The 57307-nt window shown below is 64.0% G+C and carries 53 protein-coding genes (2 of these 53 running past the window's edge); 27 read left to right on the plus strand and 26 right to left on the minus strand.

Translation table 11 applies throughout. The annotated features are described in order from the left end of the window. On the plus strand, positions 1-257 hold the 3' portion of the coding sequence (locus tag QYC26_RS06615) for a glutathione S-transferase family protein (RefSeq protein ID WP_317514603.1). The gene continues 436 nt to the left of window position 1, outside the view; only the last 257 of its 693 coding nucleotides appear in the window; its start codon lies off the left edge, out of view; its stop codon occupies positions 255-257. A 4-nt stretch (positions 258-261) separates the two neighbouring features. Here the strand turns inward: QYC26_RS06615 and QYC26_RS06620 are convergent, their stop codons facing one another. The 9 genes from QYC26_RS06620 to crtY form a co-directional block, all read right to left on the minus strand. Further along, entirely contained in the window at positions 262-948 is a 687-nt protein-coding gene (locus QYC26_RS06620; RefSeq protein ID WP_317514604.1) for an esterase/lipase family protein, read from the minus strand. A gap of 102 nt (positions 949-1050) precedes the next feature. Continuing rightward, positions 1051-1980 carry an electron transfer flavoprotein subunit alpha/FixB family protein gene (locus QYC26_RS06625; RefSeq protein ID WP_317514605.1) on the minus strand — a complete coding sequence of 310 codons (930 nt, stop codon included), beginning with the start codon at positions 1978-1980 and terminating at the stop codon, positions 1051-1053. Then, positions 1977-2726, minus strand: coding sequence for an electron transfer flavoprotein subunit beta/FixA family protein (locus tag QYC26_RS06630; RefSeq protein ID WP_317514606.1), 750 nt, complete (start codon positions 2724-2726; stop codon positions 1977-1979). The genes QYC26_RS06625 and QYC26_RS06630 overlap by 4 nt, the downstream gene beginning before the upstream one ends. A 157-nt stretch (positions 2727-2883) precedes the next feature. Further along, positions 2884-4083, minus strand: a complete 1200-nt coding sequence (gene sucC / locus QYC26_RS06635) for an ADP-forming succinate--CoA ligase subunit beta (RefSeq protein WP_317514607.1) — start codon at positions 4081-4083, stop codon at positions 2884-2886. 95 nt (positions 4084-4178) lie between these two features. Then, complete coding sequence (locus QYC26_RS06640; protein WP_317514608.1) at positions 4179-4490, minus strand: hypothetical protein; 312 nt, start codon at positions 4488-4490, stop codon at positions 4179-4181. A 55-nt stretch (positions 4491-4545) separates the two neighbouring features. Next, entirely contained in the window at positions 4546-5058 is a 513-nt protein-coding gene (locus QYC26_RS06645) for an O-acetyl-ADP-ribose deacetylase (RefSeq protein ID WP_317514609.1), read from the minus strand. Between the two features lie 16 nt (positions 5059-5074). Then, positions 5075-5656, minus strand: a complete 582-nt coding sequence (locus QYC26_RS06650) for a TIGR00730 family Rossman fold protein (protein WP_317514610.1) — start codon at positions 5654-5656, stop codon at positions 5075-5077. Continuing rightward, positions 5653-7146: a phytoene desaturase gene (locus tag QYC26_RS06655; protein WP_317514611.1), complete on the minus strand. Its 1494-nt coding sequence runs from the start codon at positions 7144-7146 to the stop codon at positions 5653-5655. Before QYC26_RS06655 ends, QYC26_RS06650 begins: the two co-directional genes overlap by 4 nt. After that, positions 7143-8309: a lycopene beta-cyclase CrtY gene (gene crtY / locus QYC26_RS06660; protein ID WP_317514612.1), complete on the minus strand. Its 1167-nt coding sequence runs from the start codon at positions 8307-8309 to the stop codon at positions 7143-7145. The genes QYC26_RS06655 and crtY overlap by 4 nt, the downstream gene beginning before the upstream one ends. Positions 8310-8439: 130 nt before the next feature. On the opposite strand from crtY, the gene QYC26_RS06665 reads away from it, so the two are divergent. Beyond that, positions 8440-9306, plus strand: coding sequence for a MipA/OmpV family protein (locus tag QYC26_RS06665; protein WP_317514613.1), 867 nt, complete (start codon positions 8440-8442; stop codon positions 9304-9306). A 55-nt stretch (positions 9307-9361) separates the two neighbouring features. On the opposite strand, the gene QYC26_RS06670 is transcribed toward QYC26_RS06665, so the two are convergent. Both QYC26_RS06670 and QYC26_RS06675 read right to left on the minus strand, forming a co-directional pair. Then, positions 9362-9664: a hypothetical protein gene (locus QYC26_RS06670; protein WP_317515014.1), complete on the minus strand. Its 303-nt coding sequence runs from the start codon at positions 9662-9664 to the stop codon at positions 9362-9364. Positions 9665-9698: 34 nt separating this feature from the next. Then, the gene (locus QYC26_RS06675; protein WP_317514614.1) at positions 9699-12581 is read right to left on the minus strand and encodes a pitrilysin family protein; all 2883 of its coding nucleotides are present in this window, start codon (positions 12579-12581) and stop codon (positions 9699-9701) included. Between the two features lie 165 nt (positions 12582-12746). On the opposite strand from QYC26_RS06675, the gene QYC26_RS06680 reads away from it, so the two are divergent. Together QYC26_RS06680 and clpB are read left to right on the plus strand one after the other, a co-directional pair. After that, a complete protein-coding gene (locus QYC26_RS06680; RefSeq protein WP_317514615.1) occupies positions 12747-14378 on the plus strand; it encodes a M28 family metallopeptidase in 1632 nt (543 codons plus the stop codon). A gap of 69 nt (positions 14379-14447) precedes the next feature. Further along, complete coding sequence (clpB, locus tag QYC26_RS06685) at positions 14448-17027, plus strand: ATP-dependent chaperone ClpB (protein ID WP_317514616.1); 2580 nt, start codon at positions 14448-14450, stop codon at positions 17025-17027. Between the two features lie 162 nt (positions 17028-17189). On the opposite strand, the gene QYC26_RS06690 is transcribed toward clpB, so the two are convergent. The 3 genes from QYC26_RS06690 to QYC26_RS06700 form a co-directional block, all read right to left on the minus strand. Beyond that, complete coding sequence (locus QYC26_RS06690; protein ID WP_317514617.1) at positions 17190-20114, minus strand: TonB-dependent receptor domain-containing protein; 2925 nt, start codon at positions 20112-20114, stop codon at positions 17190-17192. A gap of 347 nt (positions 20115-20461) precedes the next feature. Further along, positions 20462-20725: a hypothetical protein gene (locus QYC26_RS06695; protein WP_317514618.1), complete on the minus strand. Its 264-nt coding sequence runs from the start codon at positions 20723-20725 to the stop codon at positions 20462-20464. A gap of 16 nt (positions 20726-20741) precedes the next feature. After that, positions 20742-22022 (minus strand): aspartyl/asparaginyl beta-hydroxylase domain-containing protein, encoded by a 1281-nt coding sequence (locus tag QYC26_RS06700; RefSeq protein ID WP_317514619.1) that lies wholly within the window; start codon positions 22020-22022, stop codon positions 20742-20744. 124 nt (positions 22023-22146) lie between these two features. Between QYC26_RS06700 and QYC26_RS06705 the strand changes: the two genes are divergently transcribed. Continuing rightward, on the plus strand, positions 22147-23175 hold the full coding sequence (locus QYC26_RS06705; RefSeq protein WP_317514620.1) for a hypothetical protein: 1029 nt from the start codon (positions 22147-22149) through the stop codon (positions 23173-23175). A 105-nt stretch (positions 23176-23280) separates the two neighbouring features. Here the strand turns inward: QYC26_RS06705 and QYC26_RS06710 are convergent, their stop codons facing one another. Then, positions 23281-26415, minus strand: coding sequence for a TonB-dependent receptor domain-containing protein (locus QYC26_RS06710; protein WP_411197633.1), 3135 nt, complete (start codon positions 26413-26415; stop codon positions 23281-23283). A gap of 294 nt (positions 26416-26709) precedes the next feature. On the opposite strand from QYC26_RS06710, the gene QYC26_RS06715 reads away from it, so the two are divergent. Next, positions 26710-27246, plus strand: coding sequence for a hypothetical protein (locus QYC26_RS06715; RefSeq protein ID WP_317514621.1), 537 nt, complete (start codon positions 26710-26712; stop codon positions 27244-27246). Between the two features lie 37 nt (positions 27247-27283). Here the strand turns inward: QYC26_RS06715 and QYC26_RS06720 are convergent, their stop codons facing one another. Genes QYC26_RS06720 through xseA form a run of 3 tightly spaced genes read right to left on the minus strand, consistent with a single transcriptional unit; the run spans position 27284 to position 29996 of the window. Further along, entirely contained in the window at positions 27284-28156 is an 873-nt protein-coding gene (locus QYC26_RS06720) for a M23 family metallopeptidase (RefSeq protein ID WP_411197646.1), read from the minus strand. A gap of 35 nt (positions 28157-28191) precedes the next feature. Then, complete coding sequence (locus tag QYC26_RS06725; protein ID WP_317514623.1) at positions 28192-28392, minus strand: DUF2093 domain-containing protein; 201 nt, start codon at positions 28390-28392, stop codon at positions 28192-28194. 29 nt (positions 28393-28421) lie between these two features. Next, positions 28422-29996, minus strand: coding sequence for an exodeoxyribonuclease VII large subunit (gene xseA / locus QYC26_RS06730; protein ID WP_317514624.1), 1575 nt, complete (start codon positions 29994-29996; stop codon positions 28422-28424). Here xseA and purD point away from each other — a divergent pair. The 3 genes from purD (at position 29995) to QYC26_RS06745 (ending at position 32372) form a co-directional block, all read left to right on the plus strand. Continuing rightward, complete coding sequence (purD, locus tag QYC26_RS06735) at positions 29995-31272, plus strand: phosphoribosylamine--glycine ligase (RefSeq protein ID WP_317514625.1); 1278 nt, start codon at positions 29995-29997, stop codon at positions 31270-31272. The two genes, xseA and purD, sit on opposite strands and share 2 nt — an antisense overlap. Positions 31273-31358: 86 nt before the next feature. After that, positions 31359-31940, plus strand: a complete 582-nt coding sequence (locus QYC26_RS06740) for a hypothetical protein (RefSeq protein WP_317514626.1) — start codon at positions 31359-31361, stop codon at positions 31938-31940. Positions 31941-31961: 21 nt separating this feature from the next. Next, complete coding sequence (locus QYC26_RS06745) at positions 31962-32372, plus strand: hypothetical protein (protein WP_317514627.1); 411 nt, start codon at positions 31962-31964, stop codon at positions 32370-32372. A gap of 4 nt (positions 32373-32376) precedes the next feature. Here the strand turns inward: QYC26_RS06745 and QYC26_RS06750 are convergent, their stop codons facing one another. Next, the gene (locus tag QYC26_RS06750; RefSeq protein ID WP_317514628.1) at positions 32377-33690 is read right to left on the minus strand and encodes a hemolysin family protein; all 1314 of its coding nucleotides are present in this window, start codon (positions 33688-33690) and stop codon (positions 32377-32379) included. Between the two features lie 150 nt (positions 33691-33840). Between QYC26_RS06750 and QYC26_RS06755 the strand changes: the two genes are divergently transcribed. Then, positions 33841-34521 (plus strand): OmpA family protein, encoded by a 681-nt coding sequence (locus QYC26_RS06755; protein WP_317514629.1) that lies wholly within the window; start codon positions 33841-33843, stop codon positions 34519-34521. Positions 34522-34579: 58 nt separating this feature from the next. Here QYC26_RS06755 and QYC26_RS06760 read toward each other — a convergent pair whose 3' ends face one another. Beyond that, positions 34580-35035 (minus strand): nucleoside deaminase, encoded by a 456-nt coding sequence (locus tag QYC26_RS06760; protein ID WP_317514630.1) that lies wholly within the window; start codon positions 35033-35035, stop codon positions 34580-34582. 130 nt (positions 35036-35165) lie between these two features. On the opposite strand from QYC26_RS06760, the gene rpmB reads away from it, so the two are divergent. Then, complete coding sequence (gene rpmB / locus QYC26_RS06765; protein WP_317514631.1) at positions 35166-35456, plus strand: 50S ribosomal protein L28; 291 nt, start codon at positions 35166-35168, stop codon at positions 35454-35456. A 27-nt stretch (positions 35457-35483) separates the two neighbouring features. On the opposite strand, the gene QYC26_RS06770 is transcribed toward rpmB, so the two are convergent. Continuing rightward, positions 35484-36473: an esterase-like activity of phytase family protein gene (locus tag QYC26_RS06770; RefSeq protein WP_317514632.1), complete on the minus strand. Its 990-nt coding sequence runs from the start codon at positions 36471-36473 to the stop codon at positions 35484-35486. A 188-nt stretch (positions 36474-36661) separates the two neighbouring features. Here QYC26_RS06770 and QYC26_RS06775 point away from each other — a divergent pair, with 188 nt between their 5' ends. Then, a complete protein-coding gene (locus tag QYC26_RS06775; RefSeq protein ID WP_317514633.1) occupies positions 36662-37048 on the plus strand; it encodes a glycine zipper 2TM domain-containing protein in 387 nt (128 codons plus the stop codon). Between the two features lie 96 nt (positions 37049-37144). Here QYC26_RS06775 and cobT read toward each other — a convergent pair whose 3' ends face one another. The 3 genes from cobT to QYC26_RS06790 all read right to left on the minus strand — a co-directional run bounded on the left by cobT (position 37145) and on the right by QYC26_RS06790 (position 40782). After that, positions 37145-38971: a cobaltochelatase subunit CobT gene (gene cobT / locus QYC26_RS06780; RefSeq protein WP_317514634.1), complete on the minus strand. Its 1827-nt coding sequence runs from the start codon at positions 38969-38971 to the stop codon at positions 37145-37147. Between the two features lie 50 nt (positions 38972-39021). Further along, entirely contained in the window at positions 39022-40029 is a 1008-nt protein-coding gene (gene cobS / locus QYC26_RS06785) for a cobaltochelatase subunit CobS (RefSeq protein ID WP_317515016.1), read from the minus strand. A 150-nt stretch (positions 40030-40179) separates the two neighbouring features. Beyond that, positions 40180-40782 carry a J domain-containing protein gene (locus QYC26_RS06790; protein ID WP_317514635.1) on the minus strand — a complete coding sequence of 201 codons (603 nt, stop codon included), beginning with the start codon at positions 40780-40782 and terminating at the stop codon, positions 40180-40182. Positions 40783-40822: 40 nt separating this feature from the next. On the opposite strand from QYC26_RS06790, the gene QYC26_RS06795 reads away from it, so the two are divergent. The 6 genes from QYC26_RS06795 to thiL all read left to right on the plus strand — a co-directional run bounded on the left by QYC26_RS06795 (position 40823) and on the right by thiL (position 45499). After that, a complete protein-coding gene (locus QYC26_RS06795; RefSeq protein WP_317514636.1) occupies positions 40823-41107 on the plus strand; it encodes a BolA family protein in 285 nt (94 codons plus the stop codon). Between the two features lie 49 nt (positions 41108-41156). Then, complete coding sequence (locus tag QYC26_RS06800) at positions 41157-42056, plus strand: alpha/beta hydrolase (protein WP_317514637.1); 900 nt, start codon at positions 41157-41159, stop codon at positions 42054-42056. A gap of 86 nt (positions 42057-42142) precedes the next feature. Next, positions 42143-42814, plus strand: coding sequence for an ATP phosphoribosyltransferase (hisG, locus tag QYC26_RS06805; RefSeq protein WP_317514638.1), 672 nt, complete (start codon positions 42143-42145; stop codon positions 42812-42814). Further along, the gene (gene hisD, locus QYC26_RS06810) at positions 42798-44087 is read left to right on the plus strand and encodes a histidinol dehydrogenase (RefSeq protein ID WP_317514639.1); all 1290 of its coding nucleotides are present in this window, start codon (positions 42798-42800) and stop codon (positions 44085-44087) included. The genes hisG and hisD overlap by 17 nt, the downstream gene beginning before the upstream one ends. Further along, complete coding sequence (gene nusB / locus QYC26_RS06815; protein ID WP_317514640.1) at positions 44084-44527, plus strand: transcription antitermination factor NusB; 444 nt, start codon at positions 44084-44086, stop codon at positions 44525-44527. The genes hisD and nusB overlap by 4 nt, the downstream gene beginning before the upstream one ends. A gap of 60 nt (positions 44528-44587) precedes the next feature. Beyond that, on the plus strand, positions 44588-45499 hold the full coding sequence (gene thiL / locus QYC26_RS06820) for a thiamine-phosphate kinase (RefSeq protein ID WP_317514641.1): 912 nt from the start codon (positions 44588-44590) through the stop codon (positions 45497-45499). Between the two features lie 30 nt (positions 45500-45529). Here the strand turns inward: thiL and QYC26_RS06825 are convergent, their stop codons facing one another. Further along, positions 45530-45955 (minus strand): nuclear transport factor 2 family protein, encoded by a 426-nt coding sequence (locus tag QYC26_RS06825; RefSeq protein ID WP_317514642.1) that lies wholly within the window; start codon positions 45953-45955, stop codon positions 45530-45532. 247 nt (positions 45956-46202) lie between these two features. Here QYC26_RS06825 and QYC26_RS06830 point away from each other — a divergent pair, with 247 nt between their 5' ends. Next, positions 46203-48314: a sodium-translocating pyrophosphatase gene (locus QYC26_RS06830; RefSeq protein ID WP_317514643.1), complete on the plus strand. Its 2112-nt coding sequence runs from the start codon at positions 46203-46205 to the stop codon at positions 48312-48314. 47 nt (positions 48315-48361) lie between these two features. Here QYC26_RS06830 and QYC26_RS06835 read toward each other — a convergent pair whose 3' ends face one another. Continuing rightward, entirely contained in the window at positions 48362-49750 is a 1389-nt protein-coding gene (locus QYC26_RS06835) for an amidohydrolase family protein (RefSeq protein ID WP_317514644.1), read from the minus strand. A gap of 188 nt (positions 49751-49938) precedes the next feature. On the opposite strand from QYC26_RS06835, the gene rimP reads away from it, so the two are divergent. The 8 genes from rimP to truB form a co-directional block, all read left to right on the plus strand. Further along, a complete protein-coding gene (gene rimP / locus QYC26_RS06840) occupies positions 49939-50484 on the plus strand; it encodes a ribosome maturation protein RimP (protein ID WP_317514645.1) in 546 nt (181 codons plus the stop codon). Positions 50485-50488: 4 nt separating this feature from the next. Further along, positions 50489-52102 carry a transcription termination factor NusA gene (gene nusA, locus QYC26_RS06845; RefSeq protein ID WP_317514646.1) on the plus strand — a complete coding sequence of 538 codons (1614 nt, stop codon included), beginning with the start codon at positions 50489-50491 and terminating at the stop codon, positions 52100-52102. Further along, complete coding sequence (locus QYC26_RS06850; protein ID WP_317514647.1) at positions 52089-52793, plus strand: DUF448 domain-containing protein; 705 nt, start codon at positions 52089-52091, stop codon at positions 52791-52793. Before nusA ends, QYC26_RS06850 begins: the two co-directional genes overlap by 14 nt. Positions 52794-52802: 9 nt before the next feature. Next, positions 52803-55487, plus strand: coding sequence for a translation initiation factor IF-2 (infB, locus tag QYC26_RS06855; protein ID WP_317514648.1), 2685 nt, complete (start codon positions 52803-52805; stop codon positions 55485-55487). A gap of 187 nt (positions 55488-55674) precedes the next feature. Then, positions 55675-56073 carry a 30S ribosome-binding factor RbfA gene (rbfA, locus tag QYC26_RS06860; protein ID WP_317514649.1) on the plus strand — a complete coding sequence of 133 codons (399 nt, stop codon included), beginning with the start codon at positions 55675-55677 and terminating at the stop codon, positions 56071-56073. A 50-nt stretch (positions 56074-56123) separates the two neighbouring features. Next, positions 56124-56699: a thymidine kinase gene (locus QYC26_RS06865; RefSeq protein WP_317514650.1), complete on the plus strand. Its 576-nt coding sequence runs from the start codon at positions 56124-56126 to the stop codon at positions 56697-56699. Positions 56700-56747: 48 nt separating this feature from the next. Next, complete coding sequence (locus tag QYC26_RS06870; protein ID WP_317514651.1) at positions 56748-57104, plus strand: hypothetical protein; 357 nt, start codon at positions 56748-56750, stop codon at positions 57102-57104. 31 nt (positions 57105-57135) lie between these two features. After that, positions 57136-57307, plus strand: partial view of a tRNA pseudouridine(55) synthase TruB gene (truB, locus tag QYC26_RS06875; RefSeq protein WP_317514652.1) — the 5' portion only. It continues 734 nt past the right edge of the window; the window shows 172 of its 906 coding nt (coding positions 1-172); its start codon is at positions 57136-57138; its stop codon lies off the right edge, out of view.

Raw genomic sequence — 57307 nt, forward strand, 5'->3', positions numbered from 1 at the left:
TGAGCCGTTCGCCGTGGCTGGGCGGCGACGCCTATTCGGTGGCCGATATCGCGACCTATCCCTGGGCGACCTATCTGGAGAAACACGGGCTGGTGGCGGATGATTTTCCGGCGCTGGCGGAGTGGCGCGCGCGCGTCGGCGCGCGCGAAGCGGTGCAGCGCGGCGTCGATCTCGTCACGCGCGAATCCGCCAAGGACGCGCCCTCGTTCAAGAGCGCGTCAAAAGAGGCGCTGGACCGGTTCTACAACCGCATCTGAGAGGTCAGCCGCGGAGCGCCTGGAGCACGGCCGCCAGTGCCTCCTCAGCGACGACGAAGCCCATATGGGTGCAGGAGAGTTCGACCATGCGGTCGGCCTCTCCCGCCTGCCCCCGCGAACTGCCGGGGGCGACGATCCCGTCGGCGCGCGACCACAAGGCGGTGGTCGGCACCGGCGGCTTGGCGGCCAGCGTCACCGGAATGGGCAGCCGATCGACCGGATGGCCGTTAACCCGTTCATAGAGCCGCCAGGCATGGTTGGCGCGGATATCGCCCGAAAAGGGGCTGCCGAGCGTGATCACCCGCTCCACCCGCCCCGGCGCGTGTTTTGCATATTCGCGCGCGATCAGGCCGCCCAGGCTCCAACCGACAAGCGCCACAGGATCGTCGGTGTCGCGCAGCACGGCATCGAGTTGCCGGTCGAGCCGCTCGAAGATGTCGGCCGCTACACCGGTATTGCGCCCCAGCCCCCAGCCAAAGCTGCGATAGCCGGCCGAGGCGAGCGCGCGGCGCAGCGGGATAGTGAACCCGTCGGTCGCCAGAAAACCCGGAATGACCATGACGGGGCGGCCGCGCCCTTCATAGACGCGCGCCACCCGGCGCCCGCGCAGCGCATAGCGCGCGACATCGGCGATCACGGTGGTTTCGCGAACGAGCGAAGCGAAAGGCGGCGTCGTGTCGAGATCGTGCATGGGCCGATCATGACACCGCGTGCGGCCGACGACAAACACCCAAACAAAAAGGGGCCCCGGCACTGCCGGAGCCCCCTTTGTGACGAAAAACGTCGGGTCGGATCAGAGCTTTTCGGTCAGCTCGGGCACGACCTTGAAGAGATCGCCGACAAGGCCAATGTCCGCCACCTGGAAGATGGGGGCGTCCTCGTCCTTGTTGATCGCGATGATCGTCTTCGAGTCCTTCATGCCGGCGAGGTGCTGGATCGCACCCGAGATGCCGACGGCGACATAGACTTCGGGAGCGACGATCTTGCCGGTCTGGCCGACCTGATAGTCGTTGGGGGCATAGCCCGCATCGACCGCCGCGCGCGATGCGCCGACCGCTGCGCCGAGCTTGTCGGCAAGCGGATCGATCACGGCGTGGAACTGTTCTTCCGAACCCAGCGCACGACCGCCCGAGACGATGATCTTCGCCGAGGTCAGTTCAGGACGCTCGCTCTTGGCGATTTCGGCGCCGACGAACGACGAGAGACCTGCGTCGCCCTTGCCCGAAACGGCTTCGACCGAAGCCGAACCGCCGGTGGCAGCAGCCTTTTCGAAGGCGGTGCCGCGCACGGTGATCACCTTCTTCGCATCCGACGACTGGACGGTTGCAATGGCGTTGCCGGCATAGATCGGACGGGTGAAGGTGTCGGCGCTTTCGACCGACAGGATGTCCGAGATCTGTGCGACGTCGAGCAGCGCGGCGACGCGCGGCGCGATGTTCTTGCCGTTCGAGGTAGCGGGCGCGACGAACGCGTCATAGCCAGCCATCAGATCGACAACCAGCGGTGCGACGTTTTCGGCGAGCGCATGGCCATAAGCCGCGTCGTCCGCGAGCAGCACCTTGGCGACGCCGGCGATCTGCGCGGCGGCATCGGCAGCAGCCTGCGCGCCTGCACCGGCGACCAGTGCGTGGACTTCGCCCAGCTTCGAGGCTGCGGTGACCGCGGCCAGCGTTGCGTCCTTTACCGACGCATTGTCATGTTCGACGAGGACGAGGACGCTCATGCCGCCACTCCCAGAGCCTTGAGTTTCGCAACCAGTTCATCGACGTCGGCGACCTTGATGCCGGCCTGACGCACGGGCGGTTCGCCGACCTTAAGGGTCTTGAGACGCGGTGCGGTGTCGACGCCGTAATCGGCGGGCGTCTTCTGATCGAGCGGCTTCGACTTTGCCTTCATGATGTTGGGCAGCGAAGCATAGCGCGGTTCGTTGAGACGAAGATCGGTGGTGACGATCGTGGGGAGCTTGAGGCTCACCGTTTCAAGGCCGCCGTCGACTTCGCGGGTGACCTTGGCCGAATCGCCTTCGATTTCGAGCTTCGAAGCGAAAGTGCCCTGGCCCCAGCCGAGGAGCGCGGCGAGCATCTGACCGGTCTGGTTCGAATCGTCGTCGATCGCCTGCTTGCCGAGAATGACGAGCTGCGGCGCTTCGGCTTCGACGACCTTCTGGAGCAGCTTGGCAACGGCCAGCGGCTCGACTTCGCCTTCGGCCTGGATCAGGATCGCGCGGTCTGCGCCCATTGCCAGCGCGGTGCGCAGCGTTTCCTGAGCCTTGGCTTCGCCGATCGACACGACGACGATCTCCGTAGCAACGCCCTTTTCCTTCAGGCGGATCGCTTCTTCGACCGAGATTTCGTCAAACGGGTTCATCGACATCTTGACGTTTGCAAGATCGACGCCCGAGCCATCCGCCTTCACGCGGGGCTTTACGTTATAGTCAAGCACGCGCTTGACCGGAACGAGCACTTTCATTGCCTGCCTTCCTTCCTTGCCTGAACGACCCTGGGGAGGGAGCTCAAACGAACTGCTTCACCTCTTTGCCACAACTCCCGCCGGAGCGGGAGCCCATGACCAAAATTTGTCCGGACAAATTCTAGATCATGGGGCCCGGGTCAAGTCTGAATTGCGCTTATGCGACAGCCTTCACTTCCGCGACGATCTTCTTGGCAGCATCGCCCAGATCGTTGGCGGGAACGATGGCGAGGCCCGATTCAGCGAGAATCTTCTTGCCTTCGTCGACATTGGTGCCTTCGAGGCGGACGACGAGCGGCACCGAGAGGTTCACTTCCTTGGCCGCTGCAACGATGCCTTCTGCGATGATGTCGCAGCGCATGATGCCGCCGAAGATGTTGACGAGGATGCCCTTCACCGCCGGATCGCTCAGGATGATCTTGAACGCCGAGGTGACCTTTTCCTTGTTCGCGCCGCCGCCGACGTCGAGGAAGTTGGCGGGGAATGCGCCGTTGAGCTTGATGATGTCCATCGTCGCCATGGCGAGGCCCGCACCGTTCACCATGCAGCCGATGTCGCCATCGAGCTTGATGTAGGCGAGGTCGTACTTCGACGCTTCGAGTTCAGCCGGATCTTCTTCGGTTTCGTCGCGCAGTTCCATCAGGTCCTTATGACGATAGAGCGCGTTCGAATCGAAGCCGACCTTGGCGTCGAGAACCATCAGCTTGTTATCGCCGGTGATCGCGAGCGGGTTGATTTCGATCTGCGCGGCGTCGGTGCCGAGGAATGCGTCATAGAGCTTGGCAGCAACATTGGCGGCCTGCTTGGCGAGATCGCCCGAAAGCTCGAGCGCGGCAGCCACGGCGCGGCCGTGGTGCGGCATGAAGCCGGTGGCGGGATCGATGTCGAGCGTGTGGATCTTTTCGGGGGTCGAGTGTGCGACCTCTTCAATGTCCATGCCGCCTTCGGTCGATGCGACCATCGCGACGCGGCCGGTGGCGCGATCGACGAGAACGGCGAGGTAGAATTCCTTCTCGATGTCGACGCCGTCGGTGACGTACAGGCGGTTCACCTGCTTGCCGGCTTCGCCGGTCTGGATGGTGACGAGCGTGTTGCCGAGCATGTCGGCAGCGTGTGCCTTCACTTCATCGAGGGTCTTGGCAAGGCGAACACCGCCCTTTGCGTCGGGGCCGAGTTCCTTAAACTTGCCCTTACCGCGACCACCTGCGTGAATCTGCGCCTTCACGACGTAGAGCGGCCCCGGAAGCTGCTTTGCAGCCTCAACCGCTTCTTCGACGCTCAGCGCCGCATGACCTGCCGGTACGGGCACGCCGAACTTCGCAAGCAGTTCCTTCGCCTGATATTCGTGAATGTTCATCGCTGCGCCAAGCCTTTCCGCGTTGCAACAAAATTAGAGTCGGATGGGGCTAAAGCATAGCTCGACAATGAATGAAAGCCCGCGTTTGGCAGGGTCTATCGCGCCAGGGCGCAGATCGCGGCGGCCCGGCCGGTCTCTGCGATGATCTCCGGATCCTTGAGCGCACGCACCTTATGCATGAATTCCGCAGCGGAAAGCTCGTTCATCCGCTGGCCTTTGAGCGTCGAGAGCGAGGAGATTCTCCTTAGTTGGGTATAGGAAAGCTCGTTCACCATGCGGTTTGCCATGCACGACGCCGTGGCGGCCGACAGCCCAGCATCCTGCAGCCCGTTGCGCAGGCGGGTCTCCGGAGTCGCGCAAGCGGAGAGGAGCGCGAGCGGGGCGATCACGAATAGGTATTTCTTCATGCCGCGCGCTGTACCGCCAATGCCGGAGCCTTGAAAGATGGCGGGTAAAGGCGCCTCAGCCCGCGAGCGCGGCGCGATAGGCATCGCGCACCGCGGCGCCAAAGGCGACGAAATAGACCTTCTGCGGAAAATCATGGCTATCCAGCCAGTTGCGCACGCATTCGACCGCGATCGCCGTCGCCGCCGCAATCGGATAGCCATAGACGCCGCAGCTGATCGCGGGAAAGGCGATGCTGCGAATGGCGTGCGCCTCGGCCAGCGCCAGCGTGTTGGCATAGCAGGCGGTGAGCAGATCGGCCTCCCCCGCCCCGCCGCCCTGCCAGACCGGGCCGACGGTGTGGATCACATGGCGCGCGGGCAGGCGAAAGCCGGGGGTGAGTCGCGCCTCGCCCGTGGGGCAACCGCCGATCGCGCGGCAGGCTTCGAGCAAGTGCGGACCGGCGGCGCGGTGGATGGCGCCGTCAACACCACCGCCGCCAAGCAGGCTGTTATTGGCGGCATTGACGATCGCATCGACATCGAGCGTGGTGATATCTGCTTCGATCAGGGCAATGCGCTCGTCCGCCATATGCATGCTTCCTTGGTCAGAGATCCTCGCGCTCGATCCACTTGCTCGTCTGCGGCGGGATATAATCGGCGAGCAGATCGAGCAGATCGGCGACGCGGTCGGTGACGATCAGCATGTCGCGGTGTTCCTGACGGAGGAAACCCTGCTCGACCATCGTGTCGAGAAACGTGATCAGCCCGTCATAATAGCCATGGACGTTGAGCAGCGCGCAAGGCTTCATGTGCCAGCCGAGCTGCCCCCAGGTCCACACCTCGAACAATTCCTCCATCGTGCCGATGCCGCCCGGCAGTGCGATGAACCCTGTCGCCAGTTCGGCCATCAGCGCCTTGCGTTCGTGCATATTGGCGGTGACGTGGAGTTCGGTGCAGCCTTCATGCGCGAGTTCGCGGTCGACCAGCGCGCGCGGGATCACGCCGATCACCTCACCCCCCGCACCAAGCGCCGCATCGGCGACCACGCCCATCAGCCCGACATTGCCGCCGCCATACACCAGCCCGACACCGGCGCCCGCTAGTTCACGGCCAAGCTCCTCAGCGATTGCGGCGTGCACGGGTGATTCCCCCATGCTGGACCCGCAAAACACGGTGAAACGCGTCATTTCCTGAAATCCTCCAGCATCATTGCCGCAGTGATCCCGGCGCCTGCCACGACACCCGGTATCCCCGCGCCGGGGTGCGTGCCCGCCCCCACGAAATAGAGATTGTGTATCGCGTCATCACGGTTGTGGACGCGGAACCAGCCGCTTTGTTTCAACAACGGCTCAAGCGAAAAGGCATTGCCCAGATAGGCGCCGAGATCGGCCGCGCTGTCGGCGGGCGTATAGTGGAATTTGGTGACGATGCGCGCATCGATATCGGGGATCAGCCGACGGCCGATCTCGTCGAGCACGCGGCGTTCGATGAGCGGGCCGATCTCGTTCCAGTCCACGGGCAGGCGCCCGATATTGGGCACCGGCACCATCGCGGTGAAGACCGACTGCCCCTCGGGCGCGAGCGCGGGATCGGTGACGGTGGGATGGTGGAGATAAAGGGTCAGATCGTGCGGCAGCACGCCGAAATCGAAGATGTCCCCCCACAGCCCGCGATAGCGCGGACCGAACAGCACCATATTGTGCGGGATGCCCGGCCAGCTGCCGCGCACGCCAAAATGGACGATGAACATCCCCGGCGAGAAGGCCTTGCGCGACAGCGCATCGGCCGCCTGACGCCCGCGCGGGCTGTTCGCGAGCAGATGCGCATAGCTGTGCATGATATCGGCATTGCTGGCGATCATCGTCGGCGTCAGCCGCTCGCCCGCGACGGTGCGGACTGCTATCGCGCGATCGCCCGCGGTTTCGATCTCGGCGACCGGATCACCGAGCCGGAGCGTGCCGCCCAGCCGTTCGAACAGCCGGACCATGCCCGCGACCAGCTGGCCGGTGCCGCCCTTGGCGAACCACAGCCCGGTGCGCTTTTCGACCATGTGGATCAGCGCGTGGAGCCCGCTGGCGCGCATCGGATTGCCGCCGAGAAACAGCGTCTGGAAGCTGAGCGCCTGACGCAGCTTTTCATTTTCCACGAAGCGCGCGGCGATGCCGTAAGCCGAGCGCCACGCCTGGGTTTTCACCAGCATGGGCACCGCGCGCGCCATCGCGGCGAAATCGGTGAGCCGTTCCTGTGCCAGCCGGTCATAGGCGCCGTCCTTGGCCTTGGCGGCGTAATCGAGAAAACGCTGATAGCCCTGCAGATCGCGTGGATCGAGCCGGAGAATTTCCTGCTGGAGCACCTGTTCGTCATCCGAAAAATCGAACTGGTTGCCATCGGGCCAGTTGAGCCGGTAAAAGGGCCGGACCGGCAGCAGCGTGACATCTTCGGCCATATCGCGCCCCGACAGCGCCCAAAGCGCACGCAGCGCGGCGGGGTCCGAAATCGACGACGGCCCGGCATCGAAGGTGAAGCCACCGCGCTGCCACACCTGCGCGCGCCCGCCCGGCTGATCGCGCGCTTCGAGCACGACCGTATCGATACCCGCCGACTGAAGCCGGATGGCCAACGCGAGACCGCCAATCCCCGCACCAATGACCGCTGCCGTCTTTCCCCCTGACGTCACGCGCGTTTCTCCCTGATTGCGGCGATCGCCCGGCGGATCGAGACAACAGGCCGTCCCCCAACGAGCCTGACCTTGTCGATGCCGGTCGAATGCCCGGCATAGAAGCGCGCAATGGCTGCGGGATCAAGCCGGTAGACGCGTTCGAGCATCGCCACGCGCTCGTCCGGAGAGGCCGCGCGGAAGAACAGCGTGCCGAACAGCCGGTAGAATCCGCGCGCCGCCCAGGTCTCGCGCGCGAATTCGAACAGCTCGTCATGAAGCAGCGGCGCATCGAGCCGGTCGAGCCCGGCGATATAGGCCGCGACACGGACAGCATCGGGGAGCGCATGGCCGGTGAGCGGATGGAAGAGGCCCGCGCGCACGCCGGTCTTGGGCACCTGAACCCCGCCCGCATTCCAGAAGCGTTCGAAATCGCCGCCCATGCAGAGCGGCAACACGCCGCTTTTCTGCCGCGTCTCATATGCGAGCGACCAGCCGCGCGCGGCGGCGTAATGGGCAATCCGATCGCGATGCCAGCCCACATCCATGCCGGGCGCGGCTTCATAAAGCCTGCTCTGGACGAAGATGCGGTCGGGGCCCAGCGGCTGCGCGCTGAAGAAATGCGCCCGTTCCCGTATATCGGGGAAGCGCGCATCGCACAGCATGGGGCGGCGCAGATCATGATCGGCATCGAGCACCAGTTCCTCCCCCAGCCGGTTCTGCCAAGCGAGATCGAGCGCGGAGAGATCGAGCGGCGCGCGCGTATCGATAACGGCATTGGCGCGGATCCGATCCCCGCCCGCGAGCACGACGCTGGACCGGGTAACGGCGGCGACGCGCCGCCCCAGCATCAGCCAACTGGCGGGCAGCACCGCGCGGACATGCGCATCAAGCGTTTCGGAGGAGACATTGTAGATGCCGTGATCGGTGCCCGCCGCCCCGTTCGGAAACAGCACATCGTGCCCGCGCCACATATGCGCGACGACAGGCGCGATCAGCCAGCGATGGTCGGGCGCGACATCATGTTCCTGAAACGCCCAGTGGCGATCGCCCCCAATCACCTGCGCGCCTTCGATCAAGCGGACATCGAGCCCGGGTTTGCGGGTATGGAGCGCAAGCGCGATCAGCGCCCCCGAAAGGCCGCCACCAATGATTGCGATGTCGCACGAAAGCTTGCTTGGCATTTGTCCCCCGCCCTACAGGAGGATGGAGCAAAGCTCAAAGCGACAAGGGACGGGTAGAGCGTTATAGACGACCACGCCCGCCGCCCCCTGTGCGGGCGCAACCATTTCCAAAAGTGGCAGTTATCAAAACATGACATTTCTCAAGACTCCGTGGCGGCGCCTTTCGCTAAGCGCCCTCCCCCTCATCGCGCTTGCCGGCATCCAGCCGGCGATGGCGCAATCGCCCGAGGGGAAGAACGCAGGTCAGGACCGCGACACGGTGACGGTAGCGGCGGGCGTCGCCTACGGCCCGTCCTATCAGGGATCGGACGATTACCGCGCGCTCCCCGGCTTTCAGCTGCGCGGCAAGGTTTCGAACCATCATTTCTTCATGCGCGGGCTGCAGCTTTATGTTGACGCGCTGCCCGAACCCGACACTGACGGGCTGAACTTCTCGATCGGCCCGGTGGCGGGCGTGCGGCTGGACCGGGTGAACGGCATCCGCGACGCGCAGGTAAAGGCGCTGGGCGAGAAGAACGTCGCCGTCGAGCTGGGCGGCTTTGCCGCAGTGTCCAAACGCGGCGTGCTGCTGGGCGAATATGACACGCTGGCGCTGCGCGTGACCTATGTCACCGACGTGGCCAATGCGCACAAAAGCTATGTCGTGACGCCAGCGGTGGAATATGCGGTGCCGCTGAGCAAGCGCACGCTGGTCGCGCTGTCGGTATCGGCCGATTATGTCGGCGACGGCTTTGCCCGTTATTACCGCAATATCGACGCCGATGGCGCCGCCGCCAGCGGCCTTGCGCCGTACAGCGCCAAGGGCGGGTTCAGCACCGTGAATGCGGGGCTTCTCGCCACCCGGGCGCTTGGCGACGATCTGCGCCAGGGCTGGTCGGTGTTCGGCATCGCCAATTATGGCCGGCAGCTGGGCGACTTCAAGGACAGCCCGATTGTCTCCGACGCGGGCAGCGCGAACCAGTGGTTCGGCGCGGTTGGCGTCGGTTATACCTTCTGACACGAAAAAGGGCGCCGGAACCCCGGCGCCCTTCCCCATTATAAGCGGCTGAAAATCAGGCCTTGCGCGTGCCCGAAAGCGGGAAGCTGCCGAACGCGCCCGCGCCGGCCGCACCGGTGATGCTGTCGCCATCGACCGTGGCCTGGCAATCGAGCGTCATCGGCATCGGAACCTTGAGGTTCATCTTCCAGCTGAGCTTGTTGCCGTCGATCTTGCCCTCTTCAGCGGTGAGCGAGCCCATCGCGCCGACCATCTCGCCCGAAAAGCTGTCGCCCGTGCTGGCGATCGTGAACACCGACTGCTGATCCCCCAGCGGGGTCTTCACGACGCAATCCCAGGCGCCATCCACATTTGCCATATCCATTATCCTTCCTTGCAGTGCCTAGAGGGGGTCAGTTTGCCGCGGCCGGAACGACCTCGATCGCATAGCCGAGCGGTTCGAGCTGGCTGCGGATCTTGTCCGCATCACCGACGACGACCCAGGTCATGCGGTTGAGATCGATCGCGCCGCGGGCTGCCTTGTCGAGATCGGCCGCCGTCATCGCGCGGTACCGGGCGGCGAGCGTGTCGTAATAATCGTCGGACCGCTTGAAGAGCACATTGCGCTGCATACCGCCCAGCACATCGGCTGCGGTTTCATAGCTGCCGGGGAGCTCGCGGATGCTGCCGTTGCGGGTACGTTCCAGTTCCTCCGCCGTCACGCCCTTGGGCCCAAGGAACGCCGCAATCTGTTCGCGCAGCGCGGTGATCGCGGGGCCGGTCTTGTCCGCCTGAACCGGTGCGAAGACGAGATAGGGCACATCCTGCGCGACACGGTTGACCTGCGCCCGGACGCCGTAAGACCAGCCCTTGGTTTCGCGCAGGTCCATATTGATCCGCGACAGGAAATTGCCGCCGACCACATCGTTCGCGGCGAGCAGATCGGCGAGTTCGTCGGTCCCCTTCACCGGCAGCACTTCACCGCCGAGGATGAACGACTGGGGCGAATCCTTGCGATCGACCAGAACGATCTTGGGCTGCGCGGGCGGCAGCGGGGTATCGAACTTCTTGGCGCCCGCCTTGCCTTTGGCCTTCCAGTTGCCGAAGCGCGCCTCGATGAGCGGCTTGAGCGCTTCGAGCGGCTGATCGCTGACGACGAACAGCGTTGCCTTTTCGGGGCGGAACCACGCATCGTGAAACGCGACCAGATCCTTGCGCGAGACCTTGGCCACCGCCGCCGGATCGCCGGTGCCGGTGAACGGAACGCCGTAAGGATGCTGCGCACCGTAGAGCAGCGGCGGCAGAACGCGCCGCGCCATCGCCGAAGGATCGGTCATTTCCGCCGAAATGCGCGCCAGTTGCTGCCCGCGCAGGCGCTCGACCTCAGCCGGCTTGAAACCGGGGTTGCGGACGATATCGGCGAAGAGATCGAGCGAGGGCGCCAGATTGTCGGACAGCGCAAACAGGTTGACGCTGGTCGTATCCATCGACGCGCTGGTGCTGATCGACGCGCCGAGGCTTTCCTGGCGTTCGGCGATCTGGACCGAATCGAGCGTCTTGGTACCTTCATCAAGCAGCGCGAGCATCAGCGACTGGGTGCCGAGCATCGCCTTGGGATCGGCGGCATTGCCCGCATCGAAGCTGAGGGCCACCTGCGTGATGGGCACGGCGTCGCGGTGCGCATAGACGATCTCGATACCGTTGCCGAGCGTGGCGCGGCTGACCGCCGGGAAATCGAGATCGGCGATGGCGCCGACTTCGGGCAGCTTGGAGCGATCGATACCTGCGGACTTTGCGGGGACAGCCTCTGCCACGGGCAGTTTCGACGGCTTTGCCATCGGCTTTTCGCCGCGCGCGGGCGCCCGGTAATAGCTGGGCGCAAAGCCGCCCGCCGATTTCTGTGCCTCGTCATAGGCCGCGCGTTCGCCGGGTTCGACGGTGAGCGCATAGACCGGGCGGCTGAGCCATTTGCCCAGCGCCGCCGTCACCTGAGCCGGGGTGGCTGCGGCATATTGCGCCAGCGTCTTGCGGTAATAATCGGCGTCGTTCGAATAAAGTTCGCCCTCGGCGAGCGCGACCGCCTTGCCGCTGAACCCGCCGACCGATTCAAGCCCGGCGATCCGGCCCGAGGTGACGCGCATCGCGACGCGCTGAACCTCGTCCGCCGTTGGGCCGTTCTTCACATAATCGGCGAGGATCGCGTCGAGACGCTCGGACACCTTGGCGGCATCGACGCCCGGCTTCACATCGACCTGCACCTCGAAAAAGCTGAGCTGAGCAAAGGTCTGCACGTCGGCCGAGACGCGCACCGCGACCTTTTCGTCGCGCACCAGCATATTGTCGAGCCGCGAGCTGGCGAGGCCGCCGAGCACGGTGGCCCCCACCGCGAGCGGCACATTGTCGGGATCGTTCAGCCCCGGCACCACCCAGTTGCGGTAAAGGCGCGTCTGCGCGACGCGGTCCTTCATCACTTCATCCTTGCGGGCGGCAAGCTGGGGCAACGCAGCCGCGACCGGATGGGTCTGCGGGCCGCGCGCGATATCGCCGAAATATTTCTCGACCAGCGGGCGCGCGGCGGCGGCGTCGATATCGCCCGCGAGCACAAGGATGGCGTTGTTGGGGCCATAATGCTGGCGGAACCAGTTTTTCACATCCTCAAGGCTGGCAGCGTCGAGATCCGCCATCGAACCGATCGTCGAATGGCCATAAGGATGATCGGACGGGAGCAGCGCGGCCAGCTGGGCATATTCGACCAGACCATAAGGCTGGTTGTCGCCCTGACGCTTTTCGTTCTGGACGACGCCGCGCTGGTTATCGAGCTTGTCCTGCGTCACCGCGCCGAGCAGATGGCCCATGCGATCGGATTCGAGGAAGAGCGCGCGTTCGAGCGCGCCGGTTGGCACAGTTTCGAAATAATTGGTGCGATCGAACCAGGTGGTGCCGTTGAAATCGGTGGCGCCTACCTGCTGCAGCGGTTCAAAGAAATCGCCGGGGGCGTTTTCCGACCCGTTGAACATCAGATGTTCGAAGAGATGCGCGAACCCGGTCTTGCCCTTGGGTTCGTGCTTGGAGCCGACATCGTACCAGACCGAGACCGCCACGACAGGCGCCTTGCGATCGGTATGGACGATCACGCGCAGCCCGTTGGCCAGCGTGAACTCCTCATGCGGGATCTCCACCTTGTTCACCAGCGTGGCGACGGGAACCGGGGCTGCGGTCTGGGTCTGGGCAGCAAGTGGAACGGCGATCAGGGCAAAAAGCGGCGCGGCGCAGAGCCGGGCGACAATAGGGCGCATCGAAACATCCTTTTTCGAAACCGGTCGCGACCATAGCAGCGCCCCGGCGACGCGCAAACCATTCTACCGTCCCTTAAAATACCCCCTTGGCACGCCTTTATCGGGCGCGGACCATGCGGTAGGCAGGGTGCAGAACATTCCCTTTGCAAGCGAGTTTCGAACCGAATGAAACGCCTGACCTCCGCCAGCGCCCTGGCCCTGGCGCTGATCGCCACCACCGCCCAGGCCGAACCGGCTCCCCAGCCTCAATTCGCCCCAGAAGCGGTGCGCGCGCATGTCGACTTTCTGGCCGACGACCTGTTGGAAGGGCGCAACACCGGCACGCGCGGGTACGACATCGCCGCCAAATATGTCGCGACCCGCTATGAGGCGCTGGGGCTGAAGCCCGCCGCCGATGGCAAATGGTATCAGCAGGTGCCCTTTGCCGAGTTGACGCTGACCAAAACGCCCGAGGCGACGCTCACCGTAGGCGGCAAGACGTTCACGCACGGCAAGGACGTGCTCATTGGCGTGGGCGCGGGCGAGGAAAAGCTGACGCTGGGCGCCCCCGTCGTGTTCGTGGGCTTTGGCATCGACAGCCCGGGCCAGGGGTTCGACGATTATGCCGGGCTGGACGTGAAGGGAAAGATCGTCGTCGCGCTGAGCGGTTTTCCCAAGGGCACCCCGAGCGACCTTGGCGCGCATCTGGCGAACAGCAAGGCCAAGATGGCGAGCGACCGCGGCGCGATCGGCATGATCACGGTCAACACGCGCGAGCGGCTGAAGATGCGTCCCTGGGCGCGGTCGGTTGAATCGGCGTTCGAGCCGAGCATCGCCTGGACCGAGGCGGACGGCACGCCGCACCGCGCCGCACCCGGGCTGCGCGCAACCGCATCGGTCGACACCCCGGCCGCCCAGGCGCTGTTCGCCGGTGCGCCCCGCTCGCTCGACAAGATACTGACCGAGGCCGAGCGCAAAAATGCCCGCATCGCCGGCTTTGCGCTGAAGCCCGAAGTGCGCGTGGAGCGCACGCTGACGCGGCGCAATTTCACCAGCCCCAATGTCGTCGCGATGCTGCCGGGATCGGACCCCGCGCTGGCCAATGAATATGTGCTGCTGATGGCGCATCTCGACCATGTCGGGATCGACGAGAGCAAGGAAGGCGACAAGATCCACAATGGCGCGATGGACAATGCCGCCGGCATCGCGACGATGCTGGAAGTGGCGCGCGCGATGGCGAACGCCCCGATAAAGCCGCGTCGCCCGATCCTGTTCGCCGCCGTCACCGCCGAGGAAAAGGGGCTGCTCGGGTCCGAATATCTGGCGCACAATCCGCTAACCCGCGCGGGCAAGGTGGTGAGCGTCGTCAACCTCGACATGCCGGTGCTGCTCTATGACTTCAACGACGTGATCGCCTTTGGCGCCGAACGCTCGACGCTGGGCCCCATCGTGCAGAAGGCGGCGGCGGGTGCCGGCGTGACGCTGTCCCCCGATCCGATGCCCGCCGAAGGGCTGTTCACGCGATCGGACCATTACCGCTTCGTCCAGCAGGGTATCCCCTCGGTGTTCCTGATGACCGGTTTCGGCAATGGCGGCGAAAAGGCGTTCAAGGATTTCCTGGCGACCCATTATCACCGCGTGAGCGACCAGACCGACCTGCCGATTGACTGGAATGCGGCTGCAAAATTCACGCGGATCAATTATGAGATCGCAACGGCGATCGCCGACGCAGATACCGCGCCGCGCTGGTACGCTAAGGACTTTTTCGGAGACACTTTCGCACCGGGCGCGGATAAGGTGGAAAAAACAGGGAGCTAACAGTCACGCTCCCCTTGTGTTGTAAAATTGCAACACCATATCGCGAACGATTTGACATTGGGGAGCGACATGAACCTCGAAAAATTCACCGACCGGGCAAAGGGCTTTCTGCAGTCGGCACAGACGGTGGCGATCCGCATGAACCATCAGCGGATCAGCCCCGAACATCTGCTGAAGGCGCTGCTCGAAGACGAACAGGGCATGGCATCCGGGCTGATTCGCGCAGCCGGGGGCCATGCCGAACTGGCGCTTTCGGAAACCGACAAGGCGCTGGCGAAGATCCCCGCCGTATCGGGCAGCGGCGCACAGGCGGCGCCCGGGCTCGACAATGATCTGGTGCGCATCCTCGATTCCGCCGAGCAGGTGGCGAGCAAGGCGGGTGACTCTTATGTCACAGTCGAACGGCTGCTGCTCGCGCTCGTGCTCGCAACGACGACGACCGCCGGTAAGGCGCTGGCAACCGCGGGTGTGACCGCCGAGGGACTGAACGGCGCGATCAACCAGCTGCGCGGCGGGCGCACCGCCGACACCGCGGGTGCCGAGGACCGTTACGACGCGCTGAAGAAATTCGCGCGCGACCTGACGCAAGCCGCCAAGGACGGCAAGCTCGACCCCGTGATTGGCCGCGACGAGGAAATCCGCCGCACGATCCAGATCCTTGCCCGCCGCACCAAGAACAACCCCGTGCTGATCGGCGAACCCGGCGTCGGCAAGACCGCGATCGCCGAGGGGCTGGCGCTGCGCATCGCCAATGGCGATGTGCCCGATTCGCTGAAGGATCGCACGCTGATGGCGCTCGACATGGGCGCGCTGATCGCAGGCGCGAAATATCGCGGCGAGTTCGAGGAGCGCCTGAAGGGCGTGCTCGACGAGGTGAAGGGCGCCGAAGGCCAGATCGTGCTGTTCGTCGACGAGATGCACACGCTGATCGGCGCGGGCAAGACCGACGGCGCGATGGATGCCTCCAACCTGTTGAAGCCCGCGCTCGCGCGCGGCGAGCTGCACTGCATCGGCGCGACCACGCTCGACGAATATCAGAAATATGTCGAGAAGGACCCCGCGCTCCAGCGGCGGTTCCAGCCGGTGTTCGTCGGCGAACCCACGGTCGAGGACACGATTTCGATCCTGCGCGGGCTGAAGGAGAAATATGAGCTGCACCACGGCGTGCGGATCACCGACGGGGCGATCGTCTCGGCGGCGACGCTTTCCAACCGCTACATCACCGACCGCTTCCTGCCCGACAAGGCGATCGACCTGATGGACGAGGCCGCGTCGCGCCTGCGCATGGAGGTGGAATCGAAGCCCGAGGAAATCGAGAATCTCGACCGCCGGATCATCCAGCTCAAGATCGAGCGCGAGGCGCTGAAAAAGGAAACCGACGACGCATCGAAGGACCGGCTGGCGGCGCTGGAGGCGGAGCTTGCCAATCTGGAGCAGGAATCGGCCGAACTCACCACGCGCTGGCAGGGCGAGAAGGAAAAGATCCACGCCGGCGCCAAGCTGAAGGAACAGCTGGATGGCGCGCGCATCGAGCTTGATCAGGCGCAGCGGCGCGGCGATCTGGCGCGGGCGGGCGAGCTTTCCTACGGCGTCATCCCCAATCTGGAAAAGCAGCTGGCCGAGGCGGACGCCATGACCGGCAGCGCGATGCTGCGCGAGGAGGTGACGAGCGAGGACATCGCCTCGGTCGTCAGCCGCTGGACGGGGATTCCGGTCGACAAGATGCTGGAGGGCGAACGCGAGAAGCTGCTCCAAATGGAAGCGATGATCGGCAAGCGCGTGATCGGGCAGGAAGATGCGGTGAAGGCCGTGTCGACCGCCGTCCGCCGCAGCCGCGCCGGGCTGCAGGACCCCAACCGGCCGCTCGGCAGCTTCCTCTTCCTCGGCCCCACGGGCGTGGGCAAGACCGAGCTGACCAAGGCGCTCGCCGGGTTCCTGTTCGACGACGACAATGCGATGGTCCGCATCGACATGTCGGAGTTCATGGAGAAGCACTCGGTCTCGCGGCTGATCGGTGCGCCTCCGGGCTATGTCGGTTATGAGGAAGGCGGCGTGCTGACCGAGGCGGTGCGCCGGCGCCCCTATCAGGTCGTTCTGTTCGACGAGGTGGAAAAGGCGCATTCGGACGTCTTCAACGTGCTGCTCCAGGTGCTCGACGATGGCCGCCTGACCGACGGCCAGGGCCGCACGGTGGATTTTTCGAACACGCTGATCATCCTGACATCGAACCTGGGCAGCCAGTATCTGGCGGGGATGACCGACGACCAGACGACCGATGATGTCGAGCCACAGGTGATGGAAATCGTGCGCGGGCATTTCCGCCCCGAATTCCTCAACCGGCTGGACGAGATCATCCTGTTCCATAGGCTTGCGCAGAAGCATATGGGCCCGATCGTCGACATCCAGGTGGCGCGGGTTCAGAAGCTGCTCAAGGATCGCAAGATCACGCTCGACCTGACCGACGCGGCGCGCGCCTGGCTGGGCCGGGTCGGCTATGACCCGGTCTACGGTGCCCGCCCGCTGAAGCGCGCGGTGCAGAAATATCTGCAGGACCCACTCGCCGACATGATCCTGCGCGGCGAGGTGCCCGACGGCACCACGCTGAAGGTGGATGAAGGCGACGGCGCGCTGGTACTGCGCCGGGGCTGACGGGCCGGAGGTTCGGAGACGCAAAAAGGGCGTCCGGGAAACCGGGCGCCCTTTTGTTTTGCCCTGTGGATAAGGGGCGCACGCGGTACGCGCACCTTCGATCCATAAAAAAGGGGCAGAGCCGAAGCCCTGCCCCCTTCTTTCAGATCAAAGCCGAAAGGCTCAGAACTTGAACTTCGCACCCGTGTAGAAGCGACGACCGAAAACGTCATAGACGTCTGCGGCAGTGTTCGTACCGGTGGTGTTGAACGAGGTGCCCGACAGGATGCGCGGTGCCTTGTTGTTCAGCAGGTTATCGATACCGAAGAACAGTTCAACACGCTCGGTCGGCATGACACGGACCTGGGTATCCAGATAGAATTCCGCATCGACCGAGATGTCGTGCTTGTCGAGGCCATAGGCGCGCAGCAGCTGATCGTCTTCATAGGACTTGCCGATATACGTACCGGTGAAGTTCCAGCTCAGCTTTTCGTTGCCATAGGTCAGGTTGGCGGTGAACTTGTCCTTGGCGTTACCGATTTCACCAGCGAACTTGTCCTTCTCGCCACCCGGGACCGAGATGACATAACCATCAAGCACGCGGGTATAGGCAATACGACCGCTGAGGCGGCCACCGCTGCCAAGCGCGTCGAACGAGGTGCTGTATGCAACCGCGACGTCGATACCCTCGACCTTCAGCTTACCGCCGTTGAACAGCGGCGCATCGATGAACTCAAGCGAACCGGCGCTGTTGTTTGCGGTTGCAGTCTGACGACGATCCACCAGATCGCAGAACGACTGGTTACCTTCGCGGTAGCACTGATCGAGGATGAACTGGCGCGGCGGAGCAACAACGGCACCCTTGATGCCGATGTTGTAATAGTCGACCGTCAGCGTCAGGTTACGAAGCGCGTCGATCGAGCGCGGATTGATCGCGACACCAAGGGTGTACGAATCCGACGTTTCTTCACGCAGGTTGGGGTTGCCGCTGTCGAAACCGCTGACGCCCTGACGATCCGGCTGAGTCAGCGTGAATGCGCCATTTGCTGCGATGTTTGCCAGCACGCCAGCGTCTGCACGGCAGTTGTCACCCAGAACGCCGCCGCCAGTTGCGCCGATGCCGGTGCACGGATCGTTCAGGCCGCTCGGATAGGTCTGCGACAGGCCCGAGAAGAGCTCACCAACATTGGGAGCACGGACCGAACGTGCATAACCGCCACGGAACTTGATGTCCGAGATCGGCGACCATTCAGCACCCACATTATAGGTATAGATCGTACCGACCGTCGAATAATCGGAGATACGACCTGCCGCACGCAGCGAGAGGCGGTGGAAGAAGGGCGTGTCCGCAAGAAGCGGCACGTTCACTTCGCCGTACACTTCCTTGACGTTGAACGAACCACGGGTATCGGGCAGTGCGTTACCAGCGTTCAGACCGGCATTGGTGAGTGCGTCCCAATTTTCCGAGCTGCTTTCCTTGCGGTATTCAGCACCGATAGCGATGCCGAGCGGGCCTGCGGGAAGCTCGATCAGCGAACCGGAGAGGTTTGCCGAAACAACCTGCTGCGTGATGCTCGTGTTGTAGCTCTGTTCAGCCGCAACATATTTCGCCGCTTCGGACGAGATCGAGTTGAAACCGAAAATGTTGATCGGAACGCAGCCCTGCTTGCGGGCTTCAGCGCTGGCGCAGATGACGTCGGTGGTGAGACCGTTGTTGTTCAGATCGTTGACATCCGTAACCGCCGACAGTGCGTTGGCGAAGTTCAGGATGTTCGGCTGACCATTGGACTGCTGCGATTCAGACGTGCGGCCATAGACATAGCTGACGTCCCACTTGAAGTCCTTGAAGACCGAGCCTTCAAAACCCGCCACGAAGCGGTAGAAGTCACGGCTGGTCGAACCATTGCGCGTGCCCATGTCGGTAAGGCGCTTCGAGAAGGAGATGTCGCGAAGACCATCGCCGTCCTGATCGACCGCCGCAGCGGCGATCGCTGCCGGAACATAGGGGTTGAGAACGGCAACGCCGTTGACCAGCGATTCGATCGGCACGAGACCGCCCGACGCCTGGAAAACGTCGTCCGAACCGAGCGCGAAAGGCTCGATCTCACGCGACGACTTCGTGTTGGCGTAGGTGCCTTCAGCGTAGAAATTGATGTTGTCGTTAAGCTCGTAATTGCCGCGGGCTGCGAAGAGGTAACGCTCAACAGGCACAGCGATCGTGCGATAATACTGACGGTTGAAACCATCAGTGTTGACGTCAAAGCCTTCCTTCAGATTGTTGTCCGCGTCAAAGGTAAAGCGCTTGCCACCTGCGAGGAAGCTGCCCTGCGAAGCGAAGCTCGAATAATAGGGCGTGATTGCGGTACCGAAATCAGCCGGATCGCCGGTTTCATAGGCAAATTTGTCGGCGTTATCGTAGAAGGTGTCCTTGCGGTTACGCGACAGGATGCCTTCCTGCTTCGAATAACCCATGTGCACCATCAGGTTACCACGGTTATCAGCGAAGTTACCGCCATAAGTCAGGTTGAGGCGATAGTTGGCATCATCACCCTTCTGGGTGATGCCATACTGACCTTCCGCTTCAAGACCTTCGAAATTCTTCTTGTAAACGAAGTTGACGACACCGGCGACAGCGTCAGAGCCATAGAGCGACGAAGCGCCGCCGGTCAGAATGTCAACACGCTCGACGAACTGCGTCGGGATGACGTTGAGGTCGACGGTCGACGAACCGGGAATACCGGCAACGACACGGCGGCCATCGATGAGAACGAGCGTGCGGTCGGAACCCAGATCGCGAAGATCGACCGTAGCCGCACCGGTGCCCGACGTCAGGAATGCCGAATTTGCACGGCTGAGCGCAGGCGTACCAAACACGGGATTTTCGAGAAGCAGGTCCTGGATGTTCGTGACACCCGAATTGGCAATAGCTTCCTTACCAATCACCTGGACAGGCGAAACGGCATCAATTTCAACATTTGCGATGCGCGAACCAGTCACGATGATCGCTTCGCCGGCATCTTCCTGAGCGAAAGCCGGAGCGGACAGGAGCGCGAAGCCAAGAACGACCGGGGCCGCACCCGCGCGCAAACGCATAAAGCTACTTTTCATTTACACCAACATCCCTTTGTGAAGGTACCGGCCGACATTCAGCGGCCAGGGCTCTGGTCAACAACCAGGCGTGCGCTCCCCACAATTGGCGCACTTTTTAGTTGCATCACAAACACGTGCCCGGCGCATTCATGGTTGTAAATGCAACATTCAAGATTGACGGAATTTTGAAATATGTTGTGGCAATTTTGTTACACAATCCCGCAACACATTGCGTAAACATGGTCAAAGGCGCAATTTTGCGAGGGTAGAGAGCATTTTAGTGAGATCGACACGCAAACAAAAAGCGGCACCGAATCGGTGCCGCTTTGCGTGCCAGTGCCGCGCCTGAGCGCAGATCGGGCAAATCACCCGCTGGGATTCATCCCCGTCCGCGTGCGCGTGATGAAATCATCCGCCTCGCGATTCTGCCCTTCGGCTATCGAGCGCCACTCGGCATTGGTCTTGCAGACCCGTTCTTTCCTGACGAGTGATCCCGTCACCTGAAGCTGCCGGCACTTGACTGCATTGGGATCAGAACGACTTGCAGCAGCTGGTGCGGCATTTTGCGCCTGAGCGGCAGTGCCTGCAGCAACGGCAAGAACCGCGCTTAGAAGAAAAAGCGTCCGCATAATCATTCCCCACTTGTCATTTCATGCCAGGATTATGCCCGCTCCTGTCGGCGATTTCAAAGAATTGTGTCAGCATTTGCTGCTCTGCAGGCGACAAATGCGGATTCCAGACATCAAAGATCAAAACAACGCGCAGTTCATCACTGTCATTCCAGGCTTCGTGTTCGATCGTATCGTCAAAGGCGAAGGCTTCGCCGACCTTCCACGCGCGCGTTTCCCCGCCGACTCGAAAACCGCATTGGCCGGGAACGATCAGGGGCAGGTGAATGATCGCGCGGCTGTTTGTGACGCCGGTGTGCGGAGGAATGCGCGTATGTGGCCTGAGCAGCGAGAAGAAGGCCGTTGGCGCGCGGCCGGGAATGTCGTTGCGCGGCACCATAGCAAGCGCCGCCGCCGTTTCGGGACATAGCGCACAGACCACATCGTTCGGCACGCCATATTCCCACAGGAAGCATGCGCCCCAATCAAGCGAGCCATCGAGCGGAGACCATTTGTTGTCGGGCGTCCCGCTTTCCTGCCGGACATAGGGGCGGATCGCATCAGCCCCCTTGCCCTCGAACAGCGCCAGAAATTCACGGCGGATAGCATCGGACCGCGCCTCGATCTGCGCCAGCCAAGGAAAATGCGCGCGGTCGAAAAATTCGTCTGCCGGAAGGAAGGGCACGTGCAGCCCCGAACATTCGTTGCGATAGATCTGCCTGCGCCCGAGCATGTGATCCAGCGTGGCGCGCATCCGGCGACGATCGGTAGCGGGCAAGGTATCCAGACCTTCGGCCATTCCCGAATCGATGAAGCTTGCGAAATCGGTCATCTGCCCGGCCACAAACCGGCGTGCATCGTCGAGCGTTTCGGCCAAGGCGGGCGGCATCGGATCGATCCCCGCCGCCATCATCAGAACATTTTGCCAGGACCGTGCGGCGGCGGCCGCCTCCCCCGTGCGCTGCTGCAGTTCGGCGAGGCGGAGATGCGCCATGAAGTTGAGCTGATCGGCGGCGAGCGCGCGATTCAGCCCCTCGCGTTCGCCCTCGTCATTGCCAAGCGCGCGCTCGGCCGTCGCCAGATTCATCCACAATGCGCTCTCGCCCGGATCCTGCGCGGCGGCGCGGGCAAACAGGGCGGCAGCGCGCGCCGGATCAGGGGCTGCAAGCGCGGCCATGCCCAGGGCGTTCAGCGCCTGAGGATTTTCGGGTGATTGCTCCAATATCGATTCCAGCAGCCGAAGCTCTTCGGCCCGATCACCATTTCGACGCGCCATGGCCGCTGCAGCAAATATCTGCGCAACCGCTTCCTCAGCCATCAAATCCCCCACACAAGGCCACACCACGCAAAGGGGTAGTCATGGGGAGATTGCGGCGCAAGCAACAGCTTCGTTCGGCGGCTGCAACCTTGTCGGCTCGCAAGCACCATGTCATGCCGGGTGCATGACCGCGCCACAGCCCAATGTCGCCCAGATACCGTCCGATGCCGAATGGCTCGCCCATCGTTATGATCCCGGGCACGACGCGTTCCACTTCGTGCGCCTGCCGCGTGCCGCGCACGACCGAGCTACCTTCCTGACCGACGAGTTCATTCCCGGGCACGGCAAGCCCGTGGTGATACGTCGGGAAGAGGCCTTTTACGCCGCGAGCCTCGCTGCGCCGGTGCATTTCATCCTGCATTCGGCCTATTGCTGCTCCACCCTCCTCGCCCGCGCGTTCGACATTCCGGGGGTTTCGATGGGGCTCAAGGAACCCGTCGTGCTCAACGACATTATCGGCTGGCGCCATCGCGGCGCACAGGGTGCCGAAGCGGCCAGAGTTCTGGACCATAGCCTGCGCATGCTGGAACGACCATTCCAGCCCGGCGAGGCGGTGGTGATCAAACCATCGAACCTGATCAATCCGCTGGCGCCCGCGATGCTCTCCCTCCGCCCCGCGGCAAAGGCGCTGCTGCTTTACGCGCCGCTCGATATCTATCTTGGCTCGATCGCACGCAAAGGCATGTGGGGGCGGCTATGGGTACGCGACCTGCTCACCAAGCTCATCCGTGAAGCGATGGTCAACTTTGGGATGAGCACCGAGGATTATCTGAAGCTGACCGACATTCAGGTTGCGGCTATTGGCTGGCTTGCCCAGCATGCGCAGTTCGCGGCGCTTGCCGAGAAATTCGGCGACCGTATCGTGACGCTGGACAGTGAAACGCTCACTGCGCGCCCGGAAGACGCAATGCGCGCATTGACGCACCATTTTGGACTGCGGGTTGCTGACAAGGCGCTTGCCGACATTGCCGCCGGGCCGATCTTCACGCGACATTCGAAAAGCGGCGCGAATTTCGAAGCGAGCAAACGCCAGGCCGAACAATCCGAAGGACTAAACATCCACGCCGAAGAAATCGAGATGGTGCGCACATGGGCGCTGGCGCTGGCTGCCAATGCAGGCGTGAAGATGGAGTTGCCCGCTTCGTTGCTGTGACAATCCAACAAGTGTGATTGGTTGTATCGCGCCGCCGTAAGGCACAACAGAAAAGGCGGGCTTTTGGCCCGCCTTTCCTCTTTCAGTTGTATTCGCAGCACAGGATCAGAAGCGGAACTTCGCGCTGATCGCATAGCGACGGCCCAGAGCGTCGTAAGTCGACGGATAGACGTTGCCGCTGTTGTACGAGGTCGAACCCAGGGTGTTACCCACAACCTTCGGCTTGTTGTTCAGAAGATTCTGAACGGTGAGCGTGATCGTGACGTTCTCGGACGCGTGGAAGCGGCCGGTCAGGTCGAAATAATGCTCAGCCTTGATCTTGCGGAATTCCGGATCGACCATGCAGGCGCCGCCATCGGCACCGAGCGGATCGGGGCAGTTACCCGGATCGATCAGTGCTGCGTCCAGATCGTCCTGGAACTGCTGCGGCTCAAACTTCACGCCGTCGACATAGCGCCACAGGAGCGAAATATCGGCATTATCGAACGACAGGGTCGAACGCTGCGAGAAGCTGAATTCCGGCTGGATCGAAAGGCAGTTGACGCTGTAATAGCCAACGCACTCACGATTGATCGAACCCGGAGTTGCCTTGAACTTCTGGCTGTTGGTCCAGTTGCCGTTGAGGCTCAGGGCCAGCTTGGCAAAGCCCAGATCGCGATCATAGTTGAGCGACAGATCAACGCCGTCGGTCGTCAGCTTGCCGAGGTTCGACGTCGTCAGGAACAGGCCCGGAACTTCCGTCGGTTCGCCGAAGAGGCTGCCCGTCACCGCGTTACGACGGATGACCGTGCAGTTCGGATCGGTTGCGCTGGCAGCCGTGATGTTGCCAAAGCAGGATGCGATGGCATCGCCCGGAGTGGGCGAAGTAATCGCGTCCTTGATCTTGATGCTGTAATAGTCGACCGACATCGAGAAGCCGGGCATGAAGTCAGGCTGCAGGACAACACCGACCGTGTAGCTGTTCGACTTTTCAGGCTTCAGGTTGAGGTTACCACCGCCAGTTGCGTTGACCTGACCCGATTCGTCGTTTTCGATCGCGCCGATGGTCGATGCCGGCGCGCCCTGTGCAATACAGATTGCACGCAGATTAGCGTCAGCCACCGGAGCCGATCCGGCGCACGGATCGCTGCCGAGGTTGGTAAGCGCGGTCGTGACGGGGTTGAACAGTTCAAAGATGTTCGGTGCGCGGACTGCATGTGCATAGTTACCGCGGATCTTCACACCATCAACCGGGGTCCAACTACCGCCAGCCTTCCAGGTGGTCGAGTCATAGCTCGGCTTGCCCGGCGCATCGACGGTGTAGCTGGAGTAACGGATGCCCGCTTCGATCGTCAGATCTTCGAAGAAGGGCTTATCCTGAACAACCGGAACAACGAGTTCGCCGATTGCTTCATATACATCGAAGCCGCCCGCGATGTTCGGTGCCGCACCGCCAGCGCCACCGAGATCACCAGACTGCGAAAGCAGATCGGATTCCTGCGATGCCGTGTACTTGCGGTATTCACCACCGACTGCGAACGCGACGCCGTCGCTTGCCCAAGGCAGCGTGAAGCCCACATCGCCGTTGATCATCGCACGCGCCTGAGCGAGCGAGGTCTTGGTGATAATCTGGCTGTTTGCGTTAAGGAACGCATTCATGCCCGGCGTGATCGAACCGTCGGGACCGAACAGGTTGAGCGGAACGCAATCATTCGCCGTATTGAGGCACGACGTGCTGTTCGTCGACATCAGGGCCTGACGGACACGCGAGTTCAGCCAGTAGCCCTTCTGGGTCTGGATGTTTTCGCTCTGGCCATAGGCACCGAACACATCCCAGCTGATGTTGTCGGTGATGCCACCACGGGCACCAAGACGATAGTCAAAGAACGTGGTCGTGAAGTCGCTGACGCGCGGACCGAACTCGGTTGCACGGCGGGCCAGAGAGGTCTGCGGGTTCGACTGATAACCTTCGCCGGCTTCGATCGTACCATTGTTGTTGATGTCGGACGCAACAAAGCGGCTACCAACGCCAACGGCACGGTAGTTGGGATCGCTCGGATCCGTCGCGGTTGCGGCGGCAGCGCATTCGGCCTGCGTGAACCGCGGCGTGTAGCCGACGCCCGGGTTCACGTCGAAGGCGCAGAAGGCGTTACGCTGAGCGGCCGAAAGAAACGGGTTGCTGAGCGGAACGGTGACACCGATGTTGAACGCGCCCGAGGGAGCGATGATCGTGCTGACGGTGTTCTTCGAGAAGATACCGCGGGTATACACCTCAATGGCGTCGCTCACTTCATAACGGCCTGCACCGTAGATGTTGAAGCGCTCGAACGGCGTCTGGAAGATATTGTACGGGTTGAAGTTGAATGCATCAAACGCAGAAGAGGGACGGAAAGCCCCGCCTGCGGCAGTAACCTGACGGTTGCCCTGCGTGTTGGTGCAAGTGATGCTGAAGCCCTGACCGCAACCAGCCGTGATCGAGTCGAGGCCAGTGGTGCTGACGCCAGTAAAGCGCGACGGCGACGACGTACCCGAACCGCTGGGCAGACCGCTGTAGGAGTCGATCTGAAAGCGTGAGAAGCCACGATCGCCCTGATAAACCGGGTCGGTCTGCTGATAGCCAACCGAGAAGACCGCGTTACCGCGACCATCGTCGAAGTTTGCACCCAAGGTGACGTCTGCGCGGAACGCATTGCCGTCACCCTTTTCGGTGATCTGGTTCGAGATCGTGGCTTCGAGACCCGAGAAGTCCGACTTGGTGATGAAGTTGACAACACCCGAGATCGCGTCCGCACCATAGGTCGTCGATGCGCCACCGGTCAGGACGTCGACGCGCTCGATAAGCGCGAGCGGGATGTTGTTAAGGTCGAAACGGCCCTGCAGTTCGGCGGGAACCAGACGAACACCGTCGAGCAGGACGACGTTGCGGTTCGAACCGAGGCCGCGCAGGTTGACGAACGATGCGCCGCCGTTGCCGTTGTTGACCGCCGAACCGATGCTGGGAACCGCGCCGGGAACTTCACGCAGGATTTCTTCTGCGTTGTTGTTCTGCTTCAGTTCGATCTGGTCCGCAGTGGTTGCGAGAACCGGAGTTGCGCGCTGAAGGTTCGGATTCTTGATCAGCGTACCGGTGACGATGATTTCCTGGCCTTCGGCCGCGACTGCTTCGTCTTGCGCATAGGCAGGCGCCGAAAGCAGCGCGAAGCCCAGCACAACCGGCGCAGCGCCGGCCATGAGGCCGTTAAATTTTGCGATTTTCTTCACAGTCCAGTCCCTTTTCTGGATTGCCCGAAGCGATGAGCCGCCCGGATGTTAGGCAGCGTGGAGTAGTCGCTTTGTGTCCCCTTTTCCCCACGCAGCATGGCTTGGGAGTTGCACAGGGCCTATCCTCTTGTAAACCAAGCACGTAGGCAAAGAGCGCTGTTATCCGGGGGGTGTCGCCTAATTGTCACACTCGCAACTATCCCTGCAGCGACGTGATCGACGACCAATTCAAGACATGAAATTACACGAATGGACCTTCGATTGAATTGAGGTGACATGATGAGGGAAAAGAAATTGTCGAAAAAACTATCGCTCGTCTTGGGGGCATGCCTTGTGGCCAGTCCCGCGCTTGCCGCCGAGAAGAAATCCCAGCCGCTGCCGGCTGTTTTCCAGAAACTGATGGCCTGCCGCGCCATCCCCGAATCGGCCGCGCGCCTGGCCTGTTTCGACGAGGCTTCCGCATCGATCGACACCGCCGAGAAGGCCCGCGAAGTCGTCATCATCGACCGCAAACAGGCGGAAAAGGCCGAACGCGGCCTGTTCGGGCTGACGCTGCCCAGCGTTTCGGCGATCTTTGGCGGCGGGGATGATAATCCGGCAAAGGAAGGCGCGCTGGCGCAGATTGAATCGACGATCAAGCGCGTCGATCCCGTCGGCTATGGCAAGATGACTTTCGTGCTCGAAGACGGCGCGATCTGGACGAGCACCGAGGCAGTGACCGGACGAACCCCCAAGGTTGGCGCCCCGGTGACCATCAAGCGCGGATCGCTCGGCAGCTATATCCTGTCGAGCGATACGGGTCGGCCGGTGCGTGTGAAGCGCCTCCAATAATCCGGATGATACAGCCCTGCCCCCAAAAGGGGCGGGGTTAGTCCGGGATTGGCATGGGCCCGGCGATGAGCAGCGGATCGATCCGCTCCCCTTCCCACATCATCCCCCAATGAAGATGCGGCCCCGTCGCGCGGCCGGTGGCGCCGACGGCGCCCAGAACCTGCCCCTGGCGGACGATATCGCCCACCCGGACATCGATACGCGACATATGCAGAAACGCGCTGTTCAGCCCCATGCCGTGATCAATCATCAGCAGATGCCCCTCAAGCGTGAAGGGCGCGGCGGCCGCCAGCGTGACCACGCCGTCGGCAGGTGCCATGATCGGCGCGCCCGTCGGCCTCGCGACGTCGACGCCCGAATGATAAGCGCCCGGTTCGCCGCGATAGATGCGCTGGGCACCGAACAACCCCGAAATCCGCCCGGTTGCGGGCCAGATGAATTTCTGACGCCAGCCACCGGCATTGGAACGGACCGCACGCGCGGCGGCGATCTGTTTCAACTCGTCAGGGCGCAGTCGTTGGAATTCGGCGCTCGGGCGCGTCTGGCGGGGAAGCGTGCTGAGATTTTCGATCCGCCAGCCGCGCGGGGCAATGGCGAGCGTGCGCCGCACCACGGTGCCGTCTGCGCGGGTGGCGACCAATTCGGCCTGTGCCGCGGCGTCGCGCCCGAAGCCGACAAGAAAGCGTCCGTCAGGCGCGAACGAAACGCGCTTACCGCCCAGCGTCAGCGACACGGTGTCGGACGGCACCAGCCCGGTTGCTATACCGCCCTGAACATAGGGGCCCGCCAGCACGAAATCGGGACGCGCCGGTGGTGGTGCGGACCGTATCACGGGCGCCGGCCTGGGTGCAGGATTGGCGACGGCGCTGTCGACCGGCGCGCCCGTTTGCGCACACCCGACGACAAGCATCGTGGGCGCCAGAACGGACAGCCCGAACAGGAACCTCACTGGCCGAGCGCGGCGCGGACCGAGATTTCGGAGCTGGCATAGGGTTCCTGCTTGGCCACGCTCCAGTAGCGAAGCTGGTCGAGCGGGATCTTCTCTCCGGTCACCGCGCACACGACGTGATCGCCGGATGCGAGAACGCGCAGGTTGTTCGCCATGTAATGCAGCTTGGCCTGCTTGCCGGAATTGAACATCAACATCGGTGTCACGTGCTCCACTATACAAGCGCCTAGAGCAGCGTCGGCTGTTCCGGCGTGGTCTGATCATAAGCCTTGGCGCCGGGCCGCTCAACCCGCGCGTCGACGGCACCATCGCCGAAATGGAGCGTCAGAGCGCCTGCGGCCCGCGCCTGCGCCGCCGTGGTGACGACACCGCCACCGCGCTTTTCGACCTTGGCATAGCCGCGCGACAGGGGCTTGTCGGGATGAAGGGACTCGAGCAACCGGCCGAGCCGCTCGACACGCTCACGGTCGCGCACCAGCTGCCGGTCGATGAGCCCAGGGCGGAGGCCTGCGCCCGCCCGGGCAAGCGCCCCGCGCCCATCGGACAGCCGGTGCGCGAAGCCACGGCGTAGCCTGTCGCCAAGCTGGTTCAGTTGTTGCGCGCGGCGCTCGGCAAGCTGGGTAGGCCGGGGCAACATCCGCCAAAGCTGATCGAGCCGATTGCGATCGCGCAACAGCCGCTGCGACAGGAGCGCGGGCCGCAGCGCAGCACCGGCATGGGCAAGATCGCCGCGCGCGTCGGAAATGCGGTGCGCAAGCCCGCGCCGCAGCCGTTCGGCCAGATCGTCGGTGCGCTGGCGCTGCGGATCGAGCAACTGCGCCGGACGCGGCAAAAGCCGGGCAAGCGCCGCCAGTTGCTCGCCCGCGCGTTCATGATAGCGGCGCGCAAGCCGTGTCATGCGCATCCCCTGCTGACGCAGATGCGCGATCAGATCGGCACGCACCGGAACCGCGATCTCTGCGGCGGCGGTGGGGGTGGGTGCGCGGACATCGGCGGCGTAATCGCACAATGTGGTATCGGTTTCATGGCCGACCGCCGAGATGATCGGGATCGAGCATTCGGCGACCGCGCGGACCACCGCTTCCTCGTTGAACGCCCAGAGATCCTCGATCGAGCCGCCACCGCGCGCGACGATGACAAGATCGGGGCGCGGCACCGCGCCGCCGGGGACGAGCGCATCGAAGCCCTTGACCGCAGCCGCCACCTGCGCGGCCGCCCCCTCACCCTGGACGAGCACGGGCCAGAGGATGACGCGCGTCGGGCAGCGATCGGCGAGCCGGTGGAGAATGTCGCGGATGACCGCGCCGGTGGGGGAGGTAACCACGCCGATGACGCGCGGCATGAAGGGCAAAGGCACTTTGCGCGCCTGATCGAACAGCCCCTCTGCGCCGAGCTTGGCCTTCAACCGTTCGAGCAGCAGCATCAGCGCGCCCTCGCCCGCCAGTTCCAGCCGCTCGATCACGATCTGATATTTGGAGCGCCCCGGATAGGTGGTGAGCCGGCCGGTGGCGATCACCTCGATCCCGTCCTCGGGCCGGAAGGCGATGCCTGCAAAGCTGCCCTTCCAGATCACCGCGTCGATCAGCGATTTGTCATCCTTCAGCGCGAGATAGGCATGGCCCGAGGCCGCGCGCTTATAGCCCGAAATCTCGCCGCGCAGCCGGACATGGCTGAAATTGCCCTCCACCATCCGCTTCAGCGAGAGCGACAATTCGCTCACCGACAGCGCGGGCGCGTTGTCCCCGCCGCGCTCCTCGGCTAACAGCCGGCCCGAACTCTGGTAATCGAAGGGATCGTTCATGAATGTCCTGCTTTTGGGCTCGGGAGGCCGCGAACATGCGCTTGCCTGGAAGCTGGCGCAATCGCCCAGACTTTCCAAATTATTCGCGGCACCGGGAAATCCCGGCATAGCGGCGCATGCCGCACTGGTCGAGGTTGATCCTGCCAACCATGATGGGGTTATCGCCTTCTGCCGCGAAAATGCCATCGGCCTCGTCGTCGTCGGCCCCGAGGCGCCGCTGGTCGATGGCCTTGGCAATGCGCTGCGCGCCGTCGGCATCCCCGTTTTCGGCCCCGATCAGGCGGCGGCCCAACTCGAAGGGTCGAAGGGCTTCACCAAGGATCTGTGCCAGCGTGCAGGCATCCCCACCGCCGGCTATCTGCGCGCGCAGAGCCGCGAGGACGCGCTCGCAGCACTCCCCGGCTTCGGCCTGCCCGTGGTGATCAAGGCCGATGGGCTGGCCGCGGGCAAGGGCGTGATCATCGCCGAAACCGCCGCCGAGGCCGAGGCCGCGGTCAACGAGATGTTCGAAGGCGCATTCGGCGCGGCCGGCGCATCGGTCGTGATCGAGGAATTCATGACCGGCGAGGAAGCCAGCTTCTTTGCGCTGTGCGACGGCAAGACCGTTCTGCCCTTCGGATCGGCGCAGGATCACAAGCGCGTCGGCGAGGGCGATACCGGCCCCAATACCGGCGGCATGGGCGCCTATAGCCCGGCGCGCGTGCTGACCGCCGAGTTGCAGCAGCGCGTGATGGACGAGATCATCACCCCCACCGCGCGCACCATGGCAGCCGAGGGCACCCCCTATTCGGGCGTGTTCTTCGCGGGCCTGATGCTGACCGCCGAAGGCCCCAAGCTGATCGAATATAATGCGCGTTTCGGCGATCCCGAATGCCAGGTGCTGATGACCCGGCTGGATGAGGACCTGCTCGACCTGCTGCTCGCCACCGCCGAGGGCCGCCTGGAAGGCCACACGCCGCCCAAGATGCGCGACGAGGTTACGCTGACCGTGGTGATGGCCGCCAACGGCTATCCGGGCACGCCCGAAAAGGGCGGCGCGATCGGCAATATCGAGGCCGCCGAAGTGGACGGCGCGAAGGTGTTCCACGCAGGCACCGCATTGAAGGACGGCGTGCTGGTGGCCAATGGCGGCCGCGTGCTCAACGTCACCGCAACGGGGGCCAACGTCACCGCAGCGCAGGCGGGCGCCTACCGCGCGGTCGACGCCATCAATTTCGCGACCGGCTTTTGCCGCCGCGACATTGGCTGGCGCGAAGTGGAACGCGAACGCGGCTGAGGCTTTCGGGCTGGAGGCTTTAAGACTGGACAGGCGGCGGCGCGTTGCTACGCTCCGCCCCGTCCAAGAAAATCGGGGGAATGGAGATGACGGACACCAATTTGCTTTGGATTCTTGTCGGCCTGGTCTTGCTGGTCGCGCTGATCTGGATCGTACGCAGCCGCACGGGCAGCACCGATAGCGCAGAAACACCATCCACCCCGATCGAGCCGCAGCCCGCGCCCAAGGCGGTGGCCGAGCCCGAAGCCGTCGCAGCGCCCCAGGCCTTTGTGGCCCCTGCCCCGGTGGCGCCGAGCGCACCAGTGGCGACGCCCGTCGCCGAACCCGTGACGCCCGCCCAACCCAAGGTGGAAACGCCCGCGCCCGCCGCCCCCGCGCCGGTAGCGGAACCTGTGGCGGAGGCTCCAGCTCCAGCTCCCTCGGGTGCGGACAATCTGTTGCAGCTCAAGGGTGTCGGCCCCAAGCTGGCGGCGCTGCTCACCTCGCTCGGCATCACAAGCTTTGCGCAGATCGCGGGCTGGGACGACGCCGAGATCGACCGGATCGATTCGCAGCTTGGCAATTTCAAGGGCCGCATCCGCCGCGACAAATGGGTCGAGCAGGCGGGCTTTCTGGCCAAGGGCGATGTCGCCGAGTTCGAAGAACGCTTCGGCAAGCTCGATCGCTGAGGCGATAACCAGGAGCAACCTGTGACGAAAAGACCAGGCAGACCGGGTGGATCAGGCGCAAAGCGCGCCGCCACCCGCGCCTGGCGACGGGGACACACCCCGTCCCCGCCGACCGGACGGGCGATATTTCCAGAGACCAATCGCGCCATCGCCGTCGAGGCAATTGAACGGCACCTATGCGTCCAGTTCACCTATGCCGGATATGACCGCATCGTCGAAGTGCACGCCGTCGGGATCAATGCCAGCGGCCAGACGGCGCTGAGCGGTTATCAGGTCGGCGGCAAAAGCCAATCCGGTCAGCTACCCGGCTGGCGGCTGTTTCTGCTCGGCAAATGCGCTGGCATGAAGGTCAGCGGATACAAGGCGCTGGCGCCGCGCGCCGACTATCGACGCGACAGCGCGTTGTTCCGGACGATCATCGCCGCCTATTGAGCGCTCAGGCGCTCTCCTCGACCGCGGAGACGAGGAGCTTGTCGATCTTGCGCCCGTCCATGTCGACGATCTCGAAGCGCCAATCCTGTTCGACGAAGCTTTCGCCGACCTCGGGCAAATGGCGCAGGACCGCGAGTGCGAGCCCGGCCACGGTCGCATAGTCGCGGTCTTCGGGCAGCGTGATATCGAGCCGGTCGGCCAGCGCATCGGCCGCCATCGAACCGGAGACGAGGAGCGAGCCGTCCTCGCGTTCGACAAGCGCGGGATCGGTGCCGATATCGGCGTCGGAGACAAATTCACCCGCGATCGCGATCAACAGATCCGCCGGGGTGACGATCCCTTCGAGATGACCATATTCGTCGTGAACGAACGCCATCGGCACTTCGGCCTGGCGCAGCACGTCGAGCGCATCCATTGCGTCGACCTGATCGGGGAGCACCGGCGCGGTACGCATCAGCGCGCGCAGATCGAGCGTTTCGCCGCGCAGCATCGAGGCGACGATATCGCGCGACTGGACGACACCGATCACCTTTTCGACCGATCCTTCCGCCACCGGCAGGCGCGTGTGCGGCGTTTCGAGAAGGCGTTCGCGCACCTGCAGGGCATCGCAATCGGCATCGATCCAGTCGACATCGATGCGCGGGGTCATCACCTCGCGCACCGGCCGGTCGGCCAGACGGACGACACCCGAGATGATCGCGCGTTCGCTTTCCTCGATCACGCCCGAACGGCTGGCTTCGGCGACGATTAGGTGAAGTTCCTCGGCCGTCACCTGGCTTTCCGATTCGCGCTTCATGCCGAGCAGGCGGAAAATGAGCGCGCTCGACCGATCGAGCACCCAGCCGACCGGCGCGGTGAGGCGCGACAGCCAGAACATGGGGCGCGCGACCAGAATCGCGATCGGCTCGGGCGAGCGCAGCGCGAACTGCTTGGGCACCAGTTCGCCCACGATCAGCGAGGCATAGGTGGTGAGCATGATCACCAGCGCAAAGCCCGCCTCATCGGCCGTGTTGCCCGGAATACCCAGCAATTCGAGGCGCGAGCCCACGGGTTCGCCAAGGCTGGAGCCCGAATAGGCGCCCGCCAGAATGCCAATCAGCGTGATGCCGATCTGGACGGTGGAGAGGAATCGTCCCGGTTCAGCCGCAAGATCGATTGCGGTGCGCGCGCCCTTGCGGCCGGCTCTTTCGAGCGCCTGCAGACGCGGTTTGCGGGCGGAAACGATGGCGAGTTCGGACATGGCGAAAACGCCGTTAAGCGCGATCAACGCGAGGATGATCGCGACGTCTGTCCAGGGAAAGGGAGGGAGAGGTTGCATGGCCTGTGCGCAACCTATTGTCAGTTTTCTTGCCTGACGACAACAAGATCGTCAGCATCCGTTCAGTGCGTTTGCGGAACAAGCATTCCCACAAAGGGTTATTCCAGGGACTGCGGCACCGCCGCACAATAAGAGCGAAAGGGTTCCCCCATGCATATTTCTGCAAAGCTGGCGACGGCCGTTGCAGCGGCAGGCCTGTTGACCGCAGGCTGCACCACCAACCCCGAAACCGGCAACCAGCGCATGTCCAAGGCGGGCATCGGCGCGATTGCAGGCGTCGTCGGTGGCTTTCTGGTCGGCGATCTGGTGGGTGGCCGCCGCGATCGCACCGAAAAGATTCTGGGCGCGGGCATCGGCGCACTCGCGGGTGCGGGCATCGGCCATTACATGGACGAACAGGAAAAGAAGCTGCGCCAGCAAACCGCAGGCACCGATGTGGAAGTGGTGCGCAATGGCGACGAAATTCTGCTGAACATGCCCTCGGGCGTGACGTTCGACACCAACAGCTACACCGTGAAGCCCGAATTCCAGGGCACGCTCAACCAGGTCGCGTCGACACTGAGCCAGTATAACCAGACCTATATCGACGTGTACGGCCACACCGATTCGACCGGCAACGACACGATCAACATCCCGCTGTCGCAGAACCGCGCGCAGGCGGTGGCGAGCTACCTCACCCAGCGTGGCGTAGTGGCAGCGCGCATCGGGACACAGGGTTTCGGCTCGTCGCAGCCGGTGGCGACCAACGACACCCCCGTCGGCCGTCAGGCCAATCGCCGGGTAGAAATCAAGATCGTACCCGTCACCGAAGGCGATGTACGCGGCGGATAAGGCGTTCGACGTTTGAAACCGGGGTCGGTGCCGCGATGCACCGGCCCCTTTTTCTTGCCTATTTGCGCCGTGCCGCGAAAAAACCGCGCAGCAGATCGCCCGCCTCGCCCTCACCCAGCCCCGAATAGATTTCGGGCCGATGATGACAGGTCGGATGTTCGAACACCCGGGCACCGTGTTCCACGCCGCCGCCCTTGGGATCGGACGCGGCGTAATAGACGCGCGCAATCCGCGCATGCGCGATCGCCCCGGCACACATTGCGCACGGCTCCAGCGTCACCCACAGATCGCAGCCACCGAGCCGTTCCTGGCCCAACAGGCGCGCACCCTCGCGAATCACCCGCATTTCGGCGTGTGCGGTCGGATCATTATCGGTTCGCGTGGCATTGGCAGCACGCGCAATGACCTTGCCATCAAGCATCAGAACAGCGCCCACGGGCACTTCGCCGGCCTCGGCAGCCTCGCGCGCGGCCGCCAAAGCCTGTCGCATTGGATCAGGGAGTGGAAATGACATGAAATATGGTCTAACGGGCTGCGCAACGCTTTCAACAAAAGCGTAACCGGATACTCACAGGTTGACGCGAATCGTTCGGACCGTTATCGGCACCGGCTTTCCGGGTAACCGAAATTCAGGATTGAGAACGATGTCGCGCATTTGCGAACTGACCGGCAAGGGTCGTCAGGTGGGTCACAATGTTTCCCACGCCAACAACAAGACCAAGCGCACGTTTCTGCCGAATCTGCAGAACGTCACGCTGATGTCGGACGCGCTGGGCACCAGCGTCAAGCTGCGCGTGTCGACGCACGGCCTGCGTTCGGTTGAACATAATGGTGGCCTCGACAACTGGCTGCTCAAGACTGCGGACGACAAGCTGAGCCTCAAGGCTCGCCGTCTGAAGCGCGATGTCGCCAAGAAGGTTGCTGCTGCAGCCTGATGCATGAAGGCGCCGTTCGCGGCGCCTTTAGAATTCGCCTTCAACCGCGAATTTGAGCATCAGATTTCGCTGAAAAGGCGAACGGAAATTATCATCGGACGCCATCCACAGGATTTGGCGTCCGTTTTCGTGTGTGATGGCCAGCGCCTCGAAATTGTCGCGGATCACCGGCGACGCAAAAGCCGCGATTTCCTTGCCGCGCAAATTCCTGCCCTCACGAATATCCTGTGTGTCGATCACCGACAGCTTGGCCGTGAACCATTCGCGCAGCGTGAAGCGGCGATTGAGGACAAGCACCCGCCCATCATCAAGCTGTGCCGCATCGGTCGGCCGATAGCCCTTGGGCGGCTTGTAGACGAAACGGACATAGGGGGTCGCCGGATCGGTGGGGTCGCCCGCATAGAGCAGCGCCTGTGCCACCACGCCTTGTCCACGCCCCGATTCGGGCAGGATCAGAAATTCGCCACTGCGCAGCCGGAGCATCGTTTCAGGCCCGCTTGAACGGCGCCAGAGCGCCATCGGCTCGGGCGCGGCCTGCGCTTCCCCCCGGCCAAGATCAGGGCTGTAGCGCCAGATCTCGTTGAAACTTTCAAACCCCACCCAGATCCGGCCGCTTTGCGGATCCCAGGTCATCGATTCCGAATCGCGTTCGTCGCGCGCCCAGCCATGATCGGGGCCGGCAGGCAGATCGTGGAACGAGACATCGCTGACGCGCCCATTTTCGCCCAGACGCAGCTTCACGACGCCCCCGGCGTCGTTGAGCAGGGTCAGCCGATCCCCCTCGGCGATCATCCCTGAAAAGCCGCCAAAGGCCCGTTCGGGGCTACGCAGTTCCCAGCCGCCGATGAACCGCAGCGGCCCGATACGATCGCGCATCAGATTGCTTTCATCGAGCGACACGGGCCGGATTTCGACGCGCCTGTCCGCCCCCAGCATGGGACGACGCGGCTCGCCGGAATAATGGCCAACCAGAAACAGCGGCATCATCAGAAGCGGAACGTAGAGAAAACGGCGCATGTGCACGGTTTAGCGCATCCCCACGCCGCGAGTGCAAGGCTTAACCTCAGATAACATGGCCGTTCAGACACGGCTCAACCGAATCACCGCATAAGGGCTTCATCGACGAAAGCCCGGTGCAGGCGGAACCTCCCTTCCCCCACCCCGCCTACGCCGAACGAGTTTTGGTCGCATCAAGGAGTTTGGTCATGTTCAAGAAGCTCAGCCTGGTCGGCGCTGCTATCGCAATGGGCGCCGCAACGCTCATCCCCGCCACGCCGGCGCTGGCGGCACGTGACGGCTATTCCCGCCATTATGACGGCGGCCGTTATTACCGGGGCGACCGCGGCTATCGCGGTGACCGCTATTATCGCGGCGACCGTTACCGGGGTGATCGCGGCTATCGTGGCTATTATCGCGGTGAACGCTGCGACAAGGGCACGGGCGGCACGATCATCGGCGCCATCGCCGGCGGCCTGCTTGGACATGAAGTCGTCGGCCGCAGCGGTGACAAGACCGCAGGCACCATTGTCGGCGCAGGTGTCGGCGCGCTGGCCGGTCGCGCGATCGACCGTTCGGATGGTCGCCGCTGCTAAACCGGTAAAGTTCCAACCCTTCCTGTAGTGTATCGAAGGGTAAAGGGCCGGGCCTCACACAGGCCCGGCCCTTTTCATTTTGCGGGGTGATACGGTTCAGTCGGTGTCGAACAGCGCCGCAAGCTGTTCGACCATCGTGCCGCCCAGTTGTTCGGCGTCCATGATGGTGACGGCCTTCTGGTAATAGCGCGTCACGTCATGCCCGATGCCGATGGCGATCAGTTCGACCGGCGAGCGGTTTTCGATCCAGTGAATCACCTGACGCAGATGGCGTTCGAGATAAGCGCCGCTGTTCACCGACAGCGTCGAATCGTCGACCGGCGCGCCGTCCGAGATCACCATGAGAATACGGCGTTCCTCGCTGCGGTTGACCAGCCGGTTATGCGCCCAGAGCAGCGCCTCGCCGTCGATATTTTCCTTGAGCAGCCCTTCGCGCATCATCAGCCCGAGTGAGCGGCGCGCGCGGCGCCAGGGTTCGTCCGCCTTTTTGTAGACGATATGACGCAGGTCGTTGAGGCGACCGGGCATCGGCGGGCGGCCAGCCGCCAGCCAGTTCTCGCGCGATTGCCCGCCCTTCCAGGCGCGGGTGGTGAAGCCCAGAATCTCCGTCTTCACGCCGCAGCGTTCGAGCGTGCGCGCCATGATATCCGCCGAGATTGCCGCGATCGAGATCGGGCGTCCGCGCATCGAGCCCGAATTGTCGATCAGCAGCGTGACGACGGTGTCGCGGAAATCGGTGTCGCGTTCGATCTTGTAGGACAGCGAATGGGTGGGGTTGATCACCACGCGCGCGAGCCGGGCGGCGTCGAGCAGCCCTTCTTCCTGATCGAAATCCCAGCTGCGGTTCTGCTGCGCCATCAGGCGGCGCTGCAGGCGATTGGCCAGCTTGGTGACCGCGCCCTGGAAATGGACCAGTTGCTGATCGAGATAGGCGCGCAGCCGGTTGAGCTCTTCCTCGTCGCACAGATCGGTGGCCTCGACGACCTCGTCGAACTGCACGGTCCAGGGCTTATATTCGAAATCGGGGGTGAGATCGTAATTGGGCCGGTTCGGACGAACGGGCATCATCCCGTCGTCGCCCTCACCATCGGCCTCGCCCTCCATGTCCGAGGCCATCTGCTCGTCGCCGGCGTCTTCCTCGCCTTCGCCAGTATCGCCGGTATCGGGCTCGCCGCGCGCCTCCATCTGGCCCTCGGCGCCGCTCGATTCGTCCTCGCCCTCGGCGCCGTCGCTTTCCTCGGGCTCCTGGCCTTCCTCTTCCTCGCCGCCTTCATCGGCCTGATCGGGTTCGATCTGGCCTTCGGTCAGCTCAAGGTCTTCGAGCAGCTGGGTCGCCAGCTTCTGAAACCCCGCCTGATCGTCGCTGAGCAGCGCGAGCGCGTCGAGATCGGCACCGGCCTTTTCTTCGATCCAGCCACGGATCATCGACAGCCCTGGGAGCGCCGCCTCAGGCGGGGCATCGCCGGTCAGCCGTTCGCGGACCAGAAGCGCGACCGCGGTCGACAGCGGCACTTCTTCGCGCGAGCGGGCCCGGGTGATCGGGTCAGAGCGCATGCGCATGGCGAGCGCATCGGCAAGATTGGCGCGCACGCCCGCCATCGCGCGGCTGCCCAAAGCCTCCACGCGCGCCTGCTCGACCGCGTCGAACACCGCGCGCGCCACCGGTTCGGAGGGTGCATGGCGGACATGGAGCGCCGCGTCGTGATGGCGCAGCTTCAGCGCGAACGCGTCGGCAAAGCCGCGCGCCTCGGCCACCTGTTCGGGCGGCAGGCTGCGCGCGGGCATGGGCACGCGCAGATTCTTGCCCGCCTGAACGGGGGCATCGGCGGTGAAGGCCAGTTCGACCTCAGGCTCCTGCGCGATGGCGCGCGCGGTGCCGGTGAGGACGGCCTTGAAGCGTTCGAGCGGCGTTTGCTCAGCCATGATCCTGGATCACACTCCTTCTGCCCGGCCGCGGCGGCCGGATAGCGCGATCAGCCGGCGCGGCCGACCACGCTTTCGGGCAGGTCCTTGCCGAACACGCGCTGATAATATTCGGCCACCAGCGGACGCTCGGCCTCGTCGCACTTGTTGAGGAACGACAGGCGGAACGCGAAGCCCACATCCTTGAAGATGAGCGCGTTCTGCGCCCAGCTGATCACGGTGCGCGGGCTCATCACGGTCGAGATATCGCCGGCGATGAAGCCCTGACGGGTCAGGTCGGCGACCTTGACCATGTTCTCGACTTCCTTGCGGCCGCCCTCGTGATCATATTCGCCCGACTTGGCGAGAACGATCTGCGCCTCGGTTGCGGCGGGCAGATAGTTGAGCGTCACGACGATGTTCCAGCGGTCCATCTGGCCCTGGTTGATCTGCTGCGTGCCGTGATAGAGGCCCGAGGTATCGCCAAGACCAACCGTGTTGGCGGTGGCGAAGAGGCGGAACCACGGATTGGGACGGATGACGCGGTTCTGATCGAGCAGCGTCAGCTTGCCCTCGGTTTCGAGCACGCGCTGGATGACGAACATCACGTCGGGACGGCCGGCATCATATTCGTCGAAGACGAGCGCGGTCGGCGTCTGGAGCGCCCAGGGCAGCAACCCTTCGCGGAATTCGGTGATCTGCTGGCCGTCGCGCAGCACGATGGCGTCGCGACCGATCAGGTCGATACGGCTGATATGCGCGTCGAGGTTGATGCGGATACAGGGCCAGTTGAGCCGGGCTGCAACCTGTTCGATATGGCTCGACTTGCCGGTGCCGTGATAGCCCTGAACCATGACGCGGCGGTTATGCGCAAAACCTGCAAGCACCGCGAGCGTGGTATCCGGATCGAACACATAGGCGGGATCGAGATCGGGCACGCGTTCGTCCGCCTCGGAAAAGGCGGGGACTTCCATGTCGCAATCGATGCCGAACACATCGCGCGCCTTCACCATCTTGTCGGGCGCGTCGAGCACCGTGGAATTGCGACTGTCAGGCTGGGTGTTCGAAAGGTCGGTCATCATCAGATCTCGTCCATTACAGGTGGGGCAGGCCGAGGCCCGCCGCGCATCATACCGTTCCCTGCGAACGGAATGTCTCCGCGTCAAGGCAATCATCCGCGGCCGTGCCTGAAATGGGGATGAAAGCCGAAAATGCGAGGGCGAAAAACGTCAGGCGAAGGCCGGCGCCGCCTTTAGCCGCGTATAGGCGGCGATCACATCCTGCAGCGTCTTTTCATGGCTGCGGTCCCCGCCATTGCGATCGGGGTGGTAGCGGCGGACGAGTTCGGCATAACGGCGGCGCAGCGCGCTGCGATCGGCATCGGCGGCGAGCCCCAGCGTCTTCATGTCGCGGCGATCCTCACCCGACAGCGGGCGCCCGTCCTGCCGCTCGGGTTCGACCTTGCGCTGGAAGCGCGCACCGATGGCGTCGAGCGGATCGGTGAAATCCGCCCAGCGCGGCGGGCGATCCGCACCGCCTGCGGCAAAGGCGCGGGTTTCGCGTTCCCACCCGGCAAAGGGGCGCTGCGCGGCGACGATCTCGTCGGCATCCATGCCATCGAAGAAATTATACCCCGCGTTGAACGCGCGGACATGATCGAGGCAGAGCCAGCGCCAGTCGCCCGGCCCGTCAAAGCTGGACGAGCGCGCGCCGGGTGCGCGGAATTCCCCCGGTTCGTTGCAGGCGGGATGCGCACAGATTCGGCCACCGGCTTCCACGCGCCCGTGAAATCGGCTCTGTTTCCTGCCCGTACTCTGTGCTTCCTCGGCCAAGACGGCTCCCTCTTAATTTCAAACCCCGTATATAGGGCGGATGACCAACGACACCAAAGGCCCCGTTGCCACCGCCATCGAACAGCGCCTTACCGATGCGCTCGCCCCCGTCCAGCTTTCCGTCCTCAACGACAGCGCCAAGCACCGCGGCCATATGGGCGACGACGGCACCGGCGAATCGCACTTCACGGTCGAGATCGAGAGCGCGGCCTTTGCCGGCCAGTCGAGGGTTGCACGCCAGCGCATGGTGAACAATGCTCTGGCCGATCTGCTGCGCGATCATATCCACGCGCTGGCGATCCGGGCGACGGCGCCCGGCGAATAATCGAGCCCCGGCGACACCCAGCCGCACGGCCAAAGGAAGAGGATTGCGCATGTCCGATATCACCACCCGGCGTTTCGCACTGCCCACCGGGGTCGAACTGGATGTCGCCATTGCCGGCGACGCGGCGAACGACGCGATCATCTTCCTGCACGGTTTTCCCGAATCGCACCGCACCTGGCGTCACCAATTGGCCGCGCTGGCCGATGACTTTCATGTGATCGCGCCCGACCAGCGCGGCTTTGCCGCCTCGTCCAAGCCCCCGGCGCTCGGCGATTACAGCCCCGACAAGCCCGTGGCCGACCTGATCGCGCTGGCCGACACGCTGGGCATCGAACGCTTCACGCTGGTGGGCCATGACTGGGGCGGCGCGATTGCGTGGATGGCGGCCCTCGCCCATCCCGATCGGATCGCGCGCCTTGTCATCGTCAACGCGCCGCACCCCTTCCTCTTCCAGAAGACGCTGTTCGATGACATGGATCAGCGCGCGGCCAGCCAATACATCACCGCCTTCCGCAATCCGGGGCTGGAGATGTTCATCGACTCGATCGGGATGGAGAAATTCTTCGACACCACCTTCGAGAAACATGCCGATCTGGCCAAGGTGGGGGCCGAAAAGGCGGTCTATCTGGAACAGTGGAGCCAGCCCGGCGCGATGACCGCGATGCTGAACTGGTACCGCGCCTCGGCGATCATCGTCCCCGGCATGGACGAAACGCCCGAGCGCCCCGCCTTCCTGTCCGCCCCCTTCCCCCCCGTCGCCATGCCGACGCTCGTCATCTGGGGGATGGAGGACAAGGCGCTGCTCCCCAGCCAGCTGGACGGGCTGGAAGCGCTGGTGCCGCAGCTGACCATAACCAAGGTGGATGCCGGGCATTTCGTGCCCTGGGAAAATCCGGAGGCGGTGACGAACGCAATCCGGGCATTTCTGGCGGCGCCCGTCCCGGCCTGATCGCGCGGCAGCCACGCACGATGATGCGCAGATGCTTATAGCTTCGGTTGCTCAATCGACGATCGATCAGTAAAGCCGCCATCGCCATGGCCCAACCCGTCATCATCGCCGTCCCCAAGGGACGCATCCTCGAAGAAGCCTTGCCGCTGCTGGCAAAGGTCGGAATCGTGCCCGAAGCGGCCTTTACCGACAAGAACAGCCGCGCGCTCAGCTTTGCCACCAACCAGCCCGGCATTTCGCTGATCCGGGTGCGCGCATTCGACGTGGCGACCTTTGTCGCGCACGGTGCTGCGCAGCTTGGCATCGTCGGGTCCGACGTGCTGATGGAATTCGACTATTCGGAGCTTTACGCGCCGGTCGACCTCAATATCGGCCATTGCCGCCTGTCGATCGCCGAGCCGACCGATCTGGCCGCCCGCGACGATCCGCGCAGCTGGAGCCATGTGCGCGTAGCGACCAAATATCCCAGCCTCACCGCCCGGCATTTCGAGGCGCGCGGCATCCAGGCCGAATGCGTCAAGCTCAATGGCGCGATGGAACTGGCGCCCAAGCTCGGCCTGTCGAGCCGCATCGTCGACCTTGTTTCCTCGGGCCGCACGCTCAAGGAAAACGGTCTGGTCGAGGTGGAGGTGATTACCCAGGTATCGGCCCGGCTGATCGTCAACCGCGCGGCATCGAAGATGCGCGCGGCCGAGATCGCCCCGCTGGTCGAGAAATTCCGCAAAGCGACGGAGGCCGGCGATGCCGATGCGGCTTGACGCCCGCGACGCCGGTTTTGCCGATGCGTTCACCGCGCTGGTCGATGCGCGCCGCGAAAGCGATGCCGATGTCTCGCGCGATGTGGGGGCGATCCTGGCCCGCGTGCGCGCGGAAGGCGATTCGGCGCTGCACGCGCTGACCCAGCAATTCGACCGCCACGATCTGGATGCAACCGGTTGGCGCGTGAGCCGCGAGCAATGCCGCGCCGCGCTTGACGGGCTGCCGCACGAACTGCGCGTGGCGCTGGAACTGGCGGCGGTGCGCATCGACGATTTCCATGCGCGTCAGCGCCCGGTGGACAGTGAAAGCGTGGACGATGCGGGCGTGCGCCTCGGGTCGCGCTGGCGCCCGGTGGATGCTGCGGGCGTCTATGTTCCCGGCGGCCGTGCGGCCTATCCATCGTCGGTGCTGATGAACGCGATTCCCGCCAAGGTGGCCGGCGTAAAGCGGCTCGTGATGGTCACCCCCACGCCCAATGGCGAGGTGAACCCGCTGGTGCTGGCCGCAGCCGAAATCGCGGGCGTCGACGAAGTCTGGCGCGTCGGCGGCGCGCAGGCGATCGCAGCGCTTGCCTATGGCACCGACAGGATCAAGCCCGTCGACGTCGTCACCGGCCCCGGCAATGCCTGGGTGGCCGAAGCCAAACGCCAGCTTTACGGCGTTGTCGGCATCGACATGGTGGCGGGCCCGTCTGAAATCGTCGTCGTCGCTGACGGCGAAAACGATCCCGACTGGATTGCCGCCGACCTGCTGAGCCAGGCCGAGCACGACCCGACCAGCCAGTCGATCCTGTTCACCGACGATGCGGCCTTTGCCGACAAGGTGGCCGAAGCCGTCGAGCGCACGCTCGCGACGCTCAGCACCGAGGCGACCGCGCGGACCAGCTGGGCCGATAATGGGGCGATCATCCTCGTGCCGACGCTTGCCGATGCGCTGCCGCTCGTCGACCGGCTTGCGCCCGAGCATCTCGAACTGGCGGTGGCGGATCCGCAGCCGCTGTTCGACAAGGTGCGCCATGCCGGTTCGGTGTTCCTTGGCCGCCACACGCCCGAAGCCGTGGGCGATTATGTGGCCGGCCCCAATCACGTCCTCCCCACCGGGCGCAGGGCGCGCTTTTCCTCGGGCCTGTCGGTGCTCGATTTCATGAAGCGCACCAGCTTTTTGGCCTGCGATGCCGCCTCGCTTGCGAAGATCGGCCCCGCCGCCGTCGCGCTGGCCGGTGCCGAAGGCTTGCCTGCCCACGCCCTTTCTGTTGGAATTCGCCTGAAATGACCCGTTCGAAAGCCCGTTCTGCCGCCCGCCTCGCCGCGGTGCAGGCCCTGTACCAGATGGAAATGGAAGGCACGCCGCTGACGGCGCTCCTCCATGAATTCCATCTCCACCGCCTTGGCGCGACGATCGAGGACGTCGAATATGCGGACGCCGAAGTCGCGTTCTTCGACGATATCGTGAAGGGCGTCGATGCACGCCGCGAGGAAATCGACGCGCTGATCGCCGGCAAGCTGGCACAGGGCTGGTCGCTCGGCCGGCTCGACAAGCCGATGCGCCAGATCCTGCGTGCGGGCAGCTATGAACTGATGGCGCGCGCCGACGTCCCCACCGCCACGGTGATCAACGAATATCTCGACGTCGCCCATGCCTTTTACGACAAGCGCGAAACCTCGTTCGTGAACGGCCTGCTCGACGCCGTCGCCAAGGACGTGCGCGACTGATCGCTATCCGGCCCGGCACCGGGCTGGACGCTTTCGGGCAGCCCGCTAAGCTTCGCGACGATGACCGAAACCAGCTTCATCGAAGCGCTGCGCGCGATCGCCACCCATGACGCCGCTCGCGGGCTGATCGACGATGCCGCCGTGCTGGAGATCGGCGGCACCAGGCTTGTGCTGACGCACGACATGATCGTCGAGCATGTCCATTTCCTGCCCGGTGATCCGCCCGCCGATGTCGCGTGGAAGCTGGTCGCGGTCAATCTGTCCGACCTTGCCGCCAAGGGTGCCACACCTGTGGGCGTGCTGATGGGCTATGGCCTCACCGGCGATGAAGGCTGGGACGCGGCGTTCCTCGACGGGCTGAAGGCGGTGCTTGCCGAATTCAAGGTGCCGCTGCTGGGCGGAGACACCGTCCGCCTGCCCGCACAAAGCCCGCGCACCTTCGGGCTCACCGCGCTGGCCCTTGCGCCAACAGGCGGTGCCCCATCCCGCAGCGACGCGCGCGCGGGCGATGCGCTCTACGTCACCGGTACCATCGGCAATGCGGGCCGTGGCCTCGCGCTGTTGCAGGCGGGGCAGGCGCAACCCGAAGACGCCATTGCCGCCTATCGCCGCCCCATCCCGCTGCTCGCCGAAGGACGGGCGCTTGCGCCCTTCGTCCATGCCATGATGGACGTTTCCGACGGTCTGCTCATCGACGCCGCGCGCATGGCAGGGGCGAGCGGGCTTGCGCTGTCGATCGACCTGAACGCGGTGCCGCTTCCGGACAGCATGACCGACAACAACCGTGCCACCCGCATCGCCGCGGCGACGGCGGGGGACGACTATCAGTTGCTGTTCGCAGCCCCCGCAGATGCGACGCTGCCGGTCCCTGCAACGCGGATCGGGAGCTTTGCTGCCGGATCAGGGCTCACCCTTTTCGACAAGGATGGCCCCGTTCCCCTCCCCGCGCGCCTCGGATATCTGCACGCCTAAGTCGCTTGCCTATCCGAAGCGGCCACGCCGTCAGATGGGCGAGGACGCCCAGCCGCGTACCTGTTTGCGCACCGAAATGCGCCAGCCTGTAGCGGTGCGTACGAGTTCATCCTCGTACCAGAGCCCGCTGATCGCGGTGCTTTCGGTTCCGTCGGCAGCGCGCGTCGTCATCGGCACGAGCGCGGCCGAGCGAGCGCGCGTGGTGTCGCCGGTGAGGTCGATCTTCACGGTCGAAATCGCGTGCTGCGCATTGGCGAGCGACTCCAGCACGGGGACAAGAAACGCCTCGATATCGGCAACGCCGCCCTTGGGGCCGCCAAAGGCGGTGAAATCGAGCGCGGCATCTTCGGTGAAGACCGCGCGATAGGCTGGCCAATCCTGCTGATCGAGCGCGTGGCAATAACGCGACAATAGTTCGTTGATCTCCAGCCGGTCGGAGACTTCCTCAAGGGTCACTAAACCTCTCCATTTTATTTTATCGTACCGCACGGGCAGCGCGCGGTGCGCTGCCTTAACATGCTGTTTTCACCGAAAACAGCAGCGATGCGCAGTTGTGCCTCCCGCGCCCTCCCTCATGCCGCCACATGGCTTGCTTAATCCGCGGGCGGGCCGCATACCCTATTGGCCCGAAACCAGAAAACAGGCGGGCCCGTATTCTTGAAGTCTCGCGTAGTTTCCAAGAATAAAAGGGGAAGGATAGCTGATGACTATTGTCACGATATCCATAGCGTGCGGCCTGGTGGCCGTTCTCTACGGCTTTGTTACCAGTAGACAGGTACTCGCCGCGCCGGCAGGCACGGAACAGATGCAGCAAATCGCAGGCGCGATCCAGGAAGGCGCCAAGGCCTATCTTGGCCGACAATACCGCACCATCGCGATGGTGGGGGTTGTCGTCGCGCTGATCGTCACCTGGTTTCTGGGGAGAACCTCGGGCGTCGGGTTTCTCATCGGCGCAGTGCTTTCGGGCGCGGCCGGCTTCATCGGCATGAACATTTCGGTGCGCGCCAATGTCCGCACGGCCGAGGCCGCCCGCCAGTCGCTGCAGAGCGGGCTGACCGTCGCGTTTCGCGCGGGCGCCATCACCGGCATGCTCGTGGCCGGCCTTGCGCTGCTCGCGATCGCCGTCTTCTTCTGGTACCTGACCGGCCCCGCAAACCACCTTCCCGATGACCGTGAAGTGATCGACGCGCTGATCGCGCTGGCCTTTGGCGCCTCGCTCATTTCGATCTTCGCGCGGCTTGGCGGGGGCATCTTCACCAAGGCCGCCGATGTCGGCGCCGATCTGGTCGGCAAGGTCGAGGCGGGCATCCCCGAGGACGATCCGCGCAACCCCGCCGTGATCGCGGACAATGTGGGCGACAATGTCGGCGACTGCGCGGGCATGGCCGCCGATCTGTTCGAAACCTATGTCGTCACCGTCGGCGCCACCATGGTGCTGATCGCGCTGCTCGTGCAGACGGGCAGCGAGCAACTGATGCAGTTGATGAGCCTGCCGCTCGCCATTGGCGGCGTGTGCATCCTCACCTCGATCATCGGCACCTATCTCGTCCGTCTGGGTTCGAGCCAGTCGATCATGGGCGCGCTCTACAAGGGGTTCTGGACGACGGCGATCCTGTCGATCGGCGGGGTCTATTACGTCACCTGGCAGACGCTGGGCGACATGAACGCGCTGATCGGCGGCGGGCTGACCGGCGAAGGCGGGTTTACCGGGATGGACCTGTTCTGGTCGATGCTCGTCGGGCTCGGCGTGACCGGGCTCATCGTGTGGATCACCGAATATTATACCGGCACCAATTTCCGGCCCGTCCGCTCGATCGCGCGGGCATCGGAAACCGGGCACGGCACCAATGTGATCCAAGGACTGGCGGTCTCGCTTGAGGCAACCGCGATGCCGACGCTCGTCATCATCGCCGGGATCATCATCAGCTATTCCTTTGCCGGGCTGATCGGCATCGCCTTTGCCGCAACCGCGATGCTGGCACTGGCCGGCATGGTCGTCGCGCTCGACGCTTATGGCCCGGTGACCGACAATGCCGGCGGCATTGCCGAAATGGCGGGGCTGGACGACAGCGTCCGCGTGAAGACCGACGCGCTCGACGCGGTGGGCAACACCACCAAGGCGGTCACCAAGGGCTATGCCATCGGTTCGGCCGGTCTGGCGGCGCTTGTGCTCTTTTCTTCCTACACCACCGATCTGCGCCAGTTCTTTCCCGAACTCGACGTCAGCTTCAGCCTTGAAAATCCCTATGTGATCGTCGGCCTGCTACTGGGGGCGCTGCTCCCCTATCTGTTCGGCGCGATGGGGATGACGGCGGTCGGCCGCGCGGCGGGCGACGTGGTGAAGGACGTGCGCGAGCAGTTCGCCAACAACAAGGGCATCATGGACGGCACCAGCCGCCCCGATTACGCCCGCACCGTCGATCTGGTGACTAAGGCGGCGATCAAGGAAATGGTGATACCCAGCCTGCTCCCCGTGCTCGCACCGATCGTCGTCTATTTCGTGATCAGCGCGGTGGGCGGTCAGGCCAATGGCTTTGCGGCACTCGGCGCGCTGCTTCTGGGCGTGATCGTATCGGGCCTGTTCGTCGCGATCTCGATGACGTCGGGCGGCGGCGCGTGGGACAATGCCAAGAAATATATCGAGGACGGCAATCACGGCGGCAAGGGCAGCGAGGCGCACAAGGCCGCGGTGACCGGCGACACGGTGGGCGATCCGTACAAGGACACCGCCGGCCCCGCCGTCAACCCGATGATCAAGATCACCAATATCGTGGCCTTGCTGCTGCTCGCAGCGCTCTACCACGCATCGATCTGACACGTTCGAATACCGAGCAACTGGCCCCGCTTCGGCGGGGCCATTTTTTATGGTTTGTCTTCGCGCATCTCGGCCGGCGTGAGGGGCGTGAAATCGGCGCGGGGGTAAACATGGCCGCGCTTCAGCGTCATTTCGATGCTGTCGATATTGCGGATATTGTCGAGCGGGTTGCGCGACAGGATGACGAGGTTGGCGAGCTTGCCGGGTTCGACGGTGCCCATGTCAGCCGCCTGCCCCGCCGCGCGGGCGCCGACGAGCGTTGCGGAGCGGATGACCTCGGCGGGCGTCATGCCTGCGCGTTCGACAAGGAACACGAGTTCATCGTGCAGTTCGGGCCAGGGGTGCGCGGCGGGCGCGGTACCGTCGGTGCCTGTGGATATCTCAACACCTTCGCGGCGTGCCTGGCGCACGAGGCGCGCGGCTAGGTCAGCGGTGCAGAGCGGCGGTTTCCCGTTCTGGGCGGCGCGGGCTTCATATTCGAGATAGACCCGCCCGGTGGCATCGAGAATGATCCCGCGCTTCGCCATGTCGCGGAACAGCGCGGCGGTGACCGGGCTGCCATCGGGGCCGAAACGGTCATGCGCGACGGGTACGCGCTGCTGATAGGAGGCGGGCACCGCATCCGACAACTGATAGGCGAAATAGCAGACATGGCTGATCACATCGGGGGCAGCGGCGACCACCTCGGCGGGCGAGCCCGGGAAGATTGCGCCATGCGCCCAGACCGCGATCTTCTGACGATGCGCCTCCGCCACGATCGCCTTGACCATCGGACCGGGCATGTTCGCATAGGCCTTGATCGCGCTGGCATAGGTGCCGCGCGCCATCGCGACGGCCATGGGCAGGTCGGTCCGCGAATCGACCGCTTGCATCCACGGCACCTTGCCCGGCGTCACCCCCATTGCGGCGGCGGCGGTGCGCGGATCGTCGAAAAAGCTCGGGCCCGCCATCAGCGCGGCATAGTAAAGATCGGGCGCGGCAATCTCCCCGACCAGCGAGGCGCGGGTAATCTCGGCAACCGAGCGCAGATCGTCTGCCATGTCGCGCACCGCGGTGACCCCGCCATAGAGATTGCGGCGGAGCACCGCCTCGGCTTGCACGCGATCGGGCGGGGTGGCGACATGGACATGGCTGTCGATCAGCCCGGGCAGGACATATTGCCCCTTCACATCGACGATCGCCGCGCCGCGCAGGCTTTCGCCCGAAATATCGCGGTCCCCGACAACCTCGACGATCCGTTCCCCGTCGACCACGATCGACATGCCGCGCCGCAGCGGCGTCCCGGTACCGTCGATCAGCGCGGCATTACGGTAGATGGTTCGGCTTCCCTTGACAGGGGCGGCAAAGGGCGTCGCCGTCTGCGCCTGCGCCGATAGGGCCGTGAGACCGATTCCCATCGCCACCACCACGCCCAGCCATGTTTTCGAAACCGCCATCTTCGCTACACCTCCCCCTTACCGGTTACACCCCGTTGCCTAGCGAAGCCGCCCCCAACCGCAAAGACTTGCTCCGTCCGCACAGACGCACTATATCGCGCATGAATTCTCGACATCGGTGACAATGGCGAGGTCGGAGCCGAAAGGCCCCGGCGCCAAAACCGCATGTCCAAGCAGATGGATTTTCAATGGCCGATATCGACGTTCTTGCCAGCCTGATCGAACCCGAAGCGAAAGCGCTCGGGTTTGCGCTGGTGCGCGTCAAGCTGTTCGGCGGCGAAGGCGATCGCACGCTGCAGATCATGGCCGAACGCCCCGATACGCGCCAGTTGACGATCGACGATTGCGCCGATCTGTCGCGCCGCGTCTCGGACAAGTTCGACGAACTTGAAGCCGCCGGCAACGATCCGTTCGAAGAGGCATATCGCCTCGAAGTCAGCTCGCCGGGCATCGACCGCCCGCTCACCCGGCTTCAGGATTTCGCCGACTGGGCGGGTTTTGAGGCGCGAATCAGCCTGGTCGAGCCGCAGGACAAGCGCAAGCAGCTCACCGGCGATCTCAAGGGCGTCGAGGGTGAGACGATCACCATCGATGTTCGCAAGCATGGCGAGATGCAGGTGTCTTTCGCCAATATCCACAGTGCCAAACTTACCATGACCGACAAACTTATCGCGGCCACCGCCCCGCTTTCGGCGGACGGTGCGGACAGCATTCAGGTAGAAGGACAGGACTGAGACCATGGCCACCGCCATTTCCGCCAACAAGGCCGAACTGATCGCCATCGCGAACGCTGTCGCGTCCGAAAAGATGATCGACAAGGCGATCGTCATCGAGGCGATGGAAGACGCGATCCAGCGCGCGGCCCGTGCCCGTTACGGCGCCGAGAACGACATTCGCGCAAAGCTTGATCCCAATAGCGGTGACCTGCGCCTGTGGCGCGTCGTCGAAGTGGTCGAGCAGGTCGATGACTATTTCAAGCAGGTCGATGTTCGCGGCGCGCAGAAGCTGCAGAAGGACGCCAAGGTTGGCGACTTCATCGTCGATCCGCTGCCCCCGATCGAATTCGGCCGCATCGCGGCGCAGGCCGCCAAGCAGGTCATCTTCCAGAAGGTCCGCGACGCCGAGCGCGAGCGTCAGTATGACGAGTTCAAGGACCGCGCCGGCGAAATCATCACCGGTGTCGTCAAGCGCGTCGAATTTGGCCATGTCGTGGTCGATCTCGGCCGCGCCGAAGGCGTCATCCGCCGCGACCAGCAGATCCCGCGCGAAGTCGTTCGCGTCGGCGACCGCGTCCGCTCGCTGATCCTGAACGTGCGCCGCGAAAATCGCGGGCCGCAGATCTTCCTCAGCCGCGCGCACCCCGAGTTCATGAAGAAGCTGTTCGCGCAGGAAGTGCCCGAAATCTATGACGGCATCATCGAGATCAAGGCCGCTGCCCGCGATCCGGGTTCGCGCGCCAAGATCGGCGTGATCAGCCATGATTCGTCGATCGACCCGGTCGGCGCATGCGTCGGCATGAAGGGTAGCCGCGTTCAGGCGGTCGTCCAGGAAATGCAGGGCGAAAAGATCGACATCATCCCCTGGAGCGAAGATACCGCGACCTTCGTCGTCAACGCGCTGCAGCCGGCCAATGTCAGCCGCGTCGTGATCGACGAGGAAGAAGACCGCATCGAAGTCGTCGTTCCCGACGATCAGCTGTCGCTCGCCATCGGCCGTCGCGGCCAGAACGTCCGTCTGGCTTCGCAGCTGACGAGCAAGGCGATCGACATCATGACCGAGGCCGATGCGAGCGAGAAGCGCCAGAAGGAATTCCTCGACCGTTCGGAAATGTTCCAGAACGAACTCGACGTTGATGAAACGCTGGCACAGCTGCTGGTGGCCGAAGGCTTTGGCGAGCTTGAAGAAGTCGCCTATGTCGAGATCGACGAACTCGCCGCGATCGAAGGCTTTGACGAGGAACTGGCAGCCGAGCTGCAGAACCGTTCGCTCGAAGCGCTGGACCGCCGCGAAGCCGCCAATCGCGACGAGCGCCGTGCGCTGGGCGTCGAGGACGAACTGGCCGAACTGCCCTATCTGACCGAAGCGATGCTCGTCACGCTCGGCAAGGCCGGCATCAAGACGCTCGACGATCTCGCCGACCTCGCCACCGACGAACTGGTCCAGAAGAAGCGTGCGGACCCCCGCCGCCGCGGCGAAAGCCGTGGCGAGGACAAGGGCGGCGTTCTGGCCGAATATGGCCTGAGCGACGAACAGGGCAATGAGATCATCATGGCTGCCCGTGCGCACTGGTTCGAAGACGAAGCCGAGCAAGGCTCTGACGGGGAGGACGCGAACGCGGATGTCTCCCAATGAGAACTCAAGACGCTGCATATTAAGCGGTGACACGGACGCGCGCGACGGCCTGATTCGCCTCGCGCTCGGCCCCGACGGCATGGTTGCGCCCGATGTGCGCGCCCGTGCCCCGGGGCGGGGCGCGTGGATTGGGGTTGATCGCGCGACGCTTGATGCCGCCAATGCGAAAGGCAAATTGAAAGGCGCGCTCGCGCGGGCCTTCAAGACGGGCGCGGTCGACGCGCCTGCAGACCTGGGCGCGCGAATCGCCGCCGCGCTCGAACAGGATGCGCTCAACCGACTCGGGCTCGAAGCCCGCGCCGGACGCCTCCTCACCGGCTCCGAAAAGATCGTGACCGCCGCCCGCAAGGGCGAGGTCCGTCTGCTCCTCCACGCGGCGGATGCGCGAGCCGATGGCAACCGCAAGCTCGATCAGGCATGGCGGGTTGGCCGCGACCGCGAAGGCACTGCCGACAGGGGCATGGTCTTACCGGTAGGACGCACTATATTGTCCTTGGCACTTGGACGCGAAAATGTGGTACACATCGCGATCACCGAGGCGGCCGCTGCGGATCGGGTGGCGCAATCGCTCTCCCGCTGGTGCGATTTTATCGGAAGTGAGGCGAAGGCCGAACCTTGCACAAATGGGGTGCAGGGCGCAGAGGCTTGCGAAGCGCATGACGACGGCGAAGTAGAAGAACGAAGGGTTTGAGATCAGTCGATGAGTGACACGGACAACGAAAAGCCGAAACTGGGCATGCGCGCACCCCTGGGCATGAAGCGCACGGTTGAAACCGGCAAGGTGAAGCAGAGCTTCAGCCATGGCCGCTCGAACACGGTTGTGGTCGAGGTGAAGCGCCGTCGCATGCTCGGCAAGCCCGGCGAAGGCGAAGGCACGCCGGCCGAACAGGCCAAGGCGGAAACGCCCGCCGAGGTTCGCCCCGCACCGACGCGCGCGCCGATCTCGCCCAAGGCCCCGCCGCCGCCGCCGCGCCCGGTTTCCGAATCCAGCCTGATGTCGCGTCAGGAACTGCAGGCCAAGCTGCTGCGCGAAGCCGAGGAAGCCCGCATGGCCGCGCTTGAAGAAGCGCGCCGCCGCGAGGACCGCGAACGCCAGGAAGCGAGCGAGGAAGAAAAGCGCCGCGCCGAAGAAAATCGTCGCGGTGAGGAAGAAGCCGTCAAGCGCGCTGCCGAAGAAGCCGAGAACGCCGCAAAGCGTGCCGCCGAGGAAGCTGCTGCAGCTGCCAAGGCCGCTGCCCAAGCCGCCGCTGCACCCGCAGCGCCTGTGGCGCCGGCCGCACCCAAGGCAGAGGCCCAGCCCAAACAGGCCCCCGCCGCAGTCAAGCTCAGCGACGATGGCCGCCCTGCCCCGCGCCGGTTCACCCCGGTTCAGCGCCCCGAGCCCGCGAAGCGCCCGGAAGCAGCCGCGCCAGCAGCTGCGCCGAAGCGCCCCGGCGCGCCCGCACGCCCCGGCGCAGCACGCCCCGCCAAGGGTGGCGACGATCGCCGCCAGTCGGGCAAGCTGACCGTCAACCGCGCCCTCAACGAGGGTGATGGCGGCGCACGCGCCCGTTCGCTGGCCGCGCTGAAGCGCGCGCGCGAAAAGGAAAAGCGCGCAATGGGCGGCTTTTCGCACCAGCAGCAGGCCAAGCAGGTCCGCGACGTCGTGGTTCCCGATGCGATCACCGTTCAGGAACTGGCGAACCGCATGGCCGAGAAGGGCGCAGACCTCGTCAAGTCGCTCTTCAAAATGGGCATGATGGTGACCGTCAACCAGACGATCGACCAGGATACCGCCGAACTGCTGGTTCAGGAATTCGGGCACAACATCACCCGCGTTTCGGATTCGGACGTTGAAATCGACGTTGATTCGGACATCGACGCAGAAGAAACGCTGAAGACGCGCCCGCCGGTCATCACGATCATGGGCCATGTCGATCACGGCAAGACCTCGCTGCTCGACGCGCTGCGCGGCACCGAAGTGGTGTCGGGCGAAGCCGGCGGCATCACCCAGCATATCGGCGCCTATCAGGTGAAGACGAAGAGCGGCCAGATGCTGACCTTCCTCGACACCCCGGGCCACGAAGCGTTCACCGAAATGCGCGCGCGCGGCGCCAATGTCACCGACATCGTCATCCTCGTGGTGGCGGCCGATGACGGCCTGAAGCCGCAGACGATCGAGGCGATCAACCACACCAAGGCGGCCGGCGTGCCGATGATCGTGGCGATCAACAAGATCGACAAGGACGGCGCGAACCCGCAAAAGGTGCGCGAACGACTGCTCGAACATGAAATTGTCGTCGAAGCCATGGGCGGCGACGTGCAGGATGTCGAAATCTCGGCCCTCAAGAAGATCAACCTTGAGGAACTGATCGACAAGCTCCTGCTCCAGGCCGAAATGATGGAACTGAAGGCGAACCCCGACCGCGCGGCCGAAGGCAGCGTGATCGAGGCCAAGCTCGACAAGGGCCGTGGCCCGGTGGCGACCATCCTCGTCCGCCGTGGTACGCTGAAGGTTGGCGACGTGTTCGTCGTCGGCGGCGAAAGCGGCAAGGTCCGCGCGCTGATCAACGACAAGGGCCAGCAGATCAAGCAGGCCGGCCCCTCGGTGCCGGTGGAAGTGCTGGGTCTTTCGGGCACGCCGAACGCCGGGGACACGCTCTCGGTTGTCGAGAACGAAGCCCGCGCCCGCGAAGTGGCCGCCTATCGTCAGCAGCTTGCGCTCGAAAAGCGCACGACCAGCGCGCCGGTGACCTTCGACGCGATGTTCTCGGCACTGAAGGACAAGCAGGCGATCGAATATCCGATCGTCGTCAAGGCCGACGTGCAGGGTTCGGTCGAAGCGATCGTCAACGCGCTCAACAAGATCTCGACCGACGAGATCAAGGTACGCGTGCTGCACTCGGGCGTCGGTGCGATCACCGAATCCGACGTGACGCTGGCCCGCGCCTCGAACGCGCCGATCATCGGCTTCAACGTGCGTCCGAACGCCAAGGCCCGCGAAATCGGCGAACGCGACAAGGTGCGCTTCAAATATTTCGACGTGATCTATCACCTCACGGACGATATTCGCGGCGAAATGGCCGGCGAGCTTGGCCCCGAGGCGATCGAAACCGTGGTTGGCCGCGCCGAGATCCGCGAAGTCTTCTCCGCGGGCAAGCACGGCAAGGCTGCCGGTCTGCTCGTCACCGAAGGCTTTATCCGCAAGGCGCTCAAGGCCCGCATCACGCGCGACGACGTCATCATCTACAATGGCGAAATCTCGTCGCTGCGTCGCTTCAAGGACGATGTGGCCGAAGTGCGCGCCGGTCTCGAATGCGGTGTCACGTTCACGTCGCACACCGACATCAAGCCGGGCGACTATCTCGAAACCTTCGAGGTCGAACTGCGCCAGCGGACGCTTTAAGCCGGTGGAAAGGGCGGCATGGAGACACGCTTCATGCCTGCCTTGCCAGCGGAAACATCAACGCCGGGCCGGAGGCTGGCCCCCGATCACCGCGAAGGCGGAGCGACCGGGATCAGCCTGCGTCCCGGTGAAGCGTTTCTGCCTTCCCGCGATTGTCTTTATCGTGCCAGAATTGTGACGACGGAATATGCGAAACAACGACACCCCTGAAACCCGCTCGGTCCGCGTCCTGCGCGTGGGCGAACAGGTGCGCCATGCCCTGAGCGAGATCCTGATGCGCGGCGACGTGCATGACGATGTGCTTGCCACCCACCCGGTCTCGGTTACCGAAGTGCGCATGTCGCCCGATCTGCGTCATGCCGTCGCCTTCGTGAAGCCGCTGCTCGGCAAGGACGAACAGGCCGTGCTGAAGGCGCTGCGCACCAACACCGCCTATCTCCAGCGCGAAGTGGCGCGCCGGGTGAAGATGAAATATGCCGCGCGGCTGAAATTCCTGACCGACGAAAGCTTCGACGAAGGCAGCCATATCGATACGCTGCTGCGCGATCCCAAGGTGGCCCGCGACCTGCACCAAGACGAAGGCTGAACCGCTAGATTCCCCTTCCGATCCCATGCCTGCCGCGTCTATGGGCAGGCATGGCCAAGCTCTATTTCTATTATTCTTCGATGAATGCGGGCAAATCGACGACGCTGCTCCAGTCCAGCTTCAACTATCAGGAGCGCGGCATGGAAACGATGCTGTTCACCGCCGCGGTCGACGATCGCTACGCCCCCGGCATCATCCGCTCGCGCATCGGGCTAGAGGCGGCCGCCGAAACCTTCGACACAGCCACCGATATCCGCGCGGCGGTGGAGGCTGAACAGGCCCGCCGCCCGCTTCACTGCATCCTCGTCGACGAAGCACAGTTCCTCACCCGCGCGCAGGTGTTCCAGCTCGCCGCGATCTGCGATGAGCTCAACATCCCGGTGCTCGCTTATGGGCTGCGCACCGATTTCCAGGCCAATCTGTTCGAAGGCAGCGCGCAATTGCTGGCGCTGGCCGACTCGCTCGTCGAGCTCAAGACGATCTGCGAATGCGGGCGCAAGGCGACGATGAACCTGCGCGTCGATTCGAACGGCCGGCCGGTACGCCAGGGCGAGCAGACCGAGATCGGCGGCAATGACCGCTATGTCGCGCTGTGCCGACGCCACTTCATCGAGCGCACCCGCTAACATCCTGCGCTCAGCAAATGTTCAGCAAGGCCGGGGCATAGCGGGACCATGTCCAGCATGCTTCTAGCCCTGTTCCTCGCCGCAGCGCCGGCTCAGCCCGCAGCGCCGGCATCTCTGCCGCCCAAGGAAGCGGCCATCCCCTTTGTCAGCCATGACGGGATTCAGGATTTCCGCGCGGACGGCGACAAGGGCGTGTATATCCGCGGCAGCAACGGCGCCTGGTATTACGCCACGACCATGGGCTCGTGCCCGCGCCTGCGCGATGCCACCGTGCTCGGTTTCGAGACGCGCGGGATCGATCAGCTCGATCGTTTCGGCGCGATCCGCGCCGAGGGCTGGCGCTGCCCGCTGAAAAGCGTGGTGCGTTCTGCGCCGCCGCCCAAAAAGGCAAAGAAGAGCGGCTGACTTTCACGCCTCCGCCCGCTAGGGCGCGACGATGCACGGTTGGATCATTCTCGACAAGCCGCTCGAACTCGGCTCGACACAGGCCGTTTCGGCGGTGAAACGCGCGCTCAGGACGGGCGCCTATCCCAAGTTCAAGGTCGGCCATGGCGGCACGCTCGATCCGCTGGCGACCGGGGTGCTTCCCGTCGCGATCGGCGAGGCGA

This window comes from Sphingomonas sp. C3-2, assembly GCF_033025475.1.
In the GTDB taxonomy this organism is placed as follows: domain Bacteria; phylum Pseudomonadota; class Alphaproteobacteria; order Sphingomonadales; family Sphingomonadaceae; genus Sphingobium_A.

What these genes read in the sequence shown, in the direction of transcription:
- QYC26_RS06675 (WP_317514614.1), bottom strand. Translation starts at nt 12,581, where the DNA reads ATGCGCCCTATTGTCGCCCGGCTCTGCGCCGCGCCGCTTTTTGCCCTG.
- QYC26_RS06720 (WP_411197646.1), bottom strand. Translation starts at nt 28,156, where the DNA reads ATGCTTGTCGTCGGGTGTGCGCAAACGGGCGCGCCGGTCGACAGCGCC.
- nusA (WP_317514646.1), top strand. Translation starts at nt 50,489, where the DNA reads ATGGCCACCGCCATTTCCGCCAACAAGGCCGAACTGATCGCCATCGCG.
- QYC26_RS06625 (WP_317514605.1), bottom strand. Translation starts at nt 1,980, where the DNA reads ATGAGCGTCCTCGTCCTCGTCGAACATGACAATGCGTCGGTAAAGGAC.
- clpB (WP_317514616.1), top strand. Translation starts at nt 14,448, where the DNA reads ATGAACCTCGAAAAATTCACCGACCGGGCAAAGGGCTTTCTGCAGTCG.
- QYC26_RS06775 (WP_317514633.1), top strand. Translation starts at nt 36,662, where the DNA reads ATGTTCAAGAAGCTCAGCCTGGTCGGCGCTGCTATCGCAATGGGCGCC.
- purD (WP_317514625.1), top strand. Translation starts at nt 29,995, where the DNA reads ATGAATGTCCTGCTTTTGGGCTCGGGAGGCCGCGAACATGCGCTTGCC.
- QYC26_RS06680 (WP_317514615.1), top strand. Translation starts at nt 12,747, where the DNA reads ATGAAACGCCTGACCTCCGCCAGCGCCCTGGCCCTGGCGCTGATCGCC.
- QYC26_RS06695 (WP_317514618.1), bottom strand. Translation starts at nt 20,725, where the DNA reads ATGCGGACGCTTTTTCTTCTAAGCGCGGTTCTTGCCGTTGCTGCAGGC.
- QYC26_RS06850 (WP_317514647.1), top strand. Translation starts at nt 52,089, where the DNA reads ATGTCTCCCAATGAGAACTCAAGACGCTGCATATTAAGCGGTGACACG.
- QYC26_RS06835 (WP_317514644.1), bottom strand. Translation starts at nt 49,750, where the DNA reads ATGGCGGTTTCGAAAACATGGCTGGGCGTGGTGGTGGCGATGGGAATC.
- QYC26_RS06665 (WP_317514613.1), top strand. Translation starts at nt 8,440, where the DNA reads ATGACATTTCTCAAGACTCCGTGGCGGCGCCTTTCGCTAAGCGCCCTC.
- infB (WP_317514648.1), top strand. Translation starts at nt 52,803, where the DNA reads ATGAGTGACACGGACAACGAAAAGCCGAAACTGGGCATGCGCGCACCC.
- hisD (WP_317514639.1), top strand. Translation starts at nt 42,798, where the DNA reads ATGCCGATGCGGCTTGACGCCCGCGACGCCGGTTTTGCCGATGCGTTC.
- hisG (WP_317514638.1), top strand. Translation starts at nt 42,143, where the DNA reads ATGGCCCAACCCGTCATCATCGCCGTCCCCAAGGGACGCATCCTCGAA.
- rimP (WP_317514645.1), top strand. Translation starts at nt 49,939, where the DNA reads ATGGCCGATATCGACGTTCTTGCCAGCCTGATCGAACCCGAAGCGAAA.
- QYC26_RS06770 (WP_317514632.1), bottom strand. Translation starts at nt 36,473, where the DNA reads ATGCGCCGTTTTCTCTACGTTCCGCTTCTGATGATGCCGCTGTTTCTG.
- xseA (WP_317514624.1), bottom strand. Translation starts at nt 29,996, where the DNA reads ATGAACGATCCCTTCGATTACCAGAGTTCGGGCCGGCTGTTAGCCGAG.
- cobT (WP_317514634.1), bottom strand. Translation starts at nt 38,971, where the DNA reads ATGGCTGAGCAAACGCCGCTCGAACGCTTCAAGGCCGTCCTCACCGGC.
- crtY (WP_317514612.1), bottom strand. Translation starts at nt 8,309, where the DNA reads ATGCCAAGCAAGCTTTCGTGCGACATCGCAATCATTGGTGGCGGCCTT.
- QYC26_RS06620 (WP_317514604.1), bottom strand. Translation starts at nt 948, where the DNA reads ATGCACGATCTCGACACGACGCCGCCTTTCGCTTCGCTCGTTCGCGAA.
- QYC26_RS06740 (WP_317514626.1), top strand. Translation starts at nt 31,359, where the DNA reads ATGACGGACACCAATTTGCTTTGGATTCTTGTCGGCCTGGTCTTGCTG.
- cobS (WP_317515016.1), bottom strand. Translation starts at nt 40,029, where the DNA reads ATGACCGACCTTTCGAACACCCAGCCTGACAGTCGCAATTCCACGGTG.
- QYC26_RS06800 (WP_317514637.1), top strand. Translation starts at nt 41,157, where the DNA reads ATGTCCGATATCACCACCCGGCGTTTCGCACTGCCCACCGGGGTCGAA.
- QYC26_RS06700 (WP_317514619.1), bottom strand. Translation starts at nt 22,022, where the DNA reads ATGGCTGAGGAAGCGGTTGCGCAGATATTTGCTGCAGCGGCCATGGCG.
- nusB (WP_317514640.1), top strand. Translation starts at nt 44,084, where the DNA reads ATGACCCGTTCGAAAGCCCGTTCTGCCGCCCGCCTCGCCGCGGTGCAG.
- sucC (WP_317514607.1), bottom strand. Translation starts at nt 4,083, where the DNA reads ATGAACATTCACGAATATCAGGCGAAGGAACTGCTTGCGAAGTTCGGC.
- QYC26_RS06725 (WP_317514623.1), bottom strand. Translation starts at nt 28,392, where the DNA reads ATGTTGATGTTCAATTCCGGCAAGCAGGCCAAGCTGCATTACATGGCG.
- rpmB (WP_317514631.1), top strand. Translation starts at nt 35,166, where the DNA reads ATGTCGCGCATTTGCGAACTGACCGGCAAGGGTCGTCAGGTGGGTCAC.
- QYC26_RS06690 (WP_317514617.1), bottom strand. Translation starts at nt 20,114, where the DNA reads ATGAAAAGTAGCTTTATGCGTTTGCGCGCGGGTGCGGCCCCGGTCGTT.
- QYC26_RS06670 (WP_317515014.1), bottom strand. Translation starts at nt 9,664, where the DNA reads ATGGCAAATGTGGATGGCGCCTGGGATTGCGTCGTGAAGACCCCGCTG.
- thiL (WP_317514641.1), top strand. Translation starts at nt 44,588, where the DNA reads ATGACCGAAACCAGCTTCATCGAAGCGCTGCGCGCGATCGCCACCCAT.
- QYC26_RS06645 (WP_317514609.1), bottom strand. Translation starts at nt 5,058, where the DNA reads ATGGCGGACGAGCGCATTGCCCTGATCGAAGCAGATATCACCACGCTC.
- QYC26_RS06865 (WP_317514650.1), top strand. Translation starts at nt 56,124, where the DNA reads ATGGCCAAGCTCTATTTCTATTATTCTTCGATGAATGCGGGCAAATCG.
- QYC26_RS06755 (WP_317514629.1), top strand. Translation starts at nt 33,841, where the DNA reads ATGCATATTTCTGCAAAGCTGGCGACGGCCGTTGCAGCGGCAGGCCTG.
- QYC26_RS06870 (WP_317514651.1), top strand. Translation starts at nt 56,748, where the DNA reads ATGTCCAGCATGCTTCTAGCCCTGTTCCTCGCCGCAGCGCCGGCTCAG.
- rbfA (WP_317514649.1), top strand. Translation starts at nt 55,675, where the DNA reads ATGCGAAACAACGACACCCCTGAAACCCGCTCGGTCCGCGTCCTGCGC.
- QYC26_RS06830 (WP_317514643.1), top strand. Translation starts at nt 46,203, where the DNA reads ATGACTATTGTCACGATATCCATAGCGTGCGGCCTGGTGGCCGTTCTC.
- QYC26_RS06795 (WP_317514636.1), top strand. Translation starts at nt 40,823, where the DNA reads ATGACCAACGACACCAAAGGCCCCGTTGCCACCGCCATCGAACAGCGC.
- QYC26_RS06640 (WP_317514608.1), bottom strand. Translation starts at nt 4,490, where the DNA reads ATGAAGAAATACCTATTCGTGATCGCCCCGCTCGCGCTCCTCTCCGCT.
- QYC26_RS06650 (WP_317514610.1), bottom strand. Translation starts at nt 5,656, where the DNA reads ATGACGCGTTTCACCGTGTTTTGCGGGTCCAGCATGGGGGAATCACCC.
- QYC26_RS06705 (WP_317514620.1), top strand. Translation starts at nt 22,147, where the DNA reads ATGACCGCGCCACAGCCCAATGTCGCCCAGATACCGTCCGATGCCGAA.
- QYC26_RS06630 (WP_317514606.1), bottom strand. Translation starts at nt 2,726, where the DNA reads ATGAAAGTGCTCGTTCCGGTCAAGCGCGTGCTTGACTATAACGTAAAG.
- QYC26_RS06760 (WP_317514630.1), bottom strand. Translation starts at nt 35,035, where the DNA reads ATGTCATTTCCACTCCCTGATCCAATGCGACAGGCTTTGGCGGCCGCG.
- QYC26_RS06750 (WP_317514628.1), bottom strand. Translation starts at nt 33,690, where the DNA reads ATGCAACCTCTCCCTCCCTTTCCCTGGACAGACGTCGCGATCATCCTC.